Raw genomic sequence first — 56,992 nt, 5'->3', positions numbered from 1 at the left:
TGGGAAAACACTCCTCCGTGGTTCTCGTGTGTTCACGGGGTTTCCCGGCTTCATGTGTGCTGGATCCGTTCCGGTCGGGGCCGGTCGACAGAGGGCGAGTTCGGAGACGCCGGCGCGCGTGGCACCAGGAGTAGCGTGGCAGGTGCGAGGCGGTCCCGTTGTCGCACCTGCCCTACAGACGGGTGGTCCTCATGACCAGCTCGGATACACCTCCTGTTCCCCGGCGTCTGCCCAGCGGTGTCCACGAGGCCGTTCGGCCGGGTTGTGCGCTTCTCCGGCTGGAGACGACCGCATCACGTGAAGGTGTCCTCGACGGTGCGTGGTGGCCGCGCTCGCGCGACATGGGTGCCGAGCTGCCCGCCCTGCTGAGTGCCCTCATCGCCCACCTCGGCCCGGTGACCCGCGTGGGGCTGGACACCGCAGCTTGGGAAGGTCTCCCGACGCGCATCGTCGTGGACGACCGCGTGGTGCACATCGATTCCTTCCCGGTCGGTGACGACACGGTGCTGATCACCCGGGGCGACCGGGACATCTTCTCGCTCCTGGTGGTTCCGCCGGACGCGGCACCGGACGCCGCCCGCACCGCGATGGCCCAGGCGGTCCGGGCGGACAACATCAGCCAGGCGGAACAGATCCTCATCGACACCGGCAGCGGGCGAGGTTCGTCGGGCTGAAGGGGCACCGCCGGGTGCGACCGGCGCAACGGTTTCGGCCGGCGGGGCGATAGGTCAGCCGCGCCGCTCGACCAGCGCAGGTCTTCACGACCGCCCCGAGCCATCCACGCCGCGGTTCCCTCAAGAGAGACATTCCGCCATGGTCCTATTCCTGAGCGTGCTCATCGCCGCAGTCGCTCTGATCGCCATCGGGGCCGGCGTCGTCGGCACGCTCTGTTTGACCTCCGCCGGTGTACTGCCCCTCATCGCCGATCTGCTCTACCTGGCGGCCCGTTCCGTGTGGCGATCTCCTCGGCGCCCGGCCCGCTGAGGCCGCGCCCCTCCGGGCCTGGTCGCACGGAGCAGACGGGCGGAGCCCGTGTCCGTGAGCAGTCGTTCGGTCGGCGGGGAGGGGTGGTGCAGCCGCAGTGACGCGTGGGTCTCGGCGGCGTGACGTGACACGTCGAGGAAGACGCGCAGGCCGCTGATGTCGCAGCGGTCGACGGTGGTCAGATCGACGTCGATGAGGATGATGCCGTCCTGCAGGCACCGCTCCAGAGCGGCGCGCACCTGGGGCACGGTGGCGGGGTCGATCGCTCCGGCCAGGGTGACCAGTGCCCGCCTGTCCCGGTCGTGCCGGTAGATGTTCAGCTCTGGAAGAGTCATGGCGCCTCGGTTCGGATGTTGCTCAGATGCCCCGGTCCGCGGGTCCTGGCCGCGCCCCGCCCGGTCCGGGGCCCGGGTGAAGTCGGCGCGCGTCGCCGTGGAGTGAGCCGACGGTTCCGAGGCGCGGCCGGGCGGCGGTGGGGAGCCCGGATGATCACCTGTGGTGCGTGGTACGGCTGGGGGACGCTGGGGCCGCGGCGGCCGGGCCGGGGGGCGCTGTACCGGTACGCGGCGATCCTGTCGGCGTGCTGGAGGTCGAGCCGGTGGATCACGTACGCCGCCACTGCGACGAGGACCAGGAGGGCGGTGGCCGTCAGGGAGGTGCTCATGGCGGCCACCTCACACACCGATGATGAGCCGGCTGGCCGGCCCCGGTGGACCGGTCCGTCCGGGAGCGGCCGCGGACACCGCCGAGGCGCCGCCCTCGTACTCCCACGCCTCCTCCGCGTCCAGTGGCCGGTCGGTGGCTGAGACGCCGTGCCGAGCATCCTCCGCTGCGATCAGAGCGCTTGCGGTCAGGAGCGGGCCGTCGTACTCGGACGCGGCTGCCATCAGCCGGGCCGCCGACTCCGCCCCGGTCCCGGGCGGGACGACGAGGAGATCGAAGCGGCCGGTGCCGTAGGAGAGCAGCAGCAGCTTGTGCGGATCGATCTCCGGGGTGAACCAGCCGACCTTGACGATGTGCCCGCTCACGGGAATCTTGCGGGGGATGACCGGCCAGTGCTCAGGGTTGACGGCGATGCGGGTGATGCGGCCCCAGAGGGGATCCAACACGTCCGTGAGCGAGGGCAGTTCGCTCAGCAGATCCCGGGACCGAGGCCACCAGGCTCCGTCCAGGAGTCCCCGGGAGGTGCCGTCGGTCTTCAGTGCGAGACGCGCGGCCGGGGCTGCGACGGGCTCGGCGTGCGGCAGGGTGGGAAGCAAGGTCGCCGACATGATGCGGACCCGTCTCCGGGCCGCCTCCGCGGCGGCCCGGGTTTCATCTTTCGCCGGGGACGACCCGGCGTGGAAGCCGGTGTGCGGGATGCCCTCGGTACTGCCCACACTACTCCGCGTTTCGCTGCGGCGCGGAGCGGCGGCCGCACGGATGTGGAGTACCGGCGGGGTATCTCCCGCACTGTCTCAGCGCGTGCCGGAATTTCTGGGACTGTGTTCCGGGTTCCGGTCCTGCACCCCCGGTGCGCGGGGGTCGCTGTTCTGCGAGGAGCGTTCACCAGTGGGGCGGTTGCTTCGTGATCACGGGTCCGCGCGGCTTCTACTGCGCCACCGTCGGGCCGGACGGTGGCGGACCGGCGTGACCGCTCGCCGGGCGTGACACCGGCCTGTACTCCTCCCTGCCGTCCGGGTGGCCGCCCTGCTGGGGGACGGATCCGAGCCCTGTTCCCTGCCCCGGCGCAGGCACGTTGCCTCGGCTGGCACTGCGCCGAAGGAGGTGAGGCAGGAATGTGTAGAAGCGGTCGGGGAGGAACACCGCGTCCGCGACGATCATCGTGCCCGAGAAGAGCGGCAGTCCGAGAACCACGGCGATGGCGACGTGCATGCCCAGCAGCACGGCCAGGACGGGGTACTTGAGCCGGCCGAAGAGCACGAACGGAAAGGCGACCTGGGTGAGAACGGTCAGATAACCGACGACCGCCATCGCGAGCGGATACCGGTCCATGGCGTGGGACAGTTCGGGCCACGGCTGGAAGAGCTCCAGGTTCAGCACATAGTGCAGGGCGGTGCCGTCGTCCCAGAACGAGCCCTGCACCTTGTACAGACCGGCTGATCCGTACAGGAAGCAGACCTGCGCCGCGATCACGAGGACGCCGCAGTTGTGCACCACGGTGACCAGCGTCCGGCGGGCCGCACGCAGGTCCTCCGCGACAACGCTCCGCGTCCGCGCCCCGTCCGTGCGCGCCGCCTTGAACCGCTCTCGGCGTGCGTCCAGGGACCAGCGCCGACCGCACGCGGTGAGCACGAGGTAGAGGGCCATCAGGAGCAGGAGATTGTCGCCCCCGTCCGTCATGAAGATCGCCCTGGCGTGGAAGGAGACCACCACGGCGGCGAACAGCACGGACGTGGCCCGGGTCCGCCAGCCCAACATGAAGAGCGCGGACGTCAAGAGGGCCAGTACATAGCAGAGCTCGAAGTAGGCACGGCTGTCCGACAGGAGCAGGAAGCTCCACCAGCCTGTCTGGTCGAAGAGCTGTGCCGCCAGTGCGGGCGTCCACGGGGAGTCGGGACCCCAGATCTCGCACCGGTGGGGGAACTCCCGCAGGAGGAAGACCAGGTAGAGCAGCCCGTACCCGATCCGCAGAACCGACGTGGCGTACAGGGACACCGGTCGGCCGGTGAGAAGGTCCCAGACGCCCTCGGTCCGTGCGAGGAGCAGACGGCGGACGGTGGCGGGGACCCGTGCCCCGCCCGCGGACCCGCCAGGTACGGTCGTGGTGGCCGGGAGTTCGCGGACCTGCTCATTTCCCATGGGGGGTCACCTTCCACCAGGGCAGGAGCCGGTTCTCCACCGGCGTGGGCGGCCGCCGCCCGGCCGCTGTGCCGGGCGCGGCGACGGGTGCTGTGACGACCCGGAGCTGGATGAACTCGAACATGCCTCCGCGGTGACCGGCGACGCGGGCCGCGGCGATGTTGCTCAGATACTTCTGCATCATCGCGGCCCGCGGCGAGCGTGCCGTGTCGTCAGCGCCGTGTGTGTCGACGTAGGAGGTCCAGGCACGGCGCAGGAGGTTCTGAGCCGTGTGGCTCGGAAACGGGTCGTGTTCGACGGCGGCACGATCCAGGGCGGTCAGGTCGATCCAGGGGCTGACCCGCGTCGAGCCGTCGTGCCCGGTGTGCGCGGTCCTCGCCCACACCCTGTGATTGACGGAGTCGGGATTGGGTGCGAAAAGCCGCCAGTTCTGTTCGAAAAGGGGGTACACCCACGCATCGACCTGCCGGCTGTACCGCTGTGAGACGGGATTGGGGGGCGCCACATGGAGAAAGACGGCACCGAGATGAACCAGGGTCGTCCCCACGCACATGAGGACGGCGGTGTGCAGCCCCGCTCTCAGGGCCCTGGCACCACGGGTCCGCTCGCGGGGCGGTTCGGCGTCCTTTGGCCGTTCCCCCGGCAGCGGGCCGGCATCGGTCCGTCGGTATTCCCTTACGTGTGCTGAATCAGTTCCGCTCGACACCGCCCACCTTGCTTTCTCTGTGTTCGCTGCCTGGCGTCCGAGGATTTCCGCGGACCGGCATCGGCGGCGTGCGGCGGAATCGAGAGATCCCGCCGCACGCCGTCATCCGGTGTACGGGCTCGCGACCTGCCGACTAGCTTTCGTGACCTTCCTGACCGTCGGACTTCGGTGCGTCGCCGTAACCGTAATTGCCGTAGTCGCCGTAGTCGCCGTAGCCATGACCGTTGTTGTCGTCCGGCCGATCACCGTGGCCGTGGTCCGGCTTGCCCGGCGCGCCCTGATGTTCCTCGCCCGGCTTGCCGTGGTGGTCATGCCCGACACCGTGGTCCGGTCCGCCGTGCTCACCCGGCTTGCCGTGGTGTTCACCGGGTTGGCCGCTGCCGTGCTGACCCGCGGTGTTGCCCGAAGTGTTGCCCGTGGTGACGTTGTTGCCCGCGGTGTTGCCCGACGTGTTCCCGGTGGTCGCGCCGGCCGTCATGTTGACGCTCGGCCCGCCCAGGAGACCACCGCTGACCAGGCCGCCGCTGACCAAGCCTCCACCGATCAGACCGGTGGTGGTGCCGGTCGTCGATCCGGTCGTCGATCCGGTGGTGGTGCCGGTCGTGGTGCCGGTGGTGGTGCCGGTCGTCGTTCCGCCGGTGGTACCAGTCGTCGTGCCACTGGTCGTTCCGGTCGAGCAGGAGTTGAGGAAGATCCGGTTGGTGTCGAGTGTCACGGCGCCGTTGCGAGCCAGCGCCCGGCCCTCGATGTTGGTCCCCGTGGTGACGTGGATGTCCGTCAGAGCCATGATGGTGCCCACGAAAGTGGAGTTCGTCCCGAGGGTGGCCGAACTCCCAATCTGCCAGTACACGTTGCACGGCGAAGCGCCGTTCGTCAGGAGTACGCGGCTGGAGGAGGCCGTCGTCAGGGCCTCCGGAATCTGGAACACCCACACGGAGTTCGGGTTTCCTCCGGCGTCCAGGATCAGATCGCCGGTGAGGCCGACACCCGAGGAAGCGGTGTAGACGCCCGGAAGCAGCGTGGTGCCGTTGCCGATGCCCGCCGCGAGTGCGAAGTCCGTGGCCTGGCCAGCCGCGTTGTTGTACGCCGTGACCAGGTCGGACTTGGCCTGAAGCGCCACGGCGTCGGCGGCGTGCACAGCGCCGAGCACCTCGCCGGGCGGGAAACCGGTGATGGACGGGTTCGGGTGCGTCCCGAGGTCGTGACTGATCACCGTGGGACCCGTGTTGGTGACTCCCGCGCCCGCCAGAACGGAGAAACTCGCCGCCGTGGCCAGCGGTACCGGCGTGGCGATGGCGACTGCCTGGGCGGGTGACAGGACGACCATCGCGGCGGCGACCGTGGCGGCGAGGGCCGAGGCCAGCAAGCCGGGCACGGTACGCCGGCGAGCCATTTCAGGGATCTTCAGCTTCATCAGGAGGCCATTTTCTGTGGGGGCCGTGGCATGCCGGGCCCTAATCAAACGCCCGGGGAGCCTTGATCTGGTCGTGCATATTACGGAGGAATCTCACAGGTGCCGCAGAAAACGTGCGAGAGTCGCGATTTCCGGGCATTGAGCCGCCGAATGCAGGGCAATTTTTGGGGTGTTCATTTATCCGATCATCCACTGTGTTGGCCTGGTTCAGCCCCGGTCTCCGCACCTCCCGGCCCACTGCTCGGACCCGTCGGCCGAGGAGAATGACAAGGTCACAGTCCGTTTTGCTGTCCTGCGCACACGGGGGCGTGGCGGTGATCGACAGGCGTCTTCCTGCGGCAGCCTTCGGACCCGGCAGTGACGTGAGGTCGGAGGTACACACCGCTCATGGTGGCGAACACCACTCCCACGGTGAGGAGACGACGGCTGGGGGCCGAACTGCGCCGGCTCCGCCAGGAAAGCGGGCTGACCAGTGTGAAAGTGGCCAAGCGGCTCATGGTTTCACAGCCCAAGATCAGCCATATCGAGAACGGCCGCCGTGCCATAAACCTTCACGATGTACGCGCGCTCTGCGCCCTCTACGGGGTGACGGACCAGCAGACGCTCGGCTCTCTGCTGGGCATGGCCCAGGAGTCGAAGGCCGATCCAGTGGAGGCCGGTCTCTGTGAGTGCGTCGCGGGGGCTTCTCCCGGTGTCTGGGCTGGAACCCGGCCCCTCGTCCAGTTCCCTACATGAAGGCGAGTGCCCGGAATGTGTTGCGGACATCGGTCAGTGGCGCGCGGTCGCGGGTGTAGTAGAGCTTGTTGGTCAGGAGTACTGCCCACCGGCCCCGAGCAGGCGAGATCCACATCCCTGTGCCGGTGAAGCCGTAGTGGACCCACACGTCCTCTTCCACCGACGTACCAGCGGCGGGGTGCCAGAACAGTCCACGGGCCGGCTGGAGCCCGCCGGTCTGAATGGTCAGGGAGCATGCGGTCCACGCGGTCGTGAAGCCTGCGCTGGTGTGAGACGTGGAGCCGTCAAGCATGTAGCGGAGGAAGGCGGCGAGATCGTCGAGGACAGTGAAGGCGCCGGCGATGCCGCAGACGCCGCCCAGGAGGCGGGCCGAGAAATCGTGGGCGACCCCCTTGAGGTGGGTGTCGGTGTCCTGGTCGAGTTCGGTGGGCGCGCAGCGGGCGGCAAGGTCGGCCGGCAGGGGGCCGAAGCGGGTGGAGGTCATGCCCAGTGGGTGCCAGGTGCGGCCGGTGGCCAGTTGGTCCAAGGGCTGGCCGGAGAGGTGTTCGGCGAGGTAGCCCAGGATGAGGGCAGCCCGGTCGGTGTACTCGACGGCTTCTCCGGGTGTCCGATGAAGTTGTTCTTGGAGGACGCCTCGGCGAATCTCGTGGGGGTCGGTGCCGTAGAGGTTCTTCAGCTGCGCCCGCAGTGGGACGCCGGCGGTGTGCGTCAGCAGCTGCCGGGCGGTGACGGCTCCGAGTGGGTGCCCGGTGACCTCCTGCCAGAAGCTGCCGAGCGGCTGGTCGAGGTCGAGGGTGCCGTCCTCCCACAGGGCTCCGATGGAGGACCAGACGGCAAGGATCTTGGTGAGGCTGGCGGCGTCGAAGACGGTGTCGGTGCGCATCGGCACGTCCGGCTCATCGGGGTCGAGGACGCCGGTGGTGCCCTGGGCGAGGGTGCTGGTGGCGTCGCCGACGGCCCACACGGCGCCCGGGTACACCTTGTCGCGGACTCCTTCGTCGAGCAGGGCTTCGATGCGGTCGCGGTCGTACGTCATGGTCTCCCTCTTCGCCGGGGTGTCCCGTTGGTCAGCGTAGTGACCTTCGCGGAGCGGTTCGGGTAGTGACGTGTCGGGTCGTCTGGCGGTCGGTTCACGTGAGCTGTCGGCCGAGGTCGGTCAGGGACCGTGCGGTCGCCGAGAGGGGATGGCGAGCCGCGTTGGCGTAGCCCGCCTGTCGCAGGGCGGTCAGCAGTCCCGGTGTCTTTCTCAGCCGGTCGAGGTCGCGCGCGAGTGCGGCGGAGTGGGTGAAGTCGGTGGCCATGCCGGATGCGGCGAGCGCTTCGCTGAGGCCGGGTACGGGCTGGTAGAGGACGGGGAGCCCGCATGCCTGGGCTTCCAGTGCGACCAGTCCCATGGCTTCCAGGGTGGTGGACGGCATGACCAGTACGTCGTGTTCGGTGAAGGCTTTCCACAGCTGTGGGCGGCGGAGCCAGCCGAGGTAGCGGACTCGTACGCCGGCTCGTTGCAGCAGCGGGGCCAGCGCGTGGAACTGGGCTCTGGGCGCCGCGACGCTCAGCTCGATGCCGGGCACGGGAGCCAGGCTCTTGATCAGGGCCTCGACGCCCTTTTCGGTAGTCAGGCGTCCTGCGTACAAAAGCCGAAGGTGGCTGGTGGAGGTGCGTGCCGGCCGGGCAGGCGGGGCGGTGAGCAGGTGATCGGGGATGCCCCAGGGGATGTGGGTGATCTTGCGGCGTTCGATCTGCGGGGCGAGCTTGAGGAGGCGGTCGGCCATTGCGTTGGTGGGGACCACGATGGCGTCGGCGGTCCTGGCTGTTTCGCGCAGCACCCGGAGCTGGTCTCGGTGTGTCTCGGCGAAGAGCAGGTCCGTGCCGTGGACGAGGGCGATCCGGGGATGTGCGGGCAGCGCGCGGATGAGGGCTGGTGTGGCGCCGAACGCGAGGTGCTGCAAGTGGAGCACATCGATCTGTGTGGGATCGACCGCGGCTGTGAGTGCTCTGCGAAGGGTGGCGACGTAGCGGCTGAAGGCTGTTCCTTCCAGGCATTTGCCTGCCACGGGGAGCAGGTTGAGTCCGACGGGCGGTCGGGGACCGTGACCAGGTGGCGTGAGCATGAAGGCGCGGGCCGGGATGAGGGGTTCCTCGCCGGTGTAGAGGTCGAGGAAGAGCTCGACGCTGCCGCCGGGGCTTCCGACGGGGAGGTCCAGGAAAGTGGCGGCCATCGGGCCGGTGGCCGAGCGAGCGTTCACCGCGTGCCTTCGTCGATCTCCTCGTAGAGGCGTGAGATGTCGATGCCTTCCGTGGTCGCGTACTTGGCGGGCTGTTGCTGGTAGCTGGCCGGTGCGCCGAAGGTGGTGAGGAAGATGAGCTTGCCGAAGGTCATGCCCGGATACACGCGCACCGGTCGGGCGGCGCGGATCTCCAGCGTCCAGCGGATCGCATGGCCCTGGTGTCCGAGCGGAGCCGAGACGTGAACCCAGATGCCTAGGGACCCGGTGGTGCGGTCGCCGTTCAGCAGCTGCGCGTACGTCTCCGAACCGGTCCGCTCCAGCGTGATGCCGAGGTAGAGCAGGTCAGGGTGCAGAACCAGGCCGGCGTCGGGGATGTGCTGCTCGGTGAAGGGGGTGAGGGTTGCGGCGTCGAGGTCGCCGTCGCAGACGCGGATCGTGTCGCCGAGCCGCCAGTCGTAGGCGTTGGGGGAGACGCGGCTGGGCTCGTACGGGTCGATGGTGATCTCGCCGGCCTGGACGGCGGCGGCGATGGCGGGGCCGGTGAGGATCACGATGCCACCACCTGGAGCCGGGCGAGGTCTCGCCAGTAGGCGGAGGGCTGCGGTCCTGTGGCGGCCTGGTATTTGCCGCGGTAGAGGTCGACGGCACCGGTGGAGACGAAGAACATGATCTGCCCGATCTTCATACCGGCGTACACGCGCAGCGGCCGGATCGGGGTGAGCATGAGCGTCCACTGGCCGTGGAAGCCGATGTCGCCGATGGGGGCGGTGATCTCGACGAACAGGCCGAGACGTCCGACGGAGGAGCGGCCGAACAGCAGCGGCACGAACGTGTCGGAGCCGACCTCTTCGAGAGTGTGGCCGAGGTAGAGCTCGCCCGGCTGGAGGATGTGCCCGTCCGGGCCGATGGTGGTTTCGCGGGTGGGGTTGGGCCGGTGGGCGTCCAAGACGGGGCCTGTGTAGGTGATCAAGGTGGGCCCCAGACGCACGTTGTAGCTGTTGGGGTTGACCTGGTCGGCGGCGAACGGGGTGATGCGGAGGCGGCCATCGTGAGCGGCAACGGTGATCTCCGGGCCGGTGAGGATCATTACCTGCCTCCTTCGGCGGTGTCGGGAGCGGTGAGGACGTGTTGGACCACCTGGTCCAGACGCAGGCCGGCCTCGTGGGTGCGCTTGCCGAGGTAGGTGTCGGCGAGGTAGTCGGTGGTCAGCACGGTGGTGACGGCGTCCGGCAAGGGATCGGGTGCGGTGACGAGCGGGCCGGTCTGGGGGGTCAGAGTTGAAATCAGGCCGGGGAGGTCCCCCCGTGCCGGATCCGGCACGGGGGCGTGCACCAGCTGGTTACCGAACGGCTCGATGGAGAGCAGGTCGCCCTGGGTGAGGTTGCTGCCGAGGGGTACGGCGCGTAGCGCCGTCTCGTTGAGGATGACCGCGTCTGCGCCGAGCCCCGTACGCAGGCGGGCGGTGAGGTCCAGGAGCAGGCTGCGCCGATCGAGGGCCTGGTGGCGGTAGGCCGGAGTGATCGGGCCGAGGACGTCGGCCAGCTGCTGCTTGACGTCTTCGATGCGGGAGCGCAGATCCGCAAGCTCCGTCGGAACGACGCTCGGGGCCCGATCGGGGAAGGATGCGGTGCCCGCACCCCATCCCGTACCCACTGGCATGGCGATCGCATAGCCGCCAGCGAGCTCCCGGCCCTTGACGACCACGGTGCTGTCGACTCGGACCGGCCCGTACTGATCGCTGTGGCAGTGCCCTGCGAAGACCACGTCGAGGAAGGGACAGGCCGCTGCGAGTTCCCGGTCCTCTTCGAAGCCGGAGTGGCTGAGCAGGACCCAGCTGTCCACCTCGTGGTGGTGGGCGAGAGTCACCTCGCGCAGGGCCTGGAGGGGATCGGTGACGCAGTGGCCGGTTCGCTCGGCGGCCGGGATCGAGTGGAAGGCTTGCCGACCGATCACAGCGGTTACGCCGACGCACCGTCCATCGATGTCGGCGATGTGCAGGCGGCGGAACAGAGCGTTGCCGGTGTTGGCATCGACGGCGTTGGCGCAGACAGTGCGCCGGTGAAGGCCGGGTTCGAAGTGGTGGGGCCAGCCGTGGTTGCCAGGGGCCAGCACGTCGTACAGCCCGAGCAGGATTTCCTGCTCGATCGTGCCGCGAGCGAGGCGGTAATACCCGCTGCCTTCGAAGAAGTCGCCGCAGTCCACGATGAGCGAGGTCGGGCGCAGCGCGTGGAGGTGGGTCAGAAACGGTGCGGCGTTGTCGAAGGCGGAGTGGACGTCCGTCGTGGCAACGATCTGGCGCAAGTTCCGGCCGTCGGTGGTCATGGGGTGACCTCGCAGATGTCGGCACCCAGGGCGCGCAGCTTGCCGGACAAGTCGGCGTGGCCGCGGCGCAACTGGTCGAGGCCGCCGATGGTGGTGACGCCTCGGGCCGTGAGGCCGACGACCATGAGGGCGGACCCGGTGCGGATGTCGGTGGCTTCAACGCCTGCGCCCGTGAGTAGTTGGGGCCCCGTCAGGCGGCATTCGGTGGGAGAGATCTCCTCGATCTCGGCGCCCAGGCGGGTCAGCTGTGGCAGCAGGTTGCCGTGGCGGCCGGGATTGATGGCGTCGGCGAACAGATGTGTACCGGGCAGTCCGAGGGCGAGTGCCATGAGCGGTGGTTCGAAGTCGGCGTCCAAGCCGGCCGGGCTCAGGGAGGCGATGGCCCGCAGGTGACGACCAGTGGGGACTGCCTCCTGGGCGCGGACGGTAAGGCCGTCCGGCTCCGCGTCCACGGGGACGCCGAGCTGATGAAGGGCAGCCATGAACGCGCCTACGTCCTTGCCCTGCACGCCATTGATACGGGCAGTACCGCGCGTCGCGGCGATCGCGCAGGCCAGCGTGGCTGCCTCGATCTTGTCTCCGGGCACTGTCCAGGCAGCGGGAGCAGTCGGCGACGAGGAGGGCGGTGAGAGAGTGAGCACATGCTCGCTGGCGCGCGTCTCCCAGCCCGCCGAACTCAGGGCGTCGAGCACGCTCAGGACTTCGGGCGAGAGGTTGGGCTGGCCCAGCCGTAAGGAGCGGCCGGTTGTGAGGGCGCGCAGTGTCGCGGCCACGGTCGCACCGCGAGAGCGGAAGGGCAGTGAGATGGAGACGGTGCCCGTATGAGAGGTGAGGGCCTCGATGCGGTACCCAGAGCCGTCCTGTCGGCTCCGGTCGCCGAACGCCTCGTACACCTTGAAGTGCAGCTCCATCCCGCGCGCACCGATCCGGCAGCCACCCGGCCAGGGCAGCTGCGTCTGGCCGTATCGCGCCAGCAGAGCAGGGACGAGGTAGTACGAGGCTCGGATTTGGGCTGCCTGTGCCAGATCGGGCAACCCCCCAGATGCCTCCGTCGGCAGGACCACATACGTGGTCGGTTCTCCGACGGGCTGCGCGCCATGCCACCCTGCCTGTTGCAGCAGAGCAAGCATGATCTGAACGTCCGTGCTGTTCGGCACGTTGCTCAGCCGAACCGCGCGACCGAGGGCCGCCGCGGCGGCCAGGAGCGGCAGAGCGGCGTTCTTGGAGCCGTCGACGCTCACGGTGCCGGCGAGCGGCGGCCCAGGGCGTACGGCGATCACCTCGGCGGCCACGCTGGGGGCGTGGGTGGTCGTCATCATCAACTCCTCTGGAGGGGAAGGAAGCAGGCGATTTCCTGGCCGGGTTTGCTGGGCAGGTCGATTTCGGCCCAGCAGCGCTTGCCGGTCTCGGTCGGTTCGGCGTGGTACCGGTCGGCGAGAGCAGCGACGAGGAACAGGCCCCGGCCGCCCTCGCTGTCCGCGTCGGGCAGTGCCGGCTGGGGCAGCACCGGGCTCGTGTCGCAGACCTCGATCCGCAGGACGGCCTCGTCGAGACAGACCACGAGTGAGACGGATCCGGTGCCGGCGTACTGGACCGCGTTGGTGACGAGCTCGCTGACCAGCAGTTCGGCCGCGTGCACCACCTCGGTGCCCAGTCCCGCGTCCCAGCCCGCTATCGCGTCCACGGCCTGGTGCCGGGCCTCGCTTGCTGCGGCGGGCGACGCGGGTAGGAAGAAAGCGAGCTGGTGCGCTTCCATGAGCGGCCTCCCGGGGTAGGTGGGGCCACACCAAGCAACCAGTCCGTCGCCGTGAGTGGAGAGCCCTGACGCGGGCGCTGCATGACTTATGCAGGAGCTGCATCACCGCCAACTAAGCCTGATCTATGCTCGATTGAGCAGGCAGGATCAGCGACGGCGGAAGGAGCCGTGGCAGATGGCCGACGCGCATGGGGAAGCGAGGCGGATCGGAGAACGGATCCGTCGGGCACGGGTGTTACAGCGGCGTTCACAGCACGACGTGGCCGCAGCGCTCGGGTATCACCAGTCCAAGGTGAGCCGTATGGAGAGCGGTCGCGGCACGGAGGACATCCGCGTATTACGCGCCATCGCTCAGGAACTGAACATCCCACCTCATGAGTTGGGCCTCGCTCCATCTCGGAACGTCTCCGCCGCCGATCAAGAAGCTGACGACATGCACCGCCGCACCTTCCTCGCCGCGAGCATCGCAGCGCTCGCGGCTCCGGCCGGCTCTTCGGCCTCGCACGCCGCCCTCGTCCAGGCCCTCCTGCCCGGTCCCGGTCCCGCGGGCACCGGCGGACCACAGGACACGGCAGTCCTGTACGAACGCGTGGGATCAGCACTCAGGCTTTTCCACACCTGCCACTACACGGAGCTGGAACGCACCCTCCCAAGCCTGATCGCCGACCTGCGGACGGCTGCCGGCGATGCGACGGACAGGGACCTCGTGTCCCGGCTCCTGGCCACGGCGTACCAGACGACGACGAGCCTGCTGCTCAAGCAGCACGACCAGGGCAATGCATGGCTTGCCGTCGGCCGGGCGATGGCCGAGGCCGAACGCTCGGGGGATCCGGTGGTCCTCGCCTCCAGCGTCCGTGTCCAGGCCCACGTGCTAGTCCGTGAGAAGCACGCCACGGAGGCCGTCACCCTGGTCCGGCACACCGCCGACCAGCTCACCGGTTCCTACGACCGGCGCTCTCCGAAGTACCTCGCTGCTGTAGGACTGCTACTCCTGCGCGGTGTGACCGCGGCCAGCAGCCGCGGGGATCGCGCGGCCACGAAAGAATTCCTCACCGAGGCAAAGGAAGTCTCGCGGTACGTCACTCTCGACCAGCCCGACGCCTGGGCCACCTTCAGCCCGACCAATGTCGCCCTGCACGAGCTGAGCGCACTGGTGGCCTTCGGTGACGCCGGCCTCGCCCCTCCAGGCGGCCCGGCCCCTCATGCGTCGGCACATCCCGGTCCCTGAACGCCGGGCCGCACTATGGGTCGAGACGGCCCGCGCCTACAGCCAGCAGGGCCGCCTCGCCGACGGCTACCAGGCCCTGCGTATCGCCGAGACCTGCGCCGCCCAGGACATCCGCCGCCCCGACGTCCGACACCTGGTCGCGGATATGGCCGCCCGCGACCGCCGACGTACTCTGCCGGAACTGCACCACTTCAGTCGCCAACTGGGAGCCCCCGCGTGACCGAACCGACCGCCCCGGACAAGAAGCCCTTCCTGTACGTCGCCGTGTGCGCTGCAGGTGTTGCCCGCGACGTCGGCAAGCTCATCACCGCCGCCCAGGAGGCCAACTGGGACGTCGGCGTCATCGCCACACCACAGGGGCTTGGCTTCATCGACGCCACGGCGATCGAGGCACAGACCGGCTACCCGATCCGGTCCGCCTGGCGTTCACCGGGAGACCCGCGCCCACTGCCCCCGGCGGACGCGATCGCCGTGGCTCCCGCCACCTTCAACACGATCAACAAGTGGGCCGCCGGGATCTCCGACACTCTCGCCCTGGGCATCCTGTGCGAGGCGTACGGCATGGGCATCCCGACCGTGGCCCTGCCCTACCTGAACTCCGCCCAGGCCGCCCACCCCGCCTACCAGCAGAGCCTGGACCGGCTGCGGGGGATGGGTGTCCTGATCGGTTCCTGCGAACCGCACCGACCGAGGGCCGGCGGCGCGGCGGAGCGCTTCCGCTGGGAGGAAGCTCTTGAACTGCTGGAGCCTCTGGTCGGCACGGCGCGGTGACTCCGTCCCTCACTTGGCAAGAAGGTGTATCCCGATGGCTGACGGCCTCGAGACGCGAGGCCGTCAGTGCCGGAATTACCGGTGTCGCGTGGGGGCCGCAGGCCCAGGCTGTGACGGGCTCGGCCGCGTCTGGCCGGAGTGTGCCGGTCGTGGTGTCGCCCACGTACGAGCTTGGGCGGCTCGTGCTCGATCGCTGGGGGCCTGCCGGGCAGCGAGGCGTTGGATGCGCCAGGTGAGGGTTCTGGCGGTGGAGCGGGCGTCGTCCAGGGTGCGCTGCCGTGCGGCGTGCTGGAGGAGCTGTTCGGGGTGGTGGCCGGTGGTCTCGGCTTCGGTCAGGGCGGTGGCCAGTGCGGGCCAGGCGGGGTCGTCGAGGACCTCTTGGGCGTGGTCGGGCAGGATCGCGATGATGCGCTGGGCGTGGCGTTCCATGGTGCGGGCGGGTGGCTGGCGCTGGGCCAGGGCGGCCAGCGGCTCGGCAGCAGCCTGTTGGTAGGCGGCTTGGAGATGGACCAGGGCGTGGTGGGCGGCGGCAACCTGCTGGTCGTGCCGGCGGCCTTGGTGCCAGCGGGCTGTGGCGATGACGACGAGGACGGCGATGTCGAGGAACATGGCCAGCCCGGAGCCGTCGCCGGTGACCGGTGCGGTGCGCAGGGCGCGGACTGCGCTCCGCAGGGCGCGGGCCTGGTCCTGCTGAGCGCGGATGCGGGAGCGGGTGGTGCGTTCGAAGACGATGGCGGCCTGCTGCAGGTGTGGCCGCAGGTGGCTGGGGGCGAGCAGCGGCAGGACGTCTATGGCTTCGCCGAAGGCCGCGATGTGGGCCTGGGCGGCTGCGTCGTCGCCGTGGTCGAGGTGGTGGGGGATGCGCTCGGCTGCGGCGGTGGCCTGGTGCCAGGGGTTGGGCTGGCGCCGGCGGCCCGGCTGGGTGGCGGGTGGGATCTCGATGACGGTGAGGCGTTCGCGGATCTTGGGGAAGGACAGGTCGGGGGCGAGTTTGGCGCCGGAGAACCAGATCGGCTCGCCGATGGTGTTGGTGTCGCCTTCCACGGCGACCTTGTACCCGCGTACGTCGCCGGACGGGAAGCGCTGGACGTCGATGAGGACGCCCTCGACCCCGTCGAGCAGGTGGAGGAACTCCTCCGGGCTGGTGGCGATGGACACCAGCTGGCGGACGGTGGTGCGCAGGCGCTCGCGGGAGGTCTTGGTCTTGCCGGCCCGGCGGGCCTTCTCCGTCTCGGCGCGGGTGGGGCGCTGGGCGGCGGTGCGGTCGCCGCGCACCACCCGCTTCAGGCCGTATTCCTTCTCGATGGCCGCGAGTTCCTTGTCCGCGGTCAGGTAGTCGTTCCAGTGGCGGGCGGTGCGCAGGTCGCCTCGGACCTTGGTGGCGGCGATGTGGATGTGGTCGTCCGCGTGGCGGACGGCGACCCACCGGCACCCATCGGGATCGCCTTGTGGCGCGATGCCGGTGGCCGCCACAATCCGGTGGGCGATGTCGGCCCACTCGGCGTCGGTGAGGTGCCGGTCGCCGGGCGCGGCACGTACCGAGCAGTGCCACACGTGCCGCTCGGGTGCTCGGCCCAGTCGGCGGGCTTGCTTGACCCGCAGGTCGAGGTCGGCCACGAGCCGCATCTTCGTGGCGCCGAAGTCGTCGGCGCGGCCGGGATCTGGAGCGAAGCCTCCCCAGGAGGCGACCAGGTGCGGGTCGGTGTGGTCCTTGGCCTTCTTCGTGTCGAACAGATACCGGATCAGGCCGGCGGTGCTCTTTCCGCTGCCGATCTTGGCGATCACCGGGCCGCCTTCGCGGAGACGGCGTGGTTCATGGTCTGCGCGATGTCGCCGATGGCGGCGCGGACGGCGTCCAGGGTGCGCTCGGTCTGGGCGAGAACAGCGGTGTCCCCAGGGTGCGGATCGCCTCCGGCGTTGAGGCGGTGGGCGATCTGGTTCACGTTGTTGCCGATGCGGGCGACCTGGGCCCGCAGGGCGTCGAGCTTGTCGAGGCAGTCGTCGAGCTGGGTGCGCTGCCCAGCCAGGCCCACGGTGAGATCGCCGTCGAGATAGGCCATGATGACGGCGCCGACGAGGTGGGCGCCGGCGATGCCCATCTTGCGGGAACGGGCGAGGATCCGGGTCTTCTCGTCGACGCTGTAGCGGACGTCGACACGCTCTTTACGCTGGACGCTCTCGCGGGTACGCCGGTGAGCGATACGACGCAGGGTGACTTCGTCGGCGAGCGCGGCGGGGGACTGCTCGGCCGCGCCGGCGGGCGTTTCCTCCTCGGGAACCCCCTGGTTCCCGAGGTCCTCCGCCACCCCCGGGGCGGAGGAGTCCGCGTTGGACCGGCCCTTGGACGGTCCAACGTCATACCTTGCTGCGCTGGTGGCGGTAGTGGTCATCTGCTGCGGCAGGCTTGGCACTTCGTGGTGCGGGTCGTGCATCGGGCGATTCTCCGTGCGTGGTGAGAAAGAGGTCATGGCTCCAAGACCGCTCGTCCCGCGGCGGGCTGTGCGGGGACGAGCGGGAGGAGTCGAGCGCGAGGGGGACGGACGTGCCTGCGGACTCAGTGGGCGCCGACGGGTTCCTTGTCGGGCTCGGGCTGTCGCCGGCGGGCGGCCTGGTCGAGTTCGGCCTGCACGTGCTCCTTGATCTGGGTCAGGCGGTCCTTGCCGACGCGGTACCCAGCGCCGCGGATAGCCGCCTCGATGTTGCGGCGTGAGGCGCGGCCCCCGCGTCCCAGTGGGGCGGTGCGGGCGATAGCGAGCAGCTCGTCGAAGGTGGCGTCGCGTTCGTGGCCGCCTTCTTTGGCGAGCGACTTCGGGCCTGGGGCACCTTGACTGCTGCCTCCGCTACGTTCGCGCGCTCGGCCACATCGGGCGAGCACCGCACCTTCTTCGGCAGGGAGGTCTCATCGGCCGAACGGGCAGGCGGTTCGGCACTGTGTCTGCCGTTGTGGCTGTCGCCGACCGTTTGGCTCGTTGTGGCGGCAGCCTCATGGCCGCGGGGTGTGGGGTGGCGGCGGATGACAAGATCGAGATGGACCGCGCCGGCTAGCGCGAGAGGGGCGATGGCGGACAGGGCGCCGACGGTGATGTCGTCCAGGTGCAGTCCGGCGGTGCGTGCCTGCTGGTTGAGGCGGATGGCGTGCAGGGCGTTGGCCCAGATGCTCGTGACCGTGGCGAGCCCGACGAGTGCCCAGACGTACAGGCGTGAGCGCCAGGGTGCGGTGCGCAGGATGAGCAGGGCGGCGACGCCGATGGCGATGAACCCGTCGATCACCAGCGGGAAGGCGTATGTGAGGACTCCGCGGACGTGGATGGCGACGGCCATCTGCCGCAGGGCGTCGTAGGACAGGGCGAAGCCGATCGTGCCGACCAGGGCGACGCCGAGGCGGATCGCGGCAGTCAGAGCCGCCACGGGAGTTTGGGTGGTGCGTGAAGGCAAGCGTGGTACTCCAGGAAGAGACGGCTGCCATAGCCACAGGGCAGGGCTGCCGGTGGGGAGGGGGCGGACTCGTCACACCCGTCGCATGCCTGGTCAGGGCAGGTACGGGAGCCTGGCGTGATACGGGAGGACCCGTCACAGGCACCTGACCCGTCACGGGGCTGACCTGCGATGCGACGTGTGCGACGGGTGTTTACGGGAGTACAGCCGACTCGTGACGGGTGGTCTCACCGCTGCCGTCGGGAGGCTGCTCCTCAGGGCAGTAACGGGCCCAGGCGTCGGTGAACTGCATGCGGGTGAAGCCCCGGGCCTGCCGTCCGCCCTCGAAGCGGAGGACGGCCGCCTGGATGCCGAAGTCCTTCAGGAGGATCCCCACGTAGCGCGGGGTCAGGCCGGTGTTGCGGTACTCCGCCCACGGAGCCTCCTGGTCCTTGAGTAGTTCCTCCAGCAGGTCCCGCGTGCGCACGGTGTCGGGATCGCCGTAGCACGCGAAGACGCGGCGGATGTCCTTCAGCAGGCGCGTCTTCACGTTGGACTCGTCGTCCTGGCCGACCTCGGCCGCGCACATCGCCGCACACGCCGCCCGTGCTCTCTCTGGCCAGGAGCCGCCTGCCAGTTCGGCGACGACCACCAGCGGCTCCCAGGTGTCCGCCGCCCGGTCCTGCACCGGCATCGGCGGCACCAGGTCGGCTGCGCTGTCCATCAGGGGGCGCAACCAGGCGGTCAGCCGGTCACGCAGGGCGTGCAGGGCGGGGATGTCGCGGCGGGAGCGGAACTGCTCCACCCGCTCACCTGCCTTGCGCCGCTGCATGCGGACTACCACGGCCCGGTCCATGACCGTGTCCGGCAGGTCCCCGATACCGGCGAGCGCGGCCATGGCGAAGGTGGGAAACGCCTGCGGCTTGTGCTCGGGGCCGGAGATGCGCAGGGCGGGCCGGTTGCGCTGGTGGCCGGCGTTGAGCAGGCCGCGCAGCTCCTCGTTCTTCTCGGCGGCCTTGATGCTGCCGAAGATGGTGTCGGCCTCGTCCACCAGCAGGGTGGGCGGGTCGTCACCGATGGCGCGGAAGACGACCGCTGGGCTTGTGTTCACAGTGATCAGCGGCTCCCGCACGGTCTCCGTGATCACATCCAGCAGGCGGGACTTGCCACACCGCTTCGCCGGCCCGACCACCGCCAGACGCGGTGCGTGCTGCAGCGCAGGCTGGATGTGCGTGGCTCCCACCCACAGCGTTACGGCGGTCAACGCCTCACTGCTGGGCAAGATCACGTACCGCGCGATGGCTTCCCGCAGTTCGTCCAGCAGCTGGGCGCCTTCGCCGGCCTGCCCTGGCTCGTCGTCCTCGGCGGCGGAGGCATCCAAGGCGGGGTCCTGGCCGGGGACGGCGACGGGCGGCCAGGCGGGTAGCGAGGATGCGGCGGGGGTGGTGGGAGACGTAGATTCGTCCACAGGCGTTCCTTCCCGGTGGGCCGGACGGGCAAGGCCCGGCCCACCGATTCGATCGTTCAAGGGCGATGGGGCGGGGACTCTGTGGCTCTCGGCGGTGGCTCGCCGAGAGCCGTTTCGCTGTCCCGGCGGCTTCAGGCCGTGAGGTCGTACGCGGACTGGGCGTTCACCCAGGCGTCCACCTCGGGCCAGCGGTAGCGCAGGTGGCGACCGACCTTGTGCACGTTGGGGCCGATGCCCCGGTACTTCCACTGGTAGAGGGTCTTCACCGGCACCCCGAGAAAGGCCGCGACCTCTGCAGGGCTGGCGAGCGGGCCACGGGCAGCTGCAGCGGTTGCAGGGTCATCGGTGCTACGGGGAGAAGAGGTCGGCATGTGGCTCCTTTTCGGTCTTGGACAACGGCCTGGACAACACAGCCACACCTCACGGAGAGAAGTCCAGAGTTGGTTCCAAAACTCTGTACTACTTCTCTTGGCGTGGCTGGGGAGGCGAAAACAGTAAGGGTGGATGAGCGGTTGCCAAAATCGCTTCCACGGAACCCGAAATTTTTTACGGCGAAGCCATCGGTAGAGGTGTCGGAATCCGATACCTCAGCAGGTCGGTGGTGTTGCGGAGTGCGCGGGTGTCATCCGATGCGCCCGGTGCACTGTTCGGCTGATACCTGCTTGAATCGCCCATACTCAGAGCGCGATGGGAAGGTAGCACGACATTCCAGAAGGGACGGCCCGTGATGTGCCGGAATTCGATGAGAGGAACGCCACTCAGTCGTGGGGTGACTTCTGTAGAGTTTAAGAACCAACTCTTGCCATAGCGCCCGGCCGCAAGTTACAGCTAACTGTTATGGCAACCCGACCTGTCGAAATAGGCCCCGCCGGCCTCCACACCGCCCGCGCCGTCGAGCACCTATGCCTCGTGCGCGGCCTGACCCAGCAGCAGCTCGCCGCTCGCTGCACCGCGCTGGGCCGCCCGATGACCAACACCGCCCTCAGCCGCACCGAACGCGCGCGCCGTCGCTGCGACATCGACGACCTCGTCGTCATCGCCACCGCGCTGGGCATCCCCGCCGCGACCCTGCTTCTGCCGCTCCCGTCGGTGACCAGCGGCGACCGGGAGGGGTGCTAGTTGGCGCGGGTCTGGATCGAGGACCGCATAGGGCACGCGGCATACGCACGTGCCGCAGCTGATGCCAAGCGGGCGGGCCGTACGCCACCCGGACGCTACCGGGTCCGCTGGTACGGCCCCGACGGCAAGCCGAAGATGAAGACCTTCGTCCGAAAGGTCGACGCCGAGGCGGAGCGGACGAGGATGGAGTCCCGTCTCAACGACGGCTCCTACCGTGATCCCGCAGCCGCACGCGTGAAATTCGCAGAGGTGGCGGAGTCCTGGCTGGCCGCGCAGATCCATCTCAAGCGTTCGACCCGGGGCCGCTATCGCGGAGTTCTCGACGTCCATGTGATCCCCAGATGGGGCACCACCCCGTTGGATCGCATCAACTTCGAGGACATCGCCGAGTGGCTCGCGGACCTGCTGTCCGGCGAGGCGACCGGCGGGAGGAAGCTCAGCCCCAGGTCGGTCCGCAAGGCGTACGTTGTCCTCAGCCGCGTTCTCGGCTACGCGGTGAAGGCCCGTCGTCTTGCGGTCAACCCGGCTGTCGGCGTGCCTCTGCCGAAGGCGGCGCCGGCCGACCACGTGTACCTCGACGACATGCAGGTCGACGCACTGGCCAACGCGTCGGGCGCCTACCGGGTGTTCATCCTCCTGCTGGCCTATACCGGTCTGCGCTGGGGTGAGGCGTCTGCGCTGACGGTGGGCCGCGTGGACCTCGCCTCCTGCCGGGCCCACATCGTCGAGGCGTACGCCGAGGACAACGGGAAGCTCTACCTCGACACCCCCAAGAACCATGAGCGCAGGTCAGTACCGATCCCGCGGTTCCTGGCAGAGGAGTTGAAGCCGCACGTTCAGGGGCGGGGAGATGAGGAGTTGCTCTTCACTGCCCCGCAGGGCGGACCGTTGAGGGCGCGGAACTTCCGTCAGCGGTTCTTCGCACCGGCGGTCGTGAAGGCCGGGCTGGGCCACCTCAAGGTCACCCCGCACAAGCTGCGGCACACGGCGGCCTCGCTCGCCATCGCCAGCGGGGCGGACGTCAACGTCGTGCAGACGATGCTCGGCCACAAGTCCGCGACCCTGACGCTCGACACGTACGGGCACCTCTTTCCTGACCGTCTCGACGAGGTGTCGAAGAAGATGCACAAGCGTCGCGCCAAGCAACTGGCCAAGGCGAAGGCCAAGCTGGAGAAGGCTGAGCGGAAGGCCCGCAAGGCCGCGGAGACCGTGGCCGTCCTGGAGGTCGATGCCGCGTGATGTGTGCCTAACCTGTGCCGGAGCGCCGTAAGCGAAGGGGCACCCAGCCGTGCTGATGCGGTGGGGTGCCCCTCGCGTCTTTCTCGGGTCAGGTCAGTCGCGGCCGGCGGCCTTCCTCCCAGGCCCGGTCAATCGCAGCAGCGGCCGCATTCCCAGCCAGCCGCTCGATCTCCTCGGGTACCTCGCGCTCGTCGAGGACGAAGAGCCTTCCGCCGACGAGGTGAGTGGTCGCCTTCCAGCCGAGACGTCGTCCCGCCTCCCTGGCAGCACGTCGGACGTCTTTGAGCTCGCCCATCTCCGCAAGATCGTCCGTGCCGAGGGCCAGCTGCCCGTAGTAGCCCTGGTACTCCGGCTTCAAAGCGCCCTGCATCAGCGACTCAAGCCGCTCCACCAGCTTCTCGTACCGGCGCCGGGCCAGCTCGTCCTTCGCGGGCATATCGCACAGCTCCCCACCTCTGCCCGCAGCCCGTGTGTGCCGTATGTGTGCTGCGAGCGCGAAGGCCCTCCCGTCCGTCGGACGGAAGGGCCTCTGACCAGGTGTTTCTCTGTGCCCCCGGCAGGATTCGAACCTGCGACACCCGCTTTAGGAGAGCGGTGCTCTATCCCCTGAGCTACGAAGGCGGATCGTGGTGGTGTGCGCCACTGGCGTCAGCGTACCGGATCAGGGCGCCGGCGGTGGGGTCAGGTCAGGGGGACGTGGGTGAAGCGGGAGGCGGTGCGGAGGTCTGTTTCTATGCGGGACGCGGTGTGGCGCAGGGCGGGGAGGAGGGTCTCGGTGCACTCCTCGCGGGTGTGGCGGGCCGCGTGCAGGGCGATGCCGACCGCCGCTACGGGGTGGCCCGTGCGGTCGTGGACGGGGACGGCGATCGCCCGCAGGCCTTCTTCGAGTTCCTCGTCGGCCAGGGCGTAGCCGTGCGGGCCGGGGTCCGTCAGGGCGCGGCCCAGGGCGGTGGCGTGGGCCGGGAGACGGGTGCCGACGGTGAAGTTGACGCTCATGATGCGGTGGGTGGCCGCGTGGGCCGTGTACTGGATCTCGTCGCCGGCGGGGGTCAGGACCGCCAGGGACGCCGACTCGTGCACCTGGGCCGCCAGGTCCTCCAGGTGGGGCTGGGCGATCCGGGGGAGTGAGGTGCGGGACAGCGGCGGGAAGCCGAGGGAGAGGACGCGGGGGGTGAGGGCGAAGGTGCGGTCGGGGCCGGGCGCCACCAGGCCCAGGTGCTCGTAGGTGATGAGGGCCCTGCGGGCCGTGGCCCTGGCCAGGCCGGTCGCCTGCGCCGCCTGCGTGAGGGTCGGCATCGGGTGCTCCTCCCCGAAGGCGGTCAGGACCGTCAGGCCGCGGGCCAGGGATTCGATGAACTCCCTGCCGAGTTCCTGCTTCGACGCCGCCGTCCAGGTCGCCAGGCCGCAGACACGGGCGACCGGGTGCTCGGGGGGCGGCGCCGTCCGCAGGTCCGCCTCCATCGCCGTGACCGTTTCGCGCAGCCGGGGGAGCAGGGTGGCGCGCAGGCGCTCCGCGGAGTGGCGGCTGGTGTGGCTCACCACGCTCGCCACGCAGGCGATCCGGCCGGTGGCCGGGTCCCGTACCGGTACGGAGACGGCCACCAGGCCCGGTTCGATCAACTGGTCGTCCCCTGCCCAGCCCTCCCGGGCCGCCCGGGCGGTGCGCTCCTCGAAGTCGCCTGCCGGGGCGGGGGGTGCCGGGGGGATCGCCGGGAAGGCCCGGTTCTCCGGGTCGGCCGTCCGGCGCTCGTGCCAGTGGTGCCAGTCCTCGGCCGTCCACTGGGTGGCGAAGAGCGGGCCCGGCGCGGTGCGTTCGGCCGGGAGCAGGTCGCCGATGCGGAAGCTCAGCGACATGGCGCGGCGCCGGGTCGCCTGGTGGATGAACCGGATGCCGTCCCGGTCGGCGACCGCCAGCGACACCGACTCGTCCAGCGCGTCGGCGAGGGCGTCGGCCCGCGCGCCCAGGAGCGCGGGCAGGCGCAGGGCGGCCAGGTAGGCGTTGCCCAGTTCCATGAGGCGGGGGGTGAGGACGGCGTCCCGGCCGTCGAGGCGTACGTATCCCATGCGGGCGAGGGTCGCGGTGATGCGGTCGACGGTGGAACGGGCGAGGCCCGTCGTGCGTTCCAGGGCGCTCGGGCTCAGGGTTCCGCCCGCCTCCGTCAGTGCCCGCAGCACCGCGACGCCCCGCAGCAGTGGCGTGATCGCCTCGGCGGGGACGGCGGCGGGTGTGGTGGATGTGGCTGAGGTGGTGGAGACGGTCGGTGTGGCGGGTGTGGCTGATGTGGTGGGGACGCCCGGTGTGGTGGTCCGTGCGTGCGCCGCTCCCGCCGCGGTGCCGGGTGCCGCCGTCCCGGGGCCGTGCGGCGTCGGGTTCGCGGGCGTCGTCGAGGGCGTCGCGGGCATCGGTCGGTTCTCCCGTGCGGGGCGGTGGTCCCGGCGTGGTCGTGGCAAGGGGGGCGGGCGCTGGCTGATGGCCGCGCGTGGACGGGGGCGGGGGCGGGTGGGGTGTTGCGGGTGCAGGCCTACGGTAGTCCGGTCCGTGGGTGGTGGGGCGGGGCGGTTACGGGGGTGGCTGCGGGAGCCGCTACCCAGCAGGGGGCGGGGTAGGGCGGGTCGGTGCGGGTGCGGGTGCGGGTGCGGGTGCGGGTGCGGGCCCGCGCCCGGGCCTCGGACTTCGCTCGCACCTCAGCCACGGACCAGGGGATTCGGCCCACGGAAGCGGACCGGTGAACCCGGCCCGCGCGCCGGGTCAGTGATCCCGGACCGCGCCCCGGGCCAAGCCCCCGGGCGTCTCCCCGCCCGGGGTGCTCTCACTGCCGTGTCACCCGTACCCGGTAGTTCCCGTCCAGGTCCGCCGCTGCCACGTCGATGCGGATCTTCGACTGGGGGTCCTTGAACGTCTCGCCGGGGGCGAAGGGGGCGTCGGAGAGTTCTGCCTGCACGTTGGGGCTGCGGGTGCAGCCGCCGGAGTTGCGGTGGGCGTCGTAGACGGTGACGGGGCCGCGGCCGGTGTCCACCCCGGCGTTCACCTTGTAGATGAGGATGCCCGGGCGGCACACCGTCTCGTCGTTGCCTTCGCGGGTGCGCAGTTCGAGGGCGTAACCGGTGCTGCCGTCGAGGGGGACGAAGACCAGTTTGGGGCCGCCCGCGCGCTCCAGCGGGGTCAGCGTGTACTCGGCCGAGCCGTGCCTGCTGGCGCAGCTCACCTGGTCGGCGTCCAGCCAGCCCAGCTTCCACTTGTGCCAGCCGAGCAGGTCGTTGTCGGCGCCCCAGTCCTCGCTCATGATGTCCCAGTGGCCGACCGCGCCGCCGCCCTCCTGGGTGTAGAGGTCGGGCAGGCCGAAGACGTGGCCGTTCTCGTGGGGCAGCACCCGGTAGCCGGTGCGGTCGTAGGTGCCGGAGCCGTCGTCCTGGCGGGAGTAGACGAAGGACGCGTTGGCGACGGGGACGCCGTCGGCGACCGGGGCGTCCGGGTTGCCCGCGAAGGTGACGGACAGGACGGTGTCCAGGGCCGAGGGGCCGGCGTTCGGGGTCATCAGCACGTTCAGCAGGTCGTAGTCCCGGAAGTTCACCGTCGGGTCGGCCGCCGCCACGATGTCCTGGACGAGCTTGCGGTAGCCCGGGTCGAAGGGGGCGCCGCGCTCGATCCCGTACTCCTTGAACGGCTTCGGCATGCGCAGCCATTGGGTGACCGGGGTCTCGGGGCGGTAGTCGAGGCGCCCGTAGGAGGCGGTGCGGAACCACTCCTGGGTCTGCGGGAAGAACTCGTGGAAGCGGTCGAGCGCGCTGCCGTCGCCGGGGGCGTCGGAGAAGTCGATCATGAGGGTCAGGGCGTGCACGGTGCCGGTGGAGCGGGCGTAGCCGCCCGCGGTGGGGACGCCCTCCGTCATCTGTACGGTGCGGGCGCCGCTGATCAGGCAGGGGGCCAGCGCGGGGACACGGGACAGGGCGGAAGCTCCGGCTCCGGGCGCCGTGACGCCGGCCGTGAGGTGTGCGGCCCCCGCGGTGCTGACGGCGAGGGTCAGCGCGGTGACGGAGGCGAAGGCGGCGGTACGGCGGGTGAACAGGGGGCGCGTGCGTATGGGCCAGGCAGGTATGAGCCGGGTACGGGCGAGCCGGGCGCGTATGCGGCGAGTGCGTATGCGGTGAGCGCGTGGGCGGGGAGTACGTGTGCCGCTCGGGTCGGTGCGGGGTGCGGGTGTGGCGGGCGTAAGCGTGGGCGTGGGAGTAGTAGAAGTCGGACCGGAGGGTGGGCCGGATATGGGGCTGGTCGTGCGGGGGGGTATGGGGCGGGTTTCGTCCCTGCCGTCCGCTGCGGGCTCCGGGGCGGCCTCGGGGGCGGCGGTGGGCGCGCCGTCCGTACGGTTCGTTCCAGCCGCCGTACCGGTGCCCGCCCCGCCGGTGTCTGTCCCCCCGGAGGCCGCAGAGCCGGCGTTTGCCCCGCTGGCGCCCGCCGTGGCCGCGGAGCTGGTGCCTGCCCCGCCGTTGCCCGCCCTCGCGGTACCTGCCCCGCCGTTGCCCGCTCTGGCGATGCCCGCCGCGCCGCTGCCCGTCCTCGCGGAGTCCGTCGCCGCGACCGCCCCGGTGCCGGTGCCTTTCGCGCCGGTGCCCTTCGCGCCGGCGTTCGTCCCGCCGAGGTCCGTGCCGCGGGTCCGGTGCGTACGGTCTGTCCGGTGGCGGGGCGGCTGCGGCTGCGGCGGCATGCGTGGACCTTTCGCTCCAGGCAGCCGCCGGTCTCGCGCCGCGCGGCACCGGTCCGCACCGGTTCGCGCCAGGCGGTCACCGGTCTCGTCTCCGGCTGCACCCTTTCGATCACCCTGTGTCGGGGTCGCGGCGGGCGCGCGCTGGAACGGGCCGGTCGTGGGACGCGCGGCCCCGTCGTGGGAAAGGACAGAGCCAGTTGGGTGTGATCCAGGTCACGAAGAATCTTTTAGGGGGCGGGAAATATCCGGGGACCTCTTCCCCGTTTAGCCCTGTGTAGGAGCGAAACGGGGACCTGCTCCCCGGATCGCTCCCCTGGCACCGACACCGACCAAGACCGCCGGACCGGCCGATGATCGACCGGTCAGGCGGCCCGACGACCAGAAGGAGAAGCCGTGTCTGCCGCGACGATCGCGAACCCCGCAGCGCGCAAGGCGACGAGGCCGCGCGCCGACGCCCTGCGCAACCGGGAACGGATCGTCACCGCCGCCCGCGAGATGTTCGTCGAGCACGGCCCCGAGGTGCCGCTCGACGAGATCGCCCGCCGGGCCGGCGTCGGCAACGCCACGCTGTACCGCAACTTCCCGGACCGCGACGCCCTCGTCCGCGAGGTCGTCTGCTCCGTGATGGACCGTACGGCGGAGGCGGCCGAGCAGGCGCTGGCGGAGACCGGAGACGCCTTCGAGGCGCTGTCGCGCTTCGTGCACGCCGCCGCCGACGAGCGGATCAGCGCGCTCTGCCCGATGGTCTCCAGCACCTTCGACCAGAACCACCCCGATCTGGTGGCCTCGCGCCACCGGGTCGAACACCTCATCGAGGAGGTCATGGACCGCGCCAAGGCGGCCGGGCAGTTGCGCGCCGATGTGGGCGTCGGCGACCTGATGGTCGCCGCGGCCCAGCTCAGCCGCCCGCCGGCCGGCACCGGCTGTCTCACCCACGACCGCTTCGTCCACCGCCATCTCCAGCTGTTCCTGGACGGGTTGCGGGCCCCGGCCCGTTCCGCCCTGCCGGGTACGGCCTTGACCATGGAGGCTCTCCGCCAGGCCTGACCGACCGGCACCGCCTCGCCTCGACCGACCGGCACCGCCTCGTCCACCGACCGGACCGGCACCGCCTCGACCGACCGACTGACCGGCCGGCATCGCTTCGTCCGGAGGACGGGGACCTGCTCCCCGCCTCTGCCGGCCTGCCGTCCCTCCGCGCCGCCTGCCCGCCTTCCTTCCTGCTTCCCTCTCCCTCTCCCTCTCCTCCTCTTCCTCCTTCTCCGTCAGAAGTCTGTTCCGTCTTCCTCCGAAGGCCTTCGGACACCCGAAGACCGTCGGTGCGCCTTTCGACACCCTTTTTCCGTCACGAAGTCCTGAAGTGGGTACACCCATGTCCGAAACAGCCGCAAAGGCTCCCGGCGTCCTGGAGAAGTCCGGTGACGCCAACCGCTGGAAGGCGCTCGTCTTCATAGCGCTCGCCCAGCTGATGGTCGTCCTCGACGCCACCATCGTGAACATCGCCCTTCCCTCGGCCCAGAAGGACCTGGGTATCTCCGACGGCAACCGTCAGTGGGTCGTCACGGCCTACGCCCTCGCCTTCGGCGGGCTCCTCCTCTTCGGTGGCCGTATCGCCGACCTGTGGGGCCGCAAGCGCGCCTTCGTGGTCGGTCTGACCGGTTTCGCCGCGGCCTCCGCGCTCGGCGGCGCGGCCACGAGCGGTGCCCTGCTGTTCGGTTCCCGCGCGCTGCAGGGTGCCTTCGGCGCGCTGCTCGCCCCCGCCGCGCTGTCCCTGCTCGCGGTGATGTTCACCGACGCCAAGGAACGCGCCAAGGCGTTCGGCATCTACGGCGCGATCGCCGGCGGTGGCGGTGCCGTCGGTCTGATCCTCGGCGGTTTCCTCACCGAGTACCTGGACTGGCGCTGGACGTTCTTCGTGAACATCCCGTTCGCCGTGGTCGCCGCGGCCGGTGCGTACTTCGTCATCCGTGAGCCGGCCGGCGGCCGCAACCGCTCGCCGCTGGACATCCCCGGTGTCATCCTGTCGACCCTCGGCCTGGTCGCCCTGGTCTACGGGTTCACCCGCGCCGAGTCCGCCGGCTGGAGCGACGCGCTGACCATCTCCATGTTCGTGGGTTCGGCCGTGCTGCTCGTCGCCTTCGTGCTCGTCGAGTCGCGGATGCGGGCTCCGCTGCTGCCGCTGCGCGTGGTCACCGAGCGCAACCGCGGCGGTGTCTACCTCTCGCTGGGCCTGGCGATCATCGGCATGTTCGGCCTGTTCCTCTTCCTGACCTACTACCTGCAGATCGTGAAGGGCTACTCGCCGGTCAAGACCGGTTTCGCCTTCCTCCCGATGATCGCGGGCATGATCACCGGCTCCACCCAGATCGGTGCCCGGCTGATGACCCGGGTCCCGGCCCGGCTCCTGATGGGCCCCGGCTTCCTGGTCGCCTCCGTCGGCATGCTGCTGCTGACCCAGCTGAAGACCGACACCTCCTACCCGGCCCTGCTGCTGCCCGCGATGCTGCTGCTCGGTCTCGGCATGGGTACGGCGTTCATGCCGGCCATGTCGCTGTCCGCCCAGGGCGTGCAGCCGCGTGACGCCGGTGTCGCCTCCGCGATGGTCAACACCTCGCAGCAGGTGGGCGGCGCCATCGGTACGGCGCTGCTGAACACGATCGCCTCCTCCGCGACCGCGTCCTACATCAAGGACCACATGGCGGCCGCGGGCACCACCAGGACGGGGCAGCAGCTGGTGCAGGTGCAGGGGCTGGTGCACGGGTACACCAGCGCCATCTGGTTCGCCGTCGGCATCCTCGTGCTGGCCGCCGTGATCGCGCTGACCTTCGTCAACGCGGGACGACCGGGCACCACCATGGTGACCGGCTCCGGTGCCGCCTCCGGTGAGGGCGCCGAGGAGCACGTGGCGGTGCCGGTCATCGCCCACTGACGCACCACCCCGCCTCCGGGTGCCTGTCCTGGCGCCTCAGCGCAGCCAGGGCAGGTCCGCACCCGCTTCGTTCGGCTGGAGTCCCTCGGCGACGATCTGCATGATCTCGCCGAGGGACTTCTGCTGTTCGGGGCTGAGCCGCTCGAACAGGGCCTGCCGTACGGCGGCCACGTGGCCCGGGGCGGTGCGCCGCAGCACGTCGGCGCCCTCGTCGGTGAGGACCGCGAACTGGCCCCGCTTGTCGGAGGGACAGTCCTCGCGGCGGACCCAGCCGTTCTTCTCCAGGCGGGCGACGGCGTGCGAGAGGCGGGAACGGGTGATCTTGGCGTTCATGGCCAGCTCGGTCATGCGCAGCCGGCGGCGCGGCGCCTCGGCGAGCTGGACGAGGAGGCCGTAGTAGATGTGCGGCATGCCCGCGTCGCGCTGCAGCTGGCGGTCGAGGTGGTCCTCCAGGAGGGTCGTGGCGTGGAGGTAGGCGCGCCAGACGCGCTGTTCCCCGGCGGTGAGCCAGCGCTGGTCGTGGCCGGAGGCCTCCTGGGCGGAGCCGGGCGCGGAAACGGGTGCCGTGTTCATGTAGTCCACTCTACGAGGCCACTCATTGAAAGTTAAACAACCTCGGGCGTAGAGTGGTACGAGGAAGAGCTTTAAAGTTCAAGGAGTCAGCTTCCGGCTCCGGTGACTCGGGCTCGCTCCTCGGGGCGCCGGCCGCCCTTCCCCCGTCCACGTCCGCCGCCGTCAGAAAGCTGCCGCCATGACCACCGCCCCGGAGCGCATGCCCGCCCTCTACCTCAGTCACGGCGCCCCGCCGCTCGCCGACGACCCCGTGTGGCCCGGCCAGCTCGCCGCCTGGTCCGCCGCGCTGCCGCGGCCCCGGGCGATCCTCGTCGTCTCCGCCCACTGGGAGGAGGCCCCGCTCGCCCTCGGGGCCGTGGAGACGGTCCCGCTGGTCTACGACTTCTGGGGTTTCCCCGAGCACTACTACCAGGTGCGGTACGCCGCCCCCGGCGCCCCCGGACTCGCCGAACGGGTGCGCAAGCTGCTGCGCGGCCCCGGCCTGCCCGTGCAGGACGTGCCCGACCGGGGCCTGGACCACGGCGCGTACGTCCCGCTCGTCGAGATGTTCCCCGACGCCGACGTCCCCGTTCTGCAGGTCTCCATGCCGACCCTCGACCCGGTGAAGCTCATGGACATCGGCCGCAGGCTGGCGCCCCTGCGCGACGAGGGCGTGCTGATCGTCGGCTCCGGGTTCTTCACCCACAACCTCGCCGCCCTGCGGCACACCGGCGAGGGCGTGCCGAGCTGGTCCTCCGAGTTCGACGACTGGGGCAGGCGCGCCCTGGAGGCCCGCGACTGGGACGCCCTGCTGGACTTCCTCGACAAGGCCCCGGCCGGGCGGTACGCCCACCCGCGCACCGAGCACTTCGCCCCGCTGTTCGTGACCATGGGCGCGGCGGAGGCCGCGGGGGAGCTGGACGCCCAGCGGTCGGTGATCGACGGCTTCTGGATGGGAATGGCGAAGCGGTCGGTTCAGTTCGGCTGAGGTGGCAGGCCGGGCGGGACGTCCGTCCGGTCGGGGCGTCGACCCCTCTGCCCTGGGTGTCCCTCCGGCCTAGGCCCCCCGGTCGGGGCGTCGGTCCGGCCGGTCGGGGCTTGCGTCCGAGCGGTCAGGGCTTCCGTCCGGCTGAAGCGTCCGCCGGACCCGGGTGTCAGCCCCTCCGGGCCGTGGCGGGCGGTGTCCGGGAATCTCCCGAGATCCCGGCTTTGCGGCAACCTCCGGGCGGCGCCGCCCGTCCATGAAGGTGGAGGGGCGGTCGAGGATGACGCTCTTCCGCTGCGGGGACTGCGATATCCGTGTGACGGGTGTCTCATGCCAGGCGACACCGACGGCGGTCGGGCCGCTTCGGGGAGGGTGCGACTCCCACCCTGACCTGCGGCTCCGCGACCCCTGCCGCAGCGCGAGACCCGGCGTGGCGGGACAGGGTACTGCATGATCAGAAAAATCGGCGGGCGGGTTGGGAATTCTGTCCGGTTTCAAGTCGTTGTTCCCATCGGATGCGGGGCACCCGAGGAGAGTCCCCCCAGAGAGTGCCGAGCGTCCTGGATCACCCGCTGACACACCATCGCAAGGGAGCACGCATGGCAACCCGTGCCGTCGCCCGTCGAAAGTCCGCCACCGGCGAGACGGCCGACGCGGCACGCAGTGTTCGCGCCCACGGCGGCGAGATCGCCGACCGCGACCTGGTCGGCATGTACCTCGACGAGATCGCGCGTACACCGCTGCTCGACGCCGCCAAGGAGGTCGAGCTGTCCCAGGTCATCGAAGCGGGTGTGTTCGCGCGGCAGATCCTCGACGGGTACGAGGAGTCCCCGGCCGAGGCCACGCGCGAGGAGCTGGAGGCCCTGGTCGCCGACGCCGAGCGGGCCAAGGACGTCTTCATCCGGTCCAACCTGCGCCTGGTCGTCGCGGTCGCCCGTCGCTACCCGCGGAGTGGCCTGCCCCTGCTGGACCTGATCCAGGAGGGCAACGCCGGCCTGGTGCGCGCGGTGGAGAAGTTCGACTACCGCAAGGGCTTCAAGTTCTCGACGTACGCCACCTGGTGGATCCGCCAGGCGATCACGCGCTCGATAGCGGACCAGTCGCGCACGATCCGGCTGCCCGTCCACCTGGTGGAGGAGCTGGGCCGTATCCGCCGCGTCCAGCGCGAGTTCAACCGGGAGAACGGCCGCGACCCGGAGCCCGCGGAGATCGCCGCCGAGCTGGGTTCGACGCCCGAGCGCGTCTCGGACGTGCTCGACTGGGCCCGCGACCCGGTCTCGCTGAACATGTCGGTGGACGACGAGGGTGAGACGCAGTTCGGCGACCTGCTGGAGGACACCTCCGCGGTCTCGCCCGAGCAGTCGGTCCTGACCCTGCTGCGCAGCGAGGAGCTGGACGACCTGATCGGCCGCCTCGACCAGCGCACGGCGTCGATCATCAAGATGCGGTACGGCATCGAGGACGGCCGGGAGCGCACGCTGACCGAGGTCGGCAAGGAACACGGCCTGACGCGCGAGCGCATCCGCCAGATCGAGAAGCACGCGCTGCTCGAGCTGAAGAAGCTGGCCCGCGACACGGGCTTCGACGCCGCGGCGTGACACCCGGCCGGACGGGAGTGCCCCCGCGCGGGGCACCCCCCGGCCGGCGAGCGAGGCACGGGAGCCGGGCCTGTCGGGGCCGCCGGGGCGCGTATGCCACCGGCCCACTCCGACCGCGTACGCCTGGTGGCGAAAGCCCGCGCAAACATGGCCGTGGAGCGTCGCTTCAAGGGGCGGCGCGCCGGGAACAACCCTTCCGGGCCCGGAGTCATGGCCCCGAGCGGCACTCCACGGCACGACATGGCATCGCATCGCGCGGCAGGCCGGGCGGTGCCCACAGACCACGTCCCGACGCACTCCCCCCGGCGCCGGGACCTTCCCAGAGCCGGGCTTCGGCGCCTTCCCCCGGGCGCCGGAGCCCGGCTCCATCGTCTGCCGGGGAGGGCCGGGGAGGGCCGGGGCCGGTCCGGACGACGGCGGGCGGCCGCCACCGGGTACGGCGGCGAGCGGGGCCCCATGGCTGCCTGTCCCACGGTGGCCTCTCTCACGGGGCCTCTGCTGCCTCTCCCCCCGGGTGGCCTCTCCCGGCCTCTCCCGCGGCGGCCTCCCGTACGGCGGTCTCTTCCGGCTTCTCCCGCGGCGGCCGCTCCTACGCCGGCCTCTTCTTGTACGAGGGAGGGGGACGGCGGCCTCTTGGACGAGGGAGGGGGACGGCAATGGACTGGCCCGTACGGCAGGCAGGAAAGCTCCTGCGGAGCCCGGTCGGTCGGGCATGCGGGGCATGCGGGGGAGGCGGGGCACCCCGGACCTGAACCCCGGGGTGACCCGCCAGATGGCAGATTCTGCCACACCGGCATAATCTGCCGAGGTGACGAGTCCCACCCCCGCTGACCGTAAGTCCCTTTCGGGGCCCCTTACCCAGCCTGCCTCCCCGGCCCTCTCCCTGACCGAGCGCCGCAAGGCCGCCACCCGTATGGAGATCGCCCTGGCGGCGGCCCGCCTCTTCATGACCCGGGGACTGCGTGCCACCCGCGCCGAGGACATCGCCCAGGCGGCGGGGGTCGCCCCGCGGACCTTCTACCGTTACTTCGCCACCAAGGAAGAGGCCGTGGCGCCCTGTTACGCGGCGGGCGCCGAGCGGTGGAGGGACGCGGTCCGGGACGCCCCGGCGCAGCTCACGATCCCGGAGGCGCTGGACCACGCGGTGCGGCACTGCTTCACCCCCGGTTCAGGGGTCTCGGCGATCTCCTGGCAGTGGGCGCGCACGCTCATCCGTCTGGCGGGGACCAGTCCGGCGGTACGCAAGGTCTGGGCCGCGGTCTGCCAGGAGTCGGAACGCGAGCTGGCCCGGATCCTCGAACTCCGCTCGGCACCCGAACTCCGCTCGGCATCGGAACACCGCCCGGCTGCGGAACCACCCGCCCCCGTGCCGGGGCACCAGCCGACGCCGGCCTCGGAAGCACCCCTCCCGGCTCCCGGACTCTCCCTGACCGGCCCCGGCCTCCGCTTCTCGGCGGCCGTGGCGAGTGCCGCCGTGCGCGTGGCCGTGGAGGCCTGGGCCACCGGGGAGGCGCCGCCCACCGGCCCGGACGGCCCGGCCGCCCTGGCCCTGCGCAATCTGGCGGCCCTGCGGGACTTCCCCTGGACCACCCACCCCGCCCCTGGGTCTCCGTGAGTTCCCCTGAGTCCCTCTGAGCCCGCCCGCCCCCGGGCCCACTCGTCCCGGCCTACGCCTCGCCCTCCGCTGCGCCGCCCTCCGTCCCGGCCCCTGCCGCCCGCGTCATCCGCGCCCCCAAAGCCCGTACGCACTCCACGAGTTCCCGTGGCTCCCGCACCGTGAACTCGAAGCCCAGCATCGCCAGCCGCACGGCGAGCCACTCCACCCGGTCGCCGACCGTGGAGCGGACCCGGCAGCCGCCGTCCGGCAGGGGCTCCGGTGTGCCGAGCCAGCCGGGCAGCCGTGCGGCGACCGTCTCGGCGGACTCGGGAAAGGTGACCACGAAGGTGTACGTCTCCTGCCGCCGCTGCATCGAGCGGCGCAGGTACTCCGCCGCGCTCCCGGTGGGCAGCTCGCGCGGGGCGAAGCGGGCACCGGTCGGGAAGGGCTCGCTGACCCGGTCGACACGGAACGTCCGCCAGTCGGCCCGGTCCAGGTCGTAGGCGACGAGGTACCAGCGGCGTCCGGTCGACACCAGCCGGTACGGCTCGGTCAGGCGCCGGGTGCCGGTGCCGTCACCGGCGCGGTAGGCGAAGCGCAGCCGCTCCCGCCCGGCGACCGCCGAGGCCATCACGGTCAGCGTCTCGGGCGTGACCGAGGCCCCGTCTCCGCTGGTGAGCGGTGTGGTGGCGGCCTGGAGCGTGGAGACGCGGTGGCGCAGCCGGGCCGGCAGCACCTGCTCCAGTTTCGCCAGCGCCCGCACCGACGCCTCGTCCATCCCCTCGATCGCGTGCCCGGCCCCGGCCCGCAGTCCGACCGCGATGGCCACGGCCTCCTCGTCGTCGAGCACGAGCGGCGGCATCGCCTTGCCCGCGACCAGCCGGTACCCGCCGTCGGAGCCCATGGTCGCCTGCACCGGGTAGCCCAGTTCGCGCAGTCGGTCGACGTCCCGCCGGACGGTCCGCCGGGACACCCCGAGCCGCTCGGCCAGTTCGCCGCCGGGCCACTCGCGGGGTGTCTGGAGCAGGGACAGGAGCTGGAGGAGCCGTGCCGGAGTGTCCGTCGTCATACGTCCGAGGATGCCGCAGATCTAGGACACGATCTGACCTATTGCCCGATTAGCTTGTCGGCATGACCTCCAGCGAAACCCTCGTCAGCAGCTCGGTGCGGACGGCAGACCGCCGCCGCTGGTTCGCGCTGGCGATCGTGATGACCGCGGCCTTCATGGACCTCGTGGACGTCACGATCGTCAACATCGCCATACCGTCCATCCAGAAGGACACCGGCGCGTCCTTCAGCCAGATCCAGTGGATCACCGCCGGTTACGCCCTCGCCTTCGCGGCCGGGCTGATCACCGGCGGGCGGCTCGGGGACATCCACGGCCGCAAGCGGCTGTTCCTCCTCGGCATCGGGGGTTTCACCCTCGCCTCCGCGCTGTGCGGCTTCGCGGTGAACCCCGAGATGCTGGTCGCCTCCCGCATCCTCCAGGGCGCCATGGCGGCGATGATGGTCCCGCAGGTGCTGTCGATCGTGCACGCCACCTTCCCGGCGCACGAACGCGGCAAGGTCTTCGGCCTGTTCGGCGCGATCGTCGGGCTGGGCGCGGTCTCCGGACCGCTGCTCGGCGCGCTTTTGACGGAGTGGAACCTGTTCGGTCTCGAGTGGCGGCCGATCTTCCTGATCAACCTTCCGGTGGGGGTGGCGGCCCTGCTGCTCGGCAGCCGGTTCATCACCGAGTCCAAGGCGCCGCGCGCGCTGAAACTGGACCTGGTCGGCGTCGCCCTCGTCACGCTCGGTCTGCTGATGCTGCTCTACCCGCTGACCCGGGGCCGTGAGCTGGGCTGGCCGCTGTGGGGGTACGCGTCGATGGCGGGCGCGCTGGTGGTGTTCGCGGCGCTCGTGGCCTACGAGCGGCGCAAGGCGGCGCGCGACGGCTCCCCGCTGGTCGAACTGTCGCTGTTCCGGGTGAAGAGCTTCGCGGCGGGCATCGCCGTGCAGACGGTCTTCGGGGTCGCGCTGGGCGTGTTCTTCCTGGTCTGGACGCTGTACATGCAGATCGGCCTGGGCTGGAGCCCGCTGCGGGCGGGGCTGACCGGCGTCCCGTTCTCCCTCGCGGTGTCCGTGGCGGCGGGCATGTCCGTGCAGAAGCTGGTCCCGCGCTTCGGCCGCAAGGTGCTCCAGGCGGGCGCCCTGCTCATGGCCGCCGGCGTGCTGCTCTACATCTGGGAGTCCGGCCGCTACGGCCTGCGCATCGCCCCCTGGCAGATGGCGCTCCCGCTGGTCGTCATGGGCGTGGGCATGGGCCTGATCGTGGCTCCGCTGACGGACGCGGTCCTCTCCGGAGTGCCGCGGGAGCACGCGGGGTCGGCCTCCGGTCTGATCAACACCGTGCAGCAGATGGGCAACGCGCTGGGGCTCGGTCTGGTGTCGGTCGTGTTCTTCGGTGTGATCGGTGACCGGCTGGCCCCGGCACAGGTGGGCCCGGCCTTCGTCGACGCCTTCCAGCACGCCCTGTGGTGGGTGGCCGCGGTCCTGGGCGTCATCTTCGTCCTGATGGCCGCGCTGCCGAACCGGCCGGCCCAGCACGTGGAGGGCGCGGCGGGCACCGAGGGTGCGGACGGGTCCGGCGGCGCGGGCGGCGGCGAGGGCCTCGCGTCCGGGTCCCGGGAGCGGGAACTCGTCGGCTGAGCGGGGAAGGACGGTCTGCGGGGTCCGGTACCGGGGAAGGTACCGGGCCCTTCGCCGTACCCGGGAGATGCGGTGTGTCCCGAGGGCCGCCGCCGGAGGCCCCATGAGGACCGTCACCCCTTCCCCCCTCCGTGGCCGCCCGAACGTGCCCGGGTGTGCCCGAACCTGTTTACTTCGCGGACGTCCAGGCGTAGCCTCCGAGAGAAGCCACAAGTTCGGGCATCGACCGGAGGCAAACGGACATGTACGCAGCGGAGCGGCAGCAGGAGATCCTCCGGCTCGCCCGTGACGGCGGCCGGGTGGACGTCGTGTCGCTCGCCGAGGAGTTCCAGGTGACCGCGGAGACGATCCGCCGCGACCTGAAGGCCCTCGACCGGGCCGGCCTGCTACGCCGGGTGCACGGCGGAGCCATCCCGGCCGGCCGCCTCGACTTCGAGCCGGACCTCACGGAGCGGGAGTCCACGGCGGCCGACGAGAAGGACCGCATCGCCAAGGCGGCCCTGGCCGAACTCCCCGCCGAGGGCACGCTGATCCTCGACGCCGGTACGACGGTGGCCCGCCTGGCCGCCGCCCTGCCCCTGGAGACCGGCCTCACCGTCGTCACGCACTCCCTGCCCATCGCCGCCCGCCTCGCCGACCACCCCGGCCTCCAGCTCCACCTCGTCGGCGGGCGCGTACGGCACCGTACGCGCGCCGCCGTGGACGCCTGGGCGCTGCGGGCCTACGGCGAGATCCGCGCCGACGTGCTGTTCGTCGCCGCCAACGGCTTCTCCGCCGAACACGGTCTGACCACCCCCGACCTCGCCGAGGCGGCGGTCAAGCGCGCGGCGATCGCCGCGGCCCGCCGCGTGGTGCTGCTCGCCGACTCCACCAAGCACGGCCAGGAGCACTTCGCCCGCTTCGGCGGCCTGAGCGACGTGGACCTGCTGATCACCGACAGCGGGCTGAGCACCGAGGACGCCGCCGCCATCGAGGGCGGCGGCACGGAAGTGGTACGCGCATGATCGTCACCGTCACCCCCAACCCGTCCCTGGACCGCACCTACGAGGTCCCCTCCCTGGACCGCGGCGAGGTCGTCCGGGCCACCGGCGAGCGGGTGGACCCGGGCGGCAAGGGCGTCAACCTCTCGCGCGCCGTCGCCGCCGCCGGACGGCGCACGGTCGCCGTCCTGCCTCTCGGTGGTGCGCCCGGCGCACTCGTCGCCGAACTGCTCGACGCGCAGGGCATCGAGGTCGCGCCGGTCCCCGTCGCCGGGGCGACCCGTTCCAACATCGCCCTCGCGGAGGCGGACGGTGTCCTGACGAAGATCAACGCGCCCGGCCCCGAACTCACCCGCGCCGAGCAGGAGTCGCTGCTGGAGACCGTACGGGGCCGGTCGCGCGGCGCCGACTGGATCGCCTGCTGCGGCAGCCTGCCGCGGGGGCTCGCGCCCTCCTGGTACGCCGACCTGGTCGCGCGGGCGCACGCCGCCGGTGTGCGGATCGCGCTGGACACCTCGGGACCCGCACTCCTGGCGGCGCTGCGCGAGGGACCGGACGTGGTCAAGCCCAACGCCGAGGAACTGGCGCAGGCCGTGGGCCGCCCGCTGGCGACGGTGGGCGACGCGGTCAAGGCGGCCGAGGAACTGCGCGGCCTGGGCGCACGGACCGTACTGGCGAGCCTGGGCGCCGACGGGCAACTGCTCGTCGAGGACGCCGGCGTCTGGTACGGCGGCGCGCGCGTCGGCACCGTCCGCAGCAACGTCGGCGCGGGCGACTCCTCGCTGGCCGGCTTCCTCATCGCCGGCGGCACCGGCCCGCGGGCCCTGGCCTCGGCCGTCGCCCACGGCGCCGCCGCCGTCCGGCTGCCCGGCAGTGTGATGCCCGGCCCCAAGGACCTGGACCCGGCGGCGGTCACGGTCACCGCCGAGGTGCCCGTGGACCGCGCCCTCACGGAGCCCGTGTCATGACCGCCCCCACCGCGGCCTCCGCCGCCGTCCGAACCCCGCTCACCGCTCCCGGCGGCAGCATGCCCGTCCGCCGCGGCCGCACCCCCGCCCCCGCGGCGGCACCCTCGCCCCCGCCCCCCGTCCCCACCCCCGTCCGCGCCCATCCCGCCGCCCGGGCGATACGCGCGCTAAGGAGCCCGCGATGAGTGACATGATCACCGCGGACCTGGTCGACCTCGACCTGTCCGCCGACACCAAGGAGGCGGCGGCGCGCGCCCTCGCCGAACGCATGGTGGCCCAGGGCCGGGTGACCGACCTGGACGGCTTCCTCGCGGACGTCGCCGCCCGCGAGGCGCAGATGCCGACCGGCCTCGACGGCGGCATCGGCATCCCGCACTGCCGCAGCGCGCACGTCACCGAGCCGACGCTCGCCTTCGGACGCAGCGCCGCCGGGATCGACTTCGGGGCACCGGACGGCCCCGCCGACCTGATCTTCCTGATCGCCGCTCCCGCGGGCGCCGACGACGCCCATCTCACCATCCTGTCCTCACTGGCCCGGCAGCTGATGAACACAGGGTTCACCGACGCGCTGCGGTCGGCGGGTGACGCGGCGACGGCGGCGGCGCTGATCCGCGGCGACGAGAGCCCGGCGGCCGACGCCGGGACGGACGCGAGCGCACGGAATCGTACGGCTGCCGAGAGCCGCACCACCGACTCCGGGACCTCCGAGACCCCCGGGACCCCCGGGACCCCCGGGACCTCGGGGGGCACTGGAGACTCCGTCGCGGCGCCGGCGGCGGCCTCCGCCGGCGCCGCGACGGGCACCTCCGCCACCCCGTCCGCCCCCGGGACGGAACCCGCGCCCCCGCCCGCGCCTCCGTTCCGGATCGTCGCCGTCACCTCCTGCCCCACCGGTATCGCACACACCTACATGGCGGCCGAGTCGCTGGAGAACGCGGGCCGCGAGGCAGGCGTCGAACTGGTCGTCGAGACACAGGGCTCGGCCGGGTTCACCCGGCTCGACCCGGCCGTGATCGCGGCGGCCGACGGCGTGATCTTCGCCCACGACGTCCCCGTACGGGACAAGGACCGCTTCGCCGGGAAGCCGACCGTCGACGTCGGCGTCAAGGCGGGCATCAACCGGCCCGGCGAGCTGATCGGAGAGGTGCGCCGCAAGGCCGCGCGGGGCGAGGTGAGCGCGGCGGCGGCACCCGGCGGCACACCGGTCGAGCGGGCCGGTGAGGCCGGCGAGGGCTACGGCACCAAGCTGCGCAAGTGGCTGATGTCCGGCGTCAGTTACATGGTCCCCTTCGTCGCGGCGGGCGGCCTGCTGATCGCTCTCGGCTTCGCGATCGGCGGGTACAGGATCAACAAGGCGCCTTCGGTCATGGACCACTTCGTCTGGACCCAGTCCGACAGCTGGGCGGCCCTGCTGTTCCAGATCGGAGGTGTGGCCTTCGCCTTCCTCGTCCCGGTGCTGGCCGGCTACATCGCCTACGGCATGGCCGACCGGCCCGGCCTGGTCCCGGGCTTCGTCGGCGGCTCGATCGCCCTCACGATCAACGCGGGTTTCCTGGGCGGCCTGGCGGCCGGTCTGATCTCGGGCGGCGTGGTGATGGCCATCCAGAAGGTCCGCATCCCGGCGGCGCTGCGCGGCATCATGCCGGTGGTGGTGATCCCGCTGATCTCCTCGGCGGTCGTCGGGTTCCTGATGTTCGTGGTCATCGGCAAGCCCATCGCCACCGCGCAGAAGGGCATGACCGACTGGCTGAACGGCCTCACCGGCAGCAACGCCGTCCTGCTCGGCGCGCTGCTCGGCCTGATGATGTGCTTCGACCTCGGCGGTCCGGTCAACAAGGTCGCCTACACCTTCGCCACCGCCGGGATCGCGGTCTCGGACCCGAGCGACTCCGCGATGAAGATCATGGCCGCGGTGATGGCGGCGGGCATGGTGCCGCCGCTGGCGATGGCCCTCGCCACGACCGTGCGCGGCCGGCTCTTCACGCACACCGAACGCGAGAACGGCAAGGCCGCCTGGGTGCTGGGCGCCTCCTTCATCTCCGAGGGCGCCATCCCGTTCGCGGCGGCCGACCCGCTGCGCGTGATCCCCGCCTCGATGGTCGGCGGCGCGCTCACCGGCGCCCTGTCGATGACCTTCGGCGCCACGCTGCGCGCCCCGCACGGCGGCATCTTCGTCGTCCCGCTGATCGGCAACCCGTTCTTCTACCTGATCGCCGTCGCGGCCGGTGTCTGCGCCACCACCGCGCTGGTGGTGGCCCTGAAGACGCTGCGGGCGTCCCGGCAGGGCGGTGCGGACGCGGGCGCGGCGGACGGCGACGACGAGGGCGGGCGGGCCGCGGCGGCACACGGCAAGCAGCCCGTGGCGGCCTGACCGCGCCGACCGCATCCTGCCCATTTGAGGCGCTGTGAGTAGTTCACGTCACCTGCGAGATACGTCACGGTCCGGGGCCGACGTCCCGGACCGTGGTGTTCACTTGAGACATGCCTGAGCACGTCCCGTTCCTGGTCTGGTTCGGTGTGGTCCTGCCCGCCGTGCTGATCCTCCTGTGCGCCGTCGGCCTCGCCGGTTACCGCTTCGGTCTCCGGTTCGAGATCCGCCGCAGACCGCACCCGGCCGCTCTGCGCGCCCTGCCCGCCCAGCGCGCCTCCGGCCCCCACCGGGAGTACGTCGAACTGACCCCGGCGGAGCGGGACGCCTTCGCCGGTCTGGTACGCCGGCTCAGCGACGGCCGCTGACGCCGGCTCGCCGGCCGGGGCGCGGCGCCCACCGGCCGAGGGCGTGGCGCCCAGGGCGACCGCACCGCCCGCCGTCGTCCGCGCCGCCCGCCGTCGCCCGGGCCACACCGCCCGCCACCGTCGGCCGGGGCGCCCGACCGCTCAGGAGACCTGGGCCGCGCGCCGCTCCATCGCGTCCCGCGCCGCTTTCTGCGTGGTGTACACCTCGCACATGTGGCGGCCGTCGGGCGTCGCCGTGTGCTCCACCTCCCACAGCGAGACCTCCACGCCGTCACGCAGCAGGAAGGCGTGCTCGTACAGCGAGTAGCCGAGGCCGGTACGCCCCGCGCGGCAGGGGCGGCCAAAGGCCTGCGTGATCCGGTGTCCGCACGCCGTCTCCAGCAGTGCGGCGGTCTCGTCGCCGGGCCGGTCCGCGTTCTCCGCGCGCCGCAGGAGCCGCCGGGCGTGGTCGGCCGCGTCGCCGGGGGCGTACGCGTGCCGGGCCTCGGGCAGGGCCGAGAGCTGCACCAGCACCGGCTGCTCGAACTGCGGGGCGTCCGGCGGCAGCGGCAGCCGTCCGGTGGCCGTGCCCAGCTCCTCCTCGTCGAGGTACACCTCGTGCTGCGGCTCGCCGCCGGGGGCGGTGTTGTGCACCAGCTCCCAGAGGGTGAGCGCCGATCCGTCGGCGAGCAGCCAGGTGTGCCGGTACGTCTCGCGGTGCAGGCCCGCGCTGTGGTGCGCGGAGTGCAGCGAGCCGTCGTACGCCAGCGCGCAGTCCAGGGCGCGGATCGTCTCGTCGGGCAGCTCGAAGGAGTTCAGCGCGCGACCGAGGAGCCGCGCGAGCTGCTCCTCCGGAGACTCGGGCGACCGGTGTGGTTCGTACGCGGTCGTCTCGTACGGAACGCTCAAGGTTTCTCCCGGCGTTGCTGCATGTCACCTTGTGGGTGCATACCGTAGCCCCTCGGCAGGACATCATGTCCGGGAACCGAGAAAACGTACGGCGGAAAAACGGCCGGGCCGCACGAGAAGTTCCCGTGCGGCCCGGCGTTTCGTCAAAATCCGCTGCTCAGCGGCCCGTTGGTGCACTCGGCGGCGCCTTGCCGGACCAGTGTCCGGTGGGCCCTCCGGGACCCGTCACGGGCTCGGGAGCGGTCAGGCGGCGCTTCCGGCGGTCCACTCGCTCCACGACATGTTCCAGCCGTTGAGGCCGTTGTCCGGGGCGACCGTCTTGTCGGGGGAGTGCTTCACGATCACGACGTCGCCGATGAGCGAGCTGTCGTAGAACCACTTGGCGGGGGTGTCGCCCTGCGCGCCTCGCGCGTCCCGCAGACCGACGCAGCCGTGGCTGGTGCCGGAGTTGCCGAAGGGCGGGTTGCCCGGGTTGTACCAGTAGTTGCCGTGGATGAAGGTGCCGGACGTCGTCAGACGCATCGCGTGCGGCACGTCCGGGATGTCGTACTCGCCGCCCAGGCCGACCGTCTGGCTGTTCATACGGGTCTGGATGAACTTCTCCGAGATCACCATCTGCCCGTTGTACGTGGTGTGCTCGGGGCTGCCCGTGGAGACCGGGATCGACTTGACGGTCTGTCCGTCGCGGACGACCGTCATGGTCTGCGTGTTGACGTCGACCGTGGAGACCTGCGAGCGGCCGATCGTGAAGCTCACGGTCTTCTTCTGCACGCCGTAGACGCCGTTCGCGCCCTGCACGCCGTCCAGGTCGATCTTCATCGTGACCTTGGAGCCGGCCTTCCAGTAGTCCTGGGGGCGGAAGTCGAGCCGCTGGGCGCCGAACCAGTGGCCGACCACCTGCTGACCGCTGCTGGAGGTCACCGTGATGTGCGACTGCACGGCCTTCTTGTCGGTGATCACCTTGTCGAAGTTGAACGACACCGGCATGCCGACGCCCACCGTCGTGCCGTTGTCCGGCGTGTACGTGCCGATGAAGCTGTTCTTCGTGGTGACCGTCGTGAAGATGGAGTTCGCGGCGGCGACGCGGCCGCCGTCGTCCTTCGCCGTCGCCGAGATCCGGTACTTCGTCCCGCGGTCCAACTGCTCCTTCGGCTTCCAGGTGGAACCGTCGGACGAGATCGACCCCGGCACGTCCTTGCCCGAGCCGGCGACGGTCATCTTCACCTCGGTCAGCTTCCCGTCGCTGACCTTCACGCCGGTCGCGTTGATCGACGCTCCGGTCGAACCGTCCTTGGCCGAGATGTCGATCTTGGCCGTGGACGTCTTGACGGTGTCCTTGCCGCCGCCGCCCTTGCCGTCGTCGTCGGCCTTGGCGTCGCCGCCGCATCCGGTGAGGGTGAGGGTGCCGACCACCAGGGCGGCACAGGCCCCCAGTATGCGCCGCGCTGCTATGTCCGGCGTTGTCACGGGCTGCTCCAGGTCGTGTGAAGTGAGTGGGTGGCTGCAGTGCGTGGATAGAGAGGCGGCCGACCCCTCGCGGGGTTCCCGCGGGCTCGGCCGAAAGACCGTCACGTGACAGAACCGGGACAATCGACGCCGCCATGAGACCTCCGGACGGCCCGACGGCCCGCCCGGCAGGCGTGGTTGCCCTGTATGTCCTGCACTGTCCCCCCCTGTCGCCGGGCCCGTCTCACCGCGCCCGGATCACTGCCTCCCGTACAACTCCTGGTAGGCCGGCCATGTTCCGCCGGGTCCGTCCACCGACTCGGCGGCGCACACCGCGCGTACGATCGCGCGGGTCACGACGTCCGCTCCCGCGGCGAGCACGTCGTTCAGGGCGAGGGGCCCTTCGCGGACGAGCGAGCCGGAGGAACCGGGTGCGGGCGGGGCGATGCCGGGCGAGGCGGGTCCGGGTGACCCGGTGCCGGCTGAGTCGCTTTCGGGTGAGCCGGGGTCGGGAACGAGCGGGCGCGCCCCGGTGGCCAGCGCGAACACCGTGTCCCCGTCGTTGAGCAGGTGCACCGGCCGGACGGCGCGTGCGATGCCGTCGTGCGCGGTACCGGCGAGTTTCTGAGCCTGGGCCTTCGTCAGGTCGGCGTCGGTCGCGACCACCGCGAGCGTCGTGTTCAGCGGGGGCGGAGCACTGCGGGCGGCGGCTTCGGCGAGCCGCCGACGTGCCGCCTCGTGCACCCGCGCCTCGGGGTACTCCACCCGCCCCTGGAACAACTCGCCGTACAACACCCCGGTTTCGGGGTCCACGGCCGATCCCGCCGCGTTGGCCACGACGAGCGCCGCCACCGTGACACCCGAGGCGAGCACCGTGCTCGCGCTGCCCACCCCGCCCTTGACCGGCCCCACGGCCGCTCCCGTCCCCGCACCGACGCACCCCTGGGCCACCGGGGCGCCCGGCGCGCTCGCGGCGGCGGCCTCGACCGCGGCACGTCCGGTGGCCGCGTCCGGCCGGGCCCGGAAGTCACCTCCCCGGCCCAGGTCGAACACACAGGCCGCGGGCACCACAGGCACCACGTGGGAGGGGTCGGGCCCCACCCGGACCCCGCGCCCGCGCTCCTCCAGCCAGGCCATCACCCCCGAGGCGGCATCCAGCCCGTACGCGCTGCCGCCGGTCAGGACGACCGCCTCCACCGTCCGCACCAGATTGCGGGGGTCCAGGGCGTCGGTCTCCTTGGTACCGGGCCCTCCGCCGCGCACGTCCACGGCGGCGACGGCACCGCCCTCCGGGGCCAGCACGACCGTCGTCCCGGTGAGCCACCCGCCGCCCGTGCGGGTCGCATGGCCCACCCGCATCCCGGCCACATCCGTCAAAGCGTCCACTGTCATGCGCGTCAGTCTCCCCGCCGGCCGGCCCGATCGCGGGCGCGGAGCCCCGGGGACCGCCGAGGACGTCAAGCCGCCTGGTGCGCCGTCCGGTCCCCGCCCGGCCCGGCCCCGCCCGCCCCGGCGGTCATCCGCGCGCTCAGGACCACACCGGTCGTCACGGCGAGGGCGGAGACGAGCCCTGCCGCGAGCACCGCCCACCGGCCGAGGAAGGTGCAGCAGATCACCAGCAGGGCGGTGGTCGGCAGGACGAGCTGCTGGGCGATGCCCACCTTGAAGTGACGGGCGTGCAGCGCCCAGACGGTGATCAGGTACAGCGCGGTCGGCAGGGTCACGGCGGCGGACGCCTCCAGAGCCGACAGGTGGCTCTTGCCGGCGGCCTGCTCCACCGCCACCTCCAGTCCCGCGCCGATCGCCGCCGCCGAGGCGAAGATCAGGTAGTGGCCGTATCCCCACAGGAACGACTCGTGGTTGGAGCGCAGATGGCCGTGGATCGGCACCACGAAGTAGATCCACCAGGCGGAGAAGACGATCAGCAGGCCGCCCGCCGCGATCGGCAGCAGCTCGCCCAGCGCGAAGTGCTCGTCCGCGGCCGACTTCACCGCGACCGTGGCCGCCGAGACCGTCTCGCCCAGCACGATGATCGTGAACAGTCCGTACCGTTCGGCGATGTGGTGGGGGTGCCAGGAGGTGGCATGCGCCCTCTCCGCGTACACCGGCACCGACAGCTCCGCGAACACCATCACCAGGAACACCCACGGCCTGCCCGGTTCCGGCAGGAGCACCAGACCCGCCCAGCCGATCTGGCACAGCAGCACGCCGGTCGCGTACCGGACCGCCATGCGGCGCTCCGCGCCCTCGGCGCACCGGGCCGCGCGCAGCCACTGGAAGGCCATCGCCACCCGCATGATCACGTAGCCGAGCCACATCAGGAAGAAGTCGTGCTGGGCGAAGGCGCGGGAGATACCCGCCGCCAGCACCAGCACACCCGCGATCTGCACCAGGGTGACGACCCGGTAGAGCACGTCGTCGTTGTCGTACGCCGAGGCGAACCACGTGAAGTTCATCCAGGCCCACCAGATGGCGAAGAACGCCATCGCGTAGTTCAGGATGCCCTGCCCGGCATGGCCCTCCGCCACGGCGTGGACCAGTTCGACGCCCGCCTGCGCGATCGCCACGACGAAGCACAGGTCGAAGAGGAGCTCCAGCGGTGAGGAGACCCGGTGGGACTCGTGTCGCCCGCGTGCGGTCAGCGGGCGCAGCGGCCGGGGGATGCGGGCGGGCTCCGGGGAGCCGGATCCCCGGGCGGAAGCGGAACTGGACGTCATGGCACACAGCACACCAGACGACCGCCGGAAAATCCCGCGCGGGGCGCGTTCGCCGGGGACCGTACCCTGGAGGCATGAGCACTGCCCCCGAGCCGCGTGACCCGAAGAGCGCGCTGGTCTTCGACGATCCGCTGAACCAGCAGTCCACCGACGACACCGACCGGGGCTGGGGCGAGCGTCCGGACGGCGACGCCGCCGCCGACCTCAAGCGCTTCCTCGACGAGAAGCCGCCGCACCACCTGTGACGCTGCGGCCCGCCGCACCGCCTGCGCCCACGAGGGCCGCCGAACCACCCGATACCAAGACCCCACCGGCCCGGTCGGCCCGAGGAGCCCGGTCGGCCCCGCGTGCCCGGTCCGCTCCGCCGGCACAGGACAACCCACCGGCCCGGTCCGCTCCGCCGCTGCGGTCCATCCGACCGGTCCGGTCCGCCCGTGACCGTTACACCCGCTCGTGCTCGCCGCCGCGCTGCGCGACCAGTTCGTCGCGGATCTCCTTGAGGACCTGCAGTTCGGTCACCTCGATGGCCGGCGTCTCCTGCGCGCTGTCCTTGGCCTTCTTCCGGGCCTCCTGGCGGGCCAGGAACTTGGCCATGGGCAGGACCATCAGGAAGTAGACCACCGCCGCGGTGATCACGAACTGCAGGGTGGCGCCGAGGACCGAGCCCCACATGATCTGGATGCCCTGGTCGCCCTTGCAGCTGGAACTCAGGCACGAGCTGTAGTGGTCGAGGTTCTTGGTGCCGATCGCCCCGACGACCGGGTTGATCACGCCCTTCACCACGGAATTGACGATGTTGCTGAAGGCGGCGCCGACGACCACCGCGACGGCCAGATCGACGACGTTCCCGCGCATCAGGAAGGCCTTGAAGCCCTGCCAGACGCTCGGGTCCTTCTTGGTACTCACGTCGGGACTCTCCTCGGGCATGCAGGTTGTACAACAAACAGCTCAGCAACCTATGGCTCACCGGAGGGCCACCGCCAATCGGGCCGTCGCGCCCGCCCCGGCCAGCCGCGCCGCCGTGGAACGCGGCACAGCCAGCGTGACCAGGGCATCGTCCGTGCCGCTTCCGCCGGCGGGCCCCTCGCCGGTACCCGTGGCCGAATCCATGTGCCCGGCCGCGCCGGGGCCGCCGAGGGGCTCCGGGGCCCTCCTCACCCGTGCTCCGGAGGCCACCACCCGGGCCCGGCCGCCCGTGGCCGGGTCGGGGACGGCGATCACGTCCACCCGGTCGCCGGGGCGCAGCAGCCGGACCGTCGCCGCGTCGGCGACGCGCACGGGCACGGTCATCGTCCGGTCCGTGTCCGTGGCGCGGGCGCCGTGGACGGAGGCGGACGGGCCGGCCGACGGCCGTGGGTGCCCGCGGGCGGGGGCGCCGCGAGGGGCGTCCGCGTCCGGTGTCAGCCGTGGACCCGCGGCCACCAGCGCGGCGGCCGTGACCGCCAGACCGGCCGCCACGGCCCGTCCGCGCTGCCGCAGCAGCCGGCGCAGCCGGTACCGGCCGCCCCGCACACGTACGGGGGCGAAATGCGGCACCTCGCACGGCTCCGGGGCCTCCGTGCCGGGCGGGCAGGAGGACAGCGGGCCGGGAGGCAAGCGGCCGGCGGTCGCCAACGGGTCACCGGCTGCGAAGTGGTCATCGGTCGCCAACCGGTCACCGGTCGCCGGTAGGGCGGCGGGGGACGCGGGGGGGCCGGCTGTGCGCCAGGGGGCCGCTGTCGCAGCGCGGTCCGTAGCCGGCGTGCTGTCCGCGGCCACCGAAAGGGACGACGGGCGGGGCGACGAGAGAGACACGGACGAGGATGAGAGAGGCGCGGACGAAGACGAGAGGAACGCGGACGAGAGGTGAGTGGACGAGAGGGACATGGGAGTCACCACCTGTGCTCGGGGCACCGGCGTGGAACCGGCCTGCGATGCCACGATGAGGCCTCACGCCGAACGCCGCCGGAGCCCGTGCGTTACCCGCTGGTTGTGGACAACTCCCTCACCCGAAGGAGAGGTTCCGCCTGCCTCGGACGAAAGACGGCCGTCCGGGCAGGCGCGGTGCCGTGCGGTGCACGCCTTCGCTACGGCAGCGCGAAGCCCGGGTCCATCCCGCCCAGGGCCGTCGCGCACAGGCAGTCGCGCTCCGCGGTGGGCGGCAGCGCGGCGACCGTGTCGAACAGTACCCCGCGCAGCCGCTCCACATTGGCGGCGAACACGCGCAGCACCTCCTCGTGGGAGACGCCCTCACCGCTCGCCGCGCCCGCGTCGAGGTCCGTGACCAGGGTCAGAGAGGTGTAGCAGAGCTCCAGCTCCCGGGCGAGTGCGGCCTCGGGGTGACCGGTCATGCCCACCACCGACCAGCCCTGCGCCTGGTGCCACAGCGAGTCGGCGCGGGTCGAGAAGCGCGGGCCCTCCACGACGACGAGGGTGCCGCCGTCGACGGCCTCCCAGTTCCGGCCGTGCGCCGCCTTCAGCGCGGCGGCCCGGCCCGCGGGGCAGTAGGGGTCGGCGAGCGAGACGTGCACCACGTTGGGGAGGGTGCCGTCGGGCAGCGGCAGTCCGTCGAAGTAGGTCTGCTCCCGGGACTTCGTGCGGTCGGCGAACTGGTCCGGCACGAGGAGCGTGCCCGGACCGTACTCCGGGCGCAGACCGCCCACCGCGCACGGGCCGAGCACCTGGCGCACGCCGACGGAGCGCAGCGCCCACAGGTTGGCCCGGTAGTTGATGCGGTGCGGGGGGAGATGGTGGCTGCGGCCGTGGCGGGGCAGGAAAGCGACCCGCCGGCCGGCGACCTCGCCGAGGAAGAGGGAGTCGCTGGGCGCCCCGTACGGCGTGTCGACGCGGACCTCGGTCACCTCGTCCAGGAACGAGTAGAAGCCGGAACCGCCGATGACACCGATCTCTGCGTTCACCATGCACCGCACACTAGCCGCCCGCCCGGCACACCGGCCGCCCGCCCGGAACCTCAGCCGTCGGGCCGCGACCTCAGCCGCCGCCCGCGACCTCAGCCGGCCTCCCGGCACACCGGCCTCCCGGCCTCCTGGCACACCGGCCTCCCGGCTCACCGCCCGCGACCTCAGCCGGCCTCCCGGCACACCGGCCTCCCGGCTCACCGGGCGCCCGGGCGAAGACGACGGGAGTCGGCTGCGGCAGTGGGGCGGCGGAGGGGACGCCGAAGACCCCGCCGTCCGGTGACGGCAGGGTCCTGGAAGCGGTGCGTCAGGCGGCGGAGCTGCCCGCGGAACTCGTGGACGACGAGGACGCCGACGAACCGGAGCCGGACGACGAACCCGACGAGGACGAGGACGACGAGTCGGAGGACCCCGAGGACGACGTGGCCGACGACTTCGACGACGACGCGGGGCTGCTGCTCGACGAGGAGCCGCGGCTGTCGTTGCGGTAGAAGCCGGACCCCTTGAAGACAATGCCGACCGCGGAGAACACCTTCTTCAGGCGGCCACCGCAGTTGGGGCACTCGGTGAGCGCGTCGTCGGTGAACTTCTGCACCGCCTCGAGGCCCTGGCCGCACTCGGTGCACTGGTACTGATAGGTGGGCACTGTCTTCCTCCTGGCACTCTCACTCGATGAGTGCTAACGACGATCCATAGTGACGTATTCCTCGGCGTCAGTCCACTGCGACGGGGTCGCGGTGACCGACGCCACGTGCCACCAGGCGGCTGTCGGCCCGCGCGGTGAGCCGCGACCGCAGGGTGACCAGGGTCAGCAGCGCGAGCACCGTACCGGCCATCGGGACCAGGAATCCGGCGCCGCCCCACAGGCGGTCCTCCAGCTGCCCGGCCACGGTGACCGCGGCGGCCTGGCCGAGCGCGACCGCGCCCGTGAGCCAGGTGAACGCCTCGGTCCTGGCGCCCGCCGGGACCAGGCTCTCGACCAGCGTGTAGCCGGTGATCAGCGCGGGCGCGATGCACATGCCGACCAGCAGGCCGAGCGCGGCGAGCAGCAGCACCGAGTGCGCGGTCCACAGCGCGGACGCGGCCAGCGCCAGGGCGGTGTAGCCGACGAGCAGACGGCGCTGCGGGGCCACCTTCCAGGCGATGGCGCCGCAGACGATGCCGGAGAGCATGTTGCCGGCGGCGAAGGTCCCGTACAGGACGCCGTTGAGGCCGGGCTCGCCGATCGACTCGGTGAAGGCGGCCAGCGAGACCTGCATGCCGCCGAAGACGGAGCCGATGCCCAGGAAGGTCACGACCAGCACCCGCACACCGGGGACGCTGAGGGCCGGGGCGTGCCGCACGCGCGCGTGCCCGCCGCCGGAGACGGGCGGCTGGGTGCGCTTCTGCGCGGCGAACAGCAGACCGCCGACCAGGGTCAGCGCGGACTCCGTGAACAGGCCGGCCGCCGGGGCGACGGCCGTGCACAGGGCGGTGGCAAGCAGTGGGCCGAAGACGAAGGTCAGTTCGTCGGTGACCGACTCGAAGGCCGCCGCGGTGGTCATCAGCGGTGAGTCCTTGAGCGTCACGCCCCAGCGGGCGCGCACCATGGGCCCGACCTGCGGCACCGAGGCACCGGTCGGCACGGCTGCCACGAACAGCGCCCACAGGGGGGCGTGCGCCAGCGCGAGCGCGGTCAGCGTCAGGCCCGCCACGGCGTGGACCAGGACACCGGGCAGCAGGACGGCGCGCTGGCCGTGACGGTCGGCGAGCCGTCCGCTGTAGGGCGCGAACAGCGCCATGGAGACGCCGGTGACGGCGGCGGTGGCGCCCGCAGCGCCGTAGGAGCCGGTGGTGTGCTGCACGAGCAGCACGATGGAGATGGTGAGCATCGCGAACGGCTGGCGCGCGGCGAAACCGGGGAGCAGGAACGTCCAGGCACCGCGGGTGCGCAGCAGTTGCCCGTATCCGGGTCGGGAGGAAGCCGTCGAGGTCTTCGCGGGGTCGGTGGTGGTGACCGCGGATCCCACGGCCCGTGCCTTTCTGCCGCCTGGTAGCGCGGGCCCTTGGGTGCGGGCGCGCCGAGAGCTGTCCTCTTGCGCGGACTGCGGTAGATGCCGGCGCCCCCTCGGGAGCGTCCCGACCGCCATACGGTCGCGCCAGCTCTGCGTCAGGCAGAGTTGGTTCGATCAGGGTGCGCCTTCATCCTACAGGGACGGAAGGCTTGTGCCCCTGTGAAAGCGAGCACCACTGGCGGCCTGCCCTGCGTTCGGCACAGGGGGGAGGCGCCGGGGTGAGGGATCCTCACGGACCCGGTCCCACGGCCGCGGCGGCCCCAGCAGGCCAGAGCCCCCTCATCAGGAACTCCAGGGCCCTCGCGAACCCGAGAGCCCTCCCGAACCCCAGAGCCCTCCCGAACCCTGCGGCCCACGCACCCCACGCACCCCCACGCCCTCACGGCCCCCCACTCGCCGTGGCGCCGTTCGGGCCCAGCCAGCTCGCCAGCTTGCCGCCCCGGCCGACCGCGCGCAGCCGCCGTTCCGCAGCCTCGCGGACCGGGTCGGTGGCGACCACGAGGAGTTCGTCGCCGCGCCGCAGGACGGTCGTCGGCAGCGGGACAAACGATTTTCCCTCGCGGACGACCAGGGTGACCGCGGATCCGGCGGGCAGCCGCAGCTCGGCCACCTCCACGCCGTGCATCCGCGAGCCCTCCGGGATGGCGACGGACAGCAGGTGGCCGCGCAGCCGCTCCAGGGGTGCCGACTCGATGCCGAGGTCGGCGGCCTCCTGGCCTTGGCCGAGCCGGAGCTTGCGGGCCAGCCAGGGCAGCGTCGGGCCCTGCACCAGGGTGTAGACCACGACGAGCACGAAGACGATGTTGAAGATGCGGCCACTGGCGTCGACGCCGTTCACCATGGGGATGGTGGCCAGGATGATGGGGACGGCGCCGCGCAGTCCGGCCCAGGACATCAGGGCCTGCTCCGGCCAGGGCACCCGGAACGGCAGCAGGCTCAGCAGGACGCTCAGCGGCCGCGCGACCATGGTCAGGATCAGACCGATGAGCAGGGCGGGCACGAAGTCGTCGAGGAGTTCGTGCGGCGTGACCAGTAGACCGAGCAGGACGAACATGCCGATCTGGGCGATCCAGCCGAGTCCCTCGGCGAAGCCGCGGGTGGCGGGCCAGTGCGGCAGTTTGGCGTTGCCGAGGACCATGGACGCCAGGTAGACGGCGAGGAAGCCGCTGCCGTGGGTCAGCGCTCCGACGGCGTAGGCGGTGACCGCGATCGCCATCACGGCGATCGGGTAGAGGCCGGAGGCGGGCAGGGCGACGTGCTTGAGCCCCCAGGAGCCGAGCCAGCCCACCGCGAGACCGATCGCGGCGCCGATGGCCAGCTCCAGAGCTATCTCGCCCACCAGGACGTACCAGTGCTCGACGGGTCCTGCCGTGGAGAAGGCGACGACCAGGATGACGACCGGGGCGTCGTTGAAGCCGGACTCGGCCTCCAGCGTGCCCGTCACGCGCGCGGGCAGGGGAACGCGCCGCAGGACGGAGAAGACGGCCGCCGCGTCCGTCGAGGAGACGACCGCACCGATGATGAGGGCCTGACGCCACTCCAGCCCCGTCAGGTAGTGGGCGCCGACGGCCGTGACGCCGACGCTGACCGCGACCCCGACCAGCGCCAGCACGGAGGCGGAGGGGAGAACCGGCCGGATCTCCTTCCACTTCGTGCCGAGACCGCCCTCGGCGAGGATCACGACGAGAGCCGCGTATCCGATGACCTGGGTCATCTCGGCGTTGCTGAAGTGGACGTGACCGAGGCCGTCCTGCCCCATGAGGATGCCGATCCCCAGGTAGACGAGCAGGCTGGGGAGCCCGCTGCGCGAGGAGATCCGCACCGCCGCGACCGCGACGAGCAGGACGAGGGAGCAGGCGAGCAGGAGCTGGTTGAGGTGCTGGACAGTCAGTGGCGGTTCCTTCCGCGAGTTCTCCGCGTTCTCCGGTTACTTCGTTACCTTACCTAACTCTTGACGCTTTCTTGACGCTTCCGGCGGCCTGATCGAACGCCCGTGCCTGCCTGGACCCGACTCCGCGTCAAGGGGCACAGGGTCCTGCGCCTATGGTTGCTCCAGCACTCCAGTACCGCCTGCCGCTCGCGTTAGGACAGCAAGGACAGCGATGCCCCCCAACACCACCGCCACAACGGGTGACAAGCCCGGCAAGTCCGGCAGGAAGAAGGGGCGAAAAGCCCGACTGATCGTGCTTGTCCTGGTGCTGGCCATCATCGGAGGCATCGCCTACGGGGCCTACTGGTCCGTCAGCACCGTCCGCGCCTCCTTCCCGCAGACCAAGGGCTCGGTCACGCTCCAGGGCCTGTCGGGCCCCGTCGACGTGAAGCGGGACGGCTACGGCATCCCGCAGGTCTATGCCTCGTCCCCGCAGGACCTCTTCATGGCGCAGGGCTACGTCCAGGCGCAGGACCGGTTCTACGAGATGGACGTGCGCCGGCACATGACCTCCGGGCGCCTGTCGGAGATGTTCGGCAAGGGGCAGGTCCAGAACGACGAGTTCCTGCGCACCCTGGGCTGGGACCGGGTCGCCGAGCAGGAGTACGACAAGAAGCTGTCGGCCACCACCAAGAAGTACCTCCAGGCCTACGCCCAGGGTGTCAACGCCTACCTCAAGGGCCGCGACGCCAAGGACATCTCCCTGGAGTACGCGGCGCTCGGCTTCACCAACGACTACAAGCCCGCTCCGTGGACCCCCGTCGATTCGGTCTCCTGGCTGAAGGCGATGGCCTGGGACCTGCGCGGCAACATGCAGGACGAGATCGACCGCGCCCTGATGACCAGCCGTCTGGGTCCCAAACAGATCAAGGACCTGTACCCGGACTACCCGTACAGCCGGAACAAGCCGATCGTCACGCAGGGCCAGTACGACGAACTCGCTCAGGCGTTCGAAGGGGGCGCGAGCGGGTCCGCTGGCTCCGGCGCGTCCGGCGGCTCCGGCAGCCCGCTCGGCGGCTCCGGCACCTCGGGTATCAGCGGCAGCGGAACCGGCACAGGAACGGGCACCGGCACAGGGACGGGCACGGGCACCGGCACCGGAACGTCGAGCGGTCTCACCGCCGGCACCACGGCGGGCGGCGGCTCGGACGGCGCCTCCGGCGGGTCGGGCGTGCAGAGCCAGCTCATGGGCCTGCGCGACGTCATGCAGAACCTGCCGACGGCCGTCGGCGTGAACGGCGACGGCATCGGCTCCAACTCCTGGGTCGTGGCCGGGAAGCACACCATCACCGGCAAGCCGCTGCTCGCCAACGACCCGCACCTGGGCGCCTCGCTGCCGTCCGTCTGGTACCAGATGGGCCTGCACTGCCGCGCCGTGTCCGGCAAGTGCCCCTACGACGTCACCGGCTACACCTTCGCGGGCATGCCCGGCGTCGTCATCGGCCACAACCAGGACATCGCCTGGGGCATGACCAACTCCGGCGTCGACGTCACCGACCTCTACCTGGAGAAGCTCAGCGGCGACGGCTACCTGCGCGACGACAAGACGGTGCCGTTCCGGACCCGCCAGGAGACCATCAAGGTCGCCGGGGGCGCCTCCAAGACGATCGTCGTGCGCGAGACCGAGAACGGGCCGCTGCTGTCCGACCGCGACGACGAGCTGGTGCAGGTGGGCAAGAAGGCCCAGGTCACCACCGCCGCACCGGACCGCGGTGACGGGTACGCCATCGCCCTGCGGTGGACCGCGCTGGACGCGGGCACCACCATGGACGCCGTCTTCGCCCTCGACAAGGCCAAGAACTGGAGCGACTTCCGCTCGGCCGCCGCGCTCTTCGACGTGCCCTCGCAGAACCTGGTCTACGCCGACACCGACAACAACATCGGCTACACGCTGCCGGGCCGCATCCCCGAGCGCGCGAAGAACGACGACGGCTCGGTGCCCGCTCCCGGCTGGGACTCGAAGTACGACTGGAAGGGCTACCTCAAGCAGGCCGAGCTGCCCTACGAGTACAACCCGAAGCGGGGCTACATCGTCACCGCCAACCAGGCCGTGGTCTCCCCGGACAAGTACCCGTACACGCTCACCACGGACTGGGGCTACGGCACGCGCAGCCAGCGCATCGCCGACCTGATCCAGTCGAAGATCGACGGCGGCGGCAAGATCTCCACCGACGACATGCGCCAGATGCAGATGGACAACAGCAGCGAGATCGCCAAGCTGCTCGTGCCCATGCTGCTGAAGGTCGACATCCGCGACAAGGACGTCCGGCAGGCACAGAAGCTGCTGGAGGGCTGGGACTACACCCAGGACGCCGACTCGGCGGCGGCCGCGTACTTCAACGCGGTGTGGCGCAACATCCTCAAGCTGGCCTTCGGCAACAAGCTGCCCAAGGAGCTGCGGGTCAAGGGCCAGTGCCTGTGGGTGGAGCCGACCGGCAACACCGGGCCGGTGGACGAGACCACCAAGGTCCGCGAGTGCGGCGAGCGGTCGGCCGACCAGGCCCAGCCGGACGGCGGCGACCGCTGGTTCGAGGTGGTCCGCACCCTCGTGAACCAGCCGAACAGCGACTGGTGGAAGACGCCGGCCTCCGGCACCCGCCCCAAGGCCGACAACCGCGACCAGCTCTTCGAGCGGGCCCTGATCGACGCCCGCTGGGAGCTGACCTCGAAGCTCGGCAAGGACATCGACACCTGGAACTGGGGACGGCTGCACCGCCTGTTCCTGAAGAACCAGACCCTGGGCACCGAGGGACCCGGCTTCCTGAAGTACGTCCTCAACCGGGGCCCGTGGAAGCTCAGCGGCGGCGAGGCCGCGGTCAACGCCTCCGGGTGGAACGCCGCCGGCGGCTACGGGGTGGTGTGGGTGCCGTCCATGCGGATGGTGGTCAACCTCGCCGACCTCGACAAGTCGAAGTGGATCAACCTCACCGGCGCCTCCGGGCACGCCTTCAGCGCCCACTACACCGACCAGACGGACAAGTGGGCCAAGGGGGAGCTGCTGCCCTGGTCCTACTCGGCCGGCGCCGTCGGCAAGAGCACGAGCGACACCCCGCCCCCGGGGCCAGTGGAAAGGCCGCCTCCTGGGCCAGTTGAGAGTCCACCTCCCGGTCCGGTGGACAGTCCTCCGCTGGGACCGGT

General features: G+C 71.3%; 48 protein-coding genes, 1 tRNA gene and 2 pseudogenes. 18 read left to right on the top strand and 33 right to left on the bottom strand.

The features are described 5' to 3' along the window. Positions 1-191: 191 nt before the first annotated feature. Entirely contained in the window at positions 192-674 is a 483-nt protein-coding gene (locus ABZ719_RS04905; RefSeq protein ID WP_366723807.1) for a DUF5994 family protein, read from the top strand. Positions 675-932: 258 nt separating this feature from the next. Here the strand turns inward: ABZ719_RS04905 and ABZ719_RS04900 are convergent, their stop codons facing one another. The 5 genes from ABZ719_RS04900 to ABZ719_RS04880 all read right to left on the bottom strand — a co-directional run bounded on the left by ABZ719_RS04900 (position 933) and on the right by ABZ719_RS04880 (position 5,906). After that, positions 933-1,319, bottom strand: coding sequence for an STAS domain-containing protein (locus ABZ719_RS04900; RefSeq protein ID WP_366723806.1), 387 nt, complete (start codon positions 1,317-1,319; stop codon positions 933-935). A 339-nt stretch (positions 1,320-1,658) separates the two neighbouring features. Next, a complete protein-coding gene (locus ABZ719_RS04895) occupies positions 1,659-2,363 on the bottom strand; it encodes a DUF5994 family protein (protein ID WP_366723805.1) in 705 nt (234 codons plus the stop codon). A gap of 211 nt (positions 2,364-2,574) precedes the next feature. Then, positions 2,575-3,786, bottom strand: coding sequence for an HTTM domain-containing protein (locus ABZ719_RS04890; protein ID WP_366723804.1), 1,212 nt, complete (start codon positions 3,784-3,786; stop codon positions 2,575-2,577). Further along, positions 3,776-4,339: a DUF5819 family protein gene (locus ABZ719_RS04885; RefSeq protein WP_366723803.1), complete on the bottom strand. Its 564-nt coding sequence runs from the start codon at positions 4,337-4,339 to the stop codon at positions 3,776-3,778. The genes ABZ719_RS04890 and ABZ719_RS04885 overlap by 11 nt, the downstream gene beginning before the upstream one ends. Positions 4,340-4,625: 286 nt before the next feature. Then, entirely contained in the window at positions 4,626-5,906 is a 1,281-nt protein-coding gene (locus tag ABZ719_RS04880; protein ID WP_366723802.1) for an ice-binding family protein, read from the bottom strand. A 387-nt stretch (positions 5,907-6,293) separates the two neighbouring features. Between ABZ719_RS04880 and ABZ719_RS04875 the strand changes: the two genes are divergently transcribed. Then, complete coding sequence (locus ABZ719_RS04875) at positions 6,294-6,641, top strand: helix-turn-helix transcriptional regulator (protein ID WP_366723801.1); 348 nt, start codon at positions 6,294-6,296, stop codon at positions 6,639-6,641. Here the strand turns inward: ABZ719_RS04875 and ABZ719_RS04870 are convergent. The 7 genes from ABZ719_RS04870 to ABZ719_RS04840 form a co-directional block, all read right to left on the bottom strand. Continuing rightward, on the bottom strand, positions 6,634-7,677 hold the full coding sequence (locus ABZ719_RS04870) for a serine hydrolase domain-containing protein (protein WP_366723800.1): 1,044 nt from the start codon (positions 7,675-7,677) through the stop codon (positions 6,634-6,636). The two genes, ABZ719_RS04875 and ABZ719_RS04870, sit on opposite strands and share 8 nt — an antisense overlap. 94 nt (positions 7,678-7,771) lie before the next feature. After that, complete coding sequence (locus tag ABZ719_RS04865; protein ID WP_366724017.1) at positions 7,772-8,860, bottom strand: glycosyltransferase family 4 protein; 1,089 nt, start codon at positions 8,858-8,860, stop codon at positions 7,772-7,774. Positions 8,861-8,883: 23 nt separating this feature from the next. Continuing rightward, positions 8,884-9,420 (bottom strand): deoxycytidine triphosphate deaminase, encoded by a 537-nt coding sequence (locus ABZ719_RS04860; RefSeq protein ID WP_366723799.1) that lies wholly within the window; start codon positions 9,418-9,420, stop codon positions 8,884-8,886. Next, the gene (gene dcd, locus ABZ719_RS04855) at positions 9,417-9,956 is read right to left on the bottom strand and encodes a dCTP deaminase (RefSeq protein ID WP_366723798.1); all 540 of its coding nucleotides are present in this window, start codon (positions 9,954-9,956) and stop codon (positions 9,417-9,419) included. The genes ABZ719_RS04860 and dcd overlap by 4 nt, the downstream gene beginning before the upstream one ends. Further along, on the bottom strand, positions 9,956-11,191 hold the full coding sequence (locus tag ABZ719_RS04850; RefSeq protein WP_366723797.1) for a metallophosphoesterase: 1,236 nt from the start codon (positions 11,189-11,191) through the stop codon (positions 9,956-9,958). Before ABZ719_RS04850 ends, dcd begins: the two co-directional genes overlap by 1 nt. Then, entirely contained in the window at positions 11,188-12,507 is a 1,320-nt protein-coding gene (locus ABZ719_RS04845; RefSeq protein ID WP_366724016.1) for a UDP-N-acetylglucosamine 1-carboxyvinyltransferase, read from the bottom strand. The genes ABZ719_RS04850 and ABZ719_RS04845 overlap by 4 nt, the downstream gene beginning before the upstream one ends. 2 nt (positions 12,508-12,509) lie before the next feature. Next, positions 12,510-12,947 carry an ATP-binding protein gene (locus ABZ719_RS04840; RefSeq protein ID WP_366723796.1) on the bottom strand — a complete coding sequence of 146 codons (438 nt, stop codon included), beginning with the start codon at positions 12,945-12,947 and terminating at the stop codon, positions 12,510-12,512. A 175-nt stretch (positions 12,948-13,122) separates the two neighbouring features. Between ABZ719_RS04840 and ABZ719_RS04835 the strand changes: the two are divergent. Then, a pseudogene (locus tag ABZ719_RS04835) lies at positions 13,123-14,395 on the top strand (helix-turn-helix transcriptional regulator). After that, positions 14,392-14,946, top strand: coding sequence for a flavoprotein (locus ABZ719_RS04830; protein WP_366723795.1), 555 nt, complete (start codon positions 14,392-14,394; stop codon positions 14,944-14,946). The pseudogene ABZ719_RS04835 and the gene ABZ719_RS04830 overlap by 4 nt, the downstream one beginning before the upstream one ends. Positions 14,947-15,021: 75 nt before the next feature. Here ABZ719_RS04830 and ABZ719_RS04825 read toward each other — a convergent pair whose 3' ends face one another. The 5 genes and pseudogenes from ABZ719_RS04825 to ABZ719_RS04805 form a co-directional block, all read right to left on the bottom strand. After that, positions 15,022-16,731 (bottom strand): relaxase/mobilization nuclease domain-containing protein, encoded by a 1,710-nt coding sequence (locus ABZ719_RS04825; protein ID WP_366723794.1) that lies wholly within the window; start codon positions 16,729-16,731, stop codon positions 15,022-15,024. Next, positions 16,728-17,378 (bottom strand): MobC family plasmid mobilization relaxosome protein, encoded by a 651-nt coding sequence (locus ABZ719_RS04820; protein WP_366723793.1) that lies wholly within the window; start codon positions 17,376-17,378, stop codon positions 16,728-16,730. The genes ABZ719_RS04825 and ABZ719_RS04820 overlap by 4 nt, the downstream gene beginning before the upstream one ends. Before the next feature lie 122 nt (positions 17,379-17,500). Next, positions 17,501-18,354, bottom strand: a pseudogene (locus ABZ719_RS04815) (DUF2637 domain-containing protein). A 220-nt stretch (positions 18,355-18,574) separates the two neighbouring features. Then, complete coding sequence (locus ABZ719_RS04810) at positions 18,575-19,828, bottom strand: DUF3631 domain-containing protein (RefSeq protein ID WP_366723792.1); 1,254 nt, start codon at positions 19,826-19,828, stop codon at positions 18,575-18,577. 131 nt (positions 19,829-19,959) lie between these two features. Beyond that, entirely contained in the window at positions 19,960-20,199 is a 240-nt protein-coding gene (locus tag ABZ719_RS04805) for a helix-turn-helix domain-containing protein (RefSeq protein WP_366723791.1), read from the bottom strand. 466 nt (positions 20,200-20,665) lie between these two features. On the opposite strand from ABZ719_RS04805, the gene ABZ719_RS04800 reads away from it, so the two are divergent. Continuing rightward, positions 20,666-20,947, top strand: a complete 282-nt coding sequence (locus ABZ719_RS04800; RefSeq protein WP_366723790.1) for a helix-turn-helix transcriptional regulator — start codon at positions 20,666-20,668, stop codon at positions 20,945-20,947. Then, the gene (locus ABZ719_RS04795; RefSeq protein ID WP_366723789.1) at positions 20,948-22,186 is read left to right on the top strand and encodes a tyrosine-type recombinase/integrase; all 1,239 of its coding nucleotides are present in this window, start codon (positions 20,948-20,950) and stop codon (positions 22,184-22,186) included. 88 nt (positions 22,187-22,274) lie between these two features. Here ABZ719_RS04795 and ABZ719_RS04790 read toward each other — a convergent pair whose 3' ends face one another. From ABZ719_RS04790 to ABZ719_RS04775, 4 genes are all read right to left on the bottom strand, one after another. Then, the gene (locus tag ABZ719_RS04790; protein ID WP_366723788.1) at positions 22,275-22,622 is read right to left on the bottom strand and encodes a hypothetical protein; all 348 of its coding nucleotides are present in this window, start codon (positions 22,620-22,622) and stop codon (positions 22,275-22,277) included. A 112-nt stretch (positions 22,623-22,734) separates the two neighbouring features. Further along, positions 22,735-22,807, bottom strand: a tRNA-Arg gene (locus ABZ719_RS04785). A gap of 60 nt (positions 22,808-22,867) precedes the next feature. Beyond that, entirely contained in the window at positions 22,868-24,589 is a 1,722-nt protein-coding gene (locus tag ABZ719_RS04780) for an IclR family transcriptional regulator C-terminal domain-containing protein (RefSeq protein ID WP_366723787.1), read from the bottom strand. A gap of 407 nt (positions 24,590-24,996) precedes the next feature. Further along, positions 24,997-26,283, bottom strand: coding sequence for a M6 family metalloprotease domain-containing protein (locus ABZ719_RS04775; protein ID WP_366724015.1), 1,287 nt, complete (start codon positions 26,281-26,283; stop codon positions 24,997-24,999). Between the two features lie 999 nt (positions 26,284-27,282). On the opposite strand from ABZ719_RS04775, the gene ABZ719_RS04770 reads away from it, so the two are divergent. After that, complete coding sequence (locus ABZ719_RS04770; RefSeq protein WP_366723786.1) at positions 27,283-27,936, top strand: helix-turn-helix domain-containing protein; 654 nt, start codon at positions 27,283-27,285, stop codon at positions 27,934-27,936. A gap of 325 nt (positions 27,937-28,261) precedes the next feature. Further along, a complete protein-coding gene (locus ABZ719_RS04765) occupies positions 28,262-29,818 on the top strand; it encodes an MFS transporter (RefSeq protein ID WP_366723785.1) in 1,557 nt (518 codons plus the stop codon). A 36-nt stretch (positions 29,819-29,854) separates the two neighbouring features. On the opposite strand, the gene ABZ719_RS04760 is transcribed toward ABZ719_RS04765, so the two are convergent. Next, positions 29,855-30,391, bottom strand: coding sequence for a MarR family transcriptional regulator (locus tag ABZ719_RS04760; RefSeq protein WP_366723784.1), 537 nt, complete (start codon positions 30,389-30,391; stop codon positions 29,855-29,857). A 178-nt stretch (positions 30,392-30,569) separates the two neighbouring features. On the opposite strand from ABZ719_RS04760, the gene ABZ719_RS04755 reads away from it, so the two are divergent. The 3 genes from ABZ719_RS04755 (at position 30,570) to ABZ719_RS04745 (ending at position 34,568) form a co-directional block, all read left to right on the top strand. Beyond that, positions 30,570-31,358 carry a class III extradiol ring-cleavage dioxygenase gene (locus ABZ719_RS04755; protein WP_366723783.1) on the top strand — a complete coding sequence of 263 codons (789 nt, stop codon included), beginning with the start codon at positions 30,570-30,572 and terminating at the stop codon, positions 31,356-31,358. Positions 31,359-31,954: 596 nt separating this feature from the next. Further along, positions 31,955-32,953 carry a sigma-70 family RNA polymerase sigma factor gene (locus ABZ719_RS04750; RefSeq protein WP_366723782.1) on the top strand — a complete coding sequence of 333 codons (999 nt, stop codon included), beginning with the start codon at positions 31,955-31,957 and terminating at the stop codon, positions 32,951-32,953. A gap of 913 nt (positions 32,954-33,866) precedes the next feature. Beyond that, positions 33,867-34,568 (top strand): TetR family transcriptional regulator, encoded by a 702-nt coding sequence (locus tag ABZ719_RS04745; protein WP_366724014.1) that lies wholly within the window; start codon positions 33,867-33,869, stop codon positions 34,566-34,568. Between the two features lie 52 nt (positions 34,569-34,620). Here the strand turns inward: ABZ719_RS04745 and ABZ719_RS04740 are convergent, their stop codons facing one another. Further along, complete coding sequence (locus tag ABZ719_RS04740) at positions 34,621-35,619, bottom strand: YafY family protein (RefSeq protein WP_366723781.1); 999 nt, start codon at positions 35,617-35,619, stop codon at positions 34,621-34,623. Positions 35,620-35,681: 62 nt separating this feature from the next. Here ABZ719_RS04740 and ABZ719_RS04735 point away from each other — a divergent pair, with 62 nt between their 5' ends. From ABZ719_RS04735 to ABZ719_RS04715, 5 genes are all read left to right on the top strand, one after another. Continuing rightward, positions 35,682-37,238: an MFS transporter gene (locus ABZ719_RS04735; protein ID WP_366723780.1), complete on the top strand. Its 1,557-nt coding sequence runs from the start codon at positions 35,682-35,684 to the stop codon at positions 37,236-37,238. Between the two features lie 242 nt (positions 37,239-37,480). Continuing rightward, positions 37,481-38,242, top strand: a complete 762-nt coding sequence (locus ABZ719_RS04730; protein WP_366723779.1) for a DeoR/GlpR family DNA-binding transcription regulator — start codon at positions 37,481-37,483, stop codon at positions 38,240-38,242. After that, positions 38,239-39,186 carry a 1-phosphofructokinase gene (pfkB, locus tag ABZ719_RS04725; protein WP_366723778.1) on the top strand — a complete coding sequence of 316 codons (948 nt, stop codon included), beginning with the start codon at positions 38,239-38,241 and terminating at the stop codon, positions 39,184-39,186. The genes ABZ719_RS04730 and pfkB overlap by 4 nt, the downstream gene beginning before the upstream one ends. Before the next feature lie 181 nt (positions 39,187-39,367). Beyond that, positions 39,368-41,557: a fructose-specific PTS transporter subunit EIIC gene (locus ABZ719_RS04720; protein WP_366723777.1), complete on the top strand. Its 2,190-nt coding sequence runs from the start codon at positions 39,368-39,370 to the stop codon at positions 41,555-41,557. A 110-nt stretch (positions 41,558-41,667) separates the two neighbouring features. Further along, positions 41,668-41,922, top strand: coding sequence for a hypothetical protein (locus tag ABZ719_RS04715; protein ID WP_037852679.1), 255 nt, complete (start codon positions 41,668-41,670; stop codon positions 41,920-41,922). Between the two features lie 141 nt (positions 41,923-42,063). On the opposite strand, the gene ABZ719_RS04710 is transcribed toward ABZ719_RS04715, so the two are convergent. From ABZ719_RS04710 to ABZ719_RS04695, 4 genes are all read right to left on the bottom strand, one after another. Next, a complete protein-coding gene (locus ABZ719_RS04710; protein ID WP_366723776.1) occupies positions 42,064-42,810 on the bottom strand; it encodes a DUF6227 family protein in 747 nt (248 codons plus the stop codon). 243 nt (positions 42,811-43,053) lie between these two features. Further along, positions 43,054-44,277, bottom strand: coding sequence for an Ig-like domain-containing protein (locus ABZ719_RS04705; protein ID WP_366723775.1), 1,224 nt, complete (start codon positions 44,275-44,277; stop codon positions 43,054-43,056). A gap of 237 nt (positions 44,278-44,514) precedes the next feature. Further along, the gene (locus ABZ719_RS04700; RefSeq protein WP_366723774.1) at positions 44,515-45,648 is read right to left on the bottom strand and encodes a P1 family peptidase; all 1,134 of its coding nucleotides are present in this window, start codon (positions 45,646-45,648) and stop codon (positions 44,515-44,517) included. 65 nt (positions 45,649-45,713) lie between these two features. Beyond that, entirely contained in the window at positions 45,714-46,973 is a 1,260-nt protein-coding gene (locus ABZ719_RS04695; protein ID WP_366723773.1) for a low temperature requirement protein A, read from the bottom strand. 74 nt (positions 46,974-47,047) lie between these two features. Between ABZ719_RS04695 and ABZ719_RS04690 the strand changes: the two genes are divergently transcribed. After that, positions 47,048-47,218, top strand: a complete 171-nt coding sequence (locus tag ABZ719_RS04690; protein WP_366723772.1) for a hypothetical protein — start codon at positions 47,048-47,050, stop codon at positions 47,216-47,218. Positions 47,219-47,414: 196 nt separating this feature from the next. On the opposite strand, the gene mscL is transcribed toward ABZ719_RS04690, so the two are convergent. From mscL to ABZ719_RS04660, 6 genes are all read right to left on the bottom strand, one after another. Then, the gene (mscL, locus tag ABZ719_RS04685) at positions 47,415-47,879 is read right to left on the bottom strand and encodes a large conductance mechanosensitive channel protein MscL (RefSeq protein ID WP_366723771.1); all 465 of its coding nucleotides are present in this window, start codon (positions 47,877-47,879) and stop codon (positions 47,415-47,417) included. A gap of 57 nt (positions 47,880-47,936) precedes the next feature. Beyond that, a complete protein-coding gene (locus ABZ719_RS04680; protein WP_366723770.1) occupies positions 47,937-48,509 on the bottom strand; it encodes an RcpC/CpaB family pilus assembly protein in 573 nt (190 codons plus the stop codon). A 530-nt stretch (positions 48,510-49,039) separates the two neighbouring features. Then, positions 49,040-49,873, bottom strand: coding sequence for an S-methyl-5'-thioadenosine phosphorylase (locus ABZ719_RS04675; RefSeq protein WP_366723769.1), 834 nt, complete (start codon positions 49,871-49,873; stop codon positions 49,040-49,042). Between the two features lie 304 nt (positions 49,874-50,177). Beyond that, positions 50,178-50,516, bottom strand: coding sequence for an FmdB family zinc ribbon protein (locus tag ABZ719_RS04670; protein ID WP_366723768.1), 339 nt, complete (start codon positions 50,514-50,516; stop codon positions 50,178-50,180). 67 nt (positions 50,517-50,583) lie between these two features. Next, the gene (locus ABZ719_RS04665) at positions 50,584-51,879 is read right to left on the bottom strand and encodes an MFS transporter (protein WP_366723767.1); all 1,296 of its coding nucleotides are present in this window, start codon (positions 51,877-51,879) and stop codon (positions 50,584-50,586) included. 424 nt (positions 51,880-52,303) lie between these two features. Next, the gene (locus ABZ719_RS04660; RefSeq protein ID WP_366724013.1) at positions 52,304-53,815 is read right to left on the bottom strand and encodes a potassium/proton antiporter; all 1,512 of its coding nucleotides are present in this window, start codon (positions 53,813-53,815) and stop codon (positions 52,304-52,306) included. Positions 53,816-54,026: 211 nt separating this feature from the next. Here ABZ719_RS04660 and ABZ719_RS04655 point away from each other — a divergent pair. Beyond that, a partial coding sequence (locus ABZ719_RS04655; protein ID WP_366723766.1) for a penicillin acylase family protein occupies positions 54,027-56,992 on the top strand: 2,966 nt, incomplete at its 3' end.

The organism is Streptomyces sp. NPDC006743 (assembly GCF_040703815.1).
Lineage (GTDB): Bacteria > Actinomycetota > Actinomycetes > Streptomycetales > Streptomycetaceae > Streptomyces.
Note: the sequence above shows the minus strand (reverse complement) of the source record. Positions and strands in the feature narration are given on the sequence as shown.

Coding starts and splice junctions, on each gene's coding strand:
- ABZ719_RS04905 (WP_366723807.1), top strand. CDS start 192: ATGACCAGCTCGGATACACCTCCTGTTCCCCGGCGTCTGCCCAGCGGT.
- ABZ719_RS04900 (WP_366723806.1), bottom strand. CDS start 1,319: ATGACTCTTCCAGAGCTGAACATCTACCGGCACGACCGGGACAGGCGG.
- ABZ719_RS04890 (WP_366723804.1), bottom strand. CDS start 3,786: ATGGGAAATGAGCAGGTCCGCGAACTCCCGGCCACCACGACCGTACCT.
- ABZ719_RS04885 (WP_366723803.1), bottom strand. CDS start 4,339: ATGTGCGTGGGGACGACCCTGGTTCATCTCGGTGCCGTCTTTCTCCAT.
- ABZ719_RS04880 (WP_366723802.1), bottom strand. CDS start 5,906: ATGAAGCTGAAGATCCCTGAAATGGCTCGCCGGCGTACCGTGCCCGGC.
- ABZ719_RS04875 (WP_366723801.1), top strand. CDS start 6,294: ATGGTGGCGAACACCACTCCCACGGTGAGGAGACGACGGCTGGGGGCC.
- ABZ719_RS04870 (WP_366723800.1), bottom strand. CDS start 7,677: ATGACGTACGACCGCGACCGCATCGAAGCCCTGCTCGACGAAGGAGTC.
- ABZ719_RS04865 (WP_366724017.1), bottom strand. CDS start 8,860: ATGGCCGCCACTTTCCTGGACCTCCCCGTCGGAAGCCCCGGCGGCAGC.
- dcd (WP_366723798.1), bottom strand. CDS start 9,956: ATGATCCTCACCGGCCCGGAGATCACCGTTGCCGCTCACGATGGCCGC.
- ABZ719_RS04850 (WP_366723797.1), bottom strand. CDS start 11,191: ATGACCACCGACGGCCGGAACTTGCGCCAGATCGTTGCCACGACGGAC.
- ABZ719_RS04845 (WP_366724016.1), bottom strand. CDS start 12,507: ATGACGACCACCCACGCCCCCAGCGTGGCCGCCGAGGTGATCGCCGTA.
- ABZ719_RS04840 (WP_366723796.1), bottom strand. CDS start 12,947: ATGGAAGCGCACCAGCTCGCTTTCTTCCTACCCGCGTCGCCCGCCGCA.
- ABZ719_RS04820 (WP_366723793.1), bottom strand. CDS start 17,378: ATGCACGACCCGCACCACGAAGTGCCAAGCCTGCCGCAGCAGATGACC.
- ABZ719_RS04805 (WP_366723791.1), bottom strand. CDS start 20,199: ATGCCGACCTCTTCTCCCCGTAGCACCGATGACCCTGCAACCGCTGCA.
- ABZ719_RS04800 (WP_366723790.1), top strand. CDS start 20,666: ATGGCAACCCGACCTGTCGAAATAGGCCCCGCCGGCCTCCACACCGCC.
- ABZ719_RS04790 (WP_366723788.1), bottom strand. CDS start 22,622: ATGCCCGCGAAGGACGAGCTGGCCCGGCGCCGGTACGAGAAGCTGGTG.
- ABZ719_RS04780 (WP_366723787.1), bottom strand. CDS start 24,589: ATGCCCGCGACGCCCTCGACGACGCCCGCGAACCCGACGCCGCACGGC.
- ABZ719_RS04765 (WP_366723785.1), top strand. CDS start 28,262: ATGTCCGAAACAGCCGCAAAGGCTCCCGGCGTCCTGGAGAAGTCCGGT.
- ABZ719_RS04760 (WP_366723784.1), bottom strand. CDS start 30,391: ATGAACACGGCACCCGTTTCCGCGCCCGGCTCCGCCCAGGAGGCCTCC.
- ABZ719_RS04755 (WP_366723783.1), top strand. CDS start 30,570: ATGACCACCGCCCCGGAGCGCATGCCCGCCCTCTACCTCAGTCACGGC.
- ABZ719_RS04750 (WP_366723782.1), top strand. CDS start 31,955: ATGGCAACCCGTGCCGTCGCCCGTCGAAAGTCCGCCACCGGCGAGACG.
- ABZ719_RS04745 (WP_366724014.1), top strand. CDS start 33,867: ATGGAGATCGCCCTGGCGGCGGCCCGCCTCTTCATGACCCGGGGACTG.
- ABZ719_RS04740 (WP_366723781.1), bottom strand. CDS start 35,619: ATGACGACGGACACTCCGGCACGGCTCCTCCAGCTCCTGTCCCTGCTC.
- ABZ719_RS04735 (WP_366723780.1), top strand. CDS start 35,682: ATGACCTCCAGCGAAACCCTCGTCAGCAGCTCGGTGCGGACGGCAGAC.
- ABZ719_RS04730 (WP_366723779.1), top strand. CDS start 37,481: ATGTACGCAGCGGAGCGGCAGCAGGAGATCCTCCGGCTCGCCCGTGAC.
- pfkB (WP_366723778.1), top strand. CDS start 38,239: ATGATCGTCACCGTCACCCCCAACCCGTCCCTGGACCGCACCTACGAG.
- ABZ719_RS04720 (WP_366723777.1), top strand. CDS start 39,368: ATGAGTGACATGATCACCGCGGACCTGGTCGACCTCGACCTGTCCGCC.
- ABZ719_RS04715 (WP_037852679.1), top strand. CDS start 41,668: ATGCCTGAGCACGTCCCGTTCCTGGTCTGGTTCGGTGTGGTCCTGCCC.
- ABZ719_RS04700 (WP_366723774.1), bottom strand. CDS start 45,648: ATGACAGTGGACGCTTTGACGGATGTGGCCGGGATGCGGGTGGGCCAT.
- ABZ719_RS04695 (WP_366723773.1), bottom strand. CDS start 46,973: ATGACGTCCAGTTCCGCTTCCGCCCGGGGATCCGGCTCCCCGGAGCCC.
- ABZ719_RS04690 (WP_366723772.1), top strand. CDS start 47,048: ATGAGCACTGCCCCCGAGCCGCGTGACCCGAAGAGCGCGCTGGTCTTC.
- ABZ719_RS04675 (WP_366723769.1), bottom strand. CDS start 49,873: ATGGTGAACGCAGAGATCGGTGTCATCGGCGGTTCCGGCTTCTACTCG.